Source organism: Sinorhizobium sp. P24N7 (assembly GCF_042436655.1).
Taxonomy (GTDB): domain Bacteria; phylum Pseudomonadota; class Alphaproteobacteria; order Rhizobiales; family Rhizobiaceae; genus Sinorhizobium; species Sinorhizobium meliloti_A.
In genome coordinates, this window is sequence record NZ_JBHMIW010000009.1 from 55,743 (window position 1) to 112,280 (window position 56,538).

The following is a 56,538-nucleotide window of genomic DNA, read 5'->3' on the forward strand; positions in this document are numbered from 1 at the left end:
CAACATTACGACGAAACTGATGATCTATGCGCCGCCGACTACACGGGCGAGGCGGGGAGGGACGCCGTTCCTCCGCAGCCTCATCACCTTCTCAGGCTGGGTTCCTCCGCCCACGATAGGCCGCAACAGTCAGCGCTATTGCCGAGACCAGGAAGTAGAAGGCGCCGAAAGCGGCATAAGGAGCGACGTCAAGAATGGTCGGCGGCATGGAACCGAGCGACTGCTTGATCATGAAGCCGCCTGCCAGCATTGACTGTGCGCCGCTGAGGATCATCGCCCACTGTGCTCCAACTGACCGCCAGCGCCGGATGCCGGTGTAAAGCTGAAGAAGTCCGGACAGGATCGCCCAGATGCCGAAGGCTGCCAGAACAGCGTACGTGTCTTTCATCACGGCAAAGAGAACGATGATCGCCATGACTGAACTGGCAAAGACGTTGAGCATCTGTGACCTGTTGGCGGCGAGGCCGCCGTGGGCTCTGGCGTCGACGAGGTTCGCGAGCGCATCCCATGCGGGGTAGATGACGAGAAGCAAGGAGGCGACAGGGGACAAGCTTGCTGCCGAAGTGGCCGCGATCACCCAGAAGATCGAGAAGCCAGCACGGGCATAGTAGTAGGAGCGCAGCCACGTCGACTGCGGTTTAGTTTGGTGATGCATTGGATGCTCCTTGAGATCGAACGATCTACCTACTACTTGGTAGGTCCGTGCACGGTCAATTCACGAAGTCGCGATGTATTTGACGATCATCCTATCAGAAGGTAGATACCGAACATGGAGCTCAGTACCTCGGAAAAAATCCTCGATGTCGCGCAGTCTCTTGTCGTCGTCGGAGGATACAACGGATTCAGCTATGCGGACATTTCCAACGCGATCGGGATTCGGAAGGCCAGCATCCACCACCATTTCCCAACCAAGGCGGCGCTCGTCGCCGACCTAGTCGAACGCTATGTAGGTCGTGCCAAAGACGCGCTGAACTCGCTTCGAAACAATGTCGCGGACCCCGCCAACCAACTCGAAGCCTATCTCGATTACTGGCAGAAGTGCGTCCTCGACGCCTCGCAGCCCTTCTGTGTCTGCGCAATGTTGGCGAGCGAGATGCAGATGCTCCCGGACGAGGTTGCCGGGCTGGTTCGGCGTCACTTTCAGAACCTGATGGAGTGGCTGGCATCGGTTCTAAGGGATGGGGAAAAGCAAGGCTCGTTTCGACTAGACGCTTCGCCGGAGCAGGAGGCCCAAATCATGATGGCCATTGTGCATGGAGCCCTGCTATCGGCCCGCGCCGCCGGGCAGCCTCGAATTTTCTCGTCAATCGTGGGTCCTCATGTGGCTCGCCTCCGCAGCTAGTCGTTCATGGCGAAGGGCGGTGTGCAGGATCGCGTTGTGATACCCGCTCGAGTCTTGGTAGAGCCGGCGCGGCGCGGCCTGTCGGTGGCCCTTATCGAAAGAGGATATGTCGGTTGCGAACAGTCCAGCCGGAACTGGGGCTGGTGCCGTCGGCAGAACCGCGAGGCAAGCCATTGTTTTCATCGCTTGAAAATAGAACATACAACTACAAATTGTAAAATCAGATAACGCATATTATGGAACCGGTTATGATTCCAATTATGATAATATTTCTGCAGATCTAAGACGGAGTCTTTTGAGTGTGCGCGCCGCTCCGATTCGTCTTACGGTAGAATATCTATCCCCCACGACAATGCCGTTAAAGAGGATCTCGCCGCTCGTTGGACGGGCAAGGCCGCCCATGATGCTCAGCGGCTTGGACTTCCCGCATCAGATGGAGCGGACAGTCCGCTTTTAGGTACCAAACTCCGCTCAACCGCGCGCAGTTCGGGTTGGGTCGGTTATCCCAGGTCCGACAGGAAGAATGCGATTAGGGCATTCGGCGACTTGAACCGGCCGCGCCTCAGTTCACGAGGATTAGCGCCTCGACCGCTTCCAGCTTTTCTGACGGGTCAATGCGAAGATTGACGTCGGCCGTGCGGATGTCGGCATGGGCCCGCTATTCATTACCTTACCGGCCCCGTTCGTTACGATCCCGAATTCCCTGAGCGGCCATCAGATCGCCTCTTGCCGTTTTTGCATCCTTGCAAGAGCTTCTGAAGCAACCGCGAACTGGTCAAGCCTACCTGCTCGATCGGCATTGCAATTCAAAGCATGCGGTCAATTCCCAGACTACTTCGTTTCGAACAGGCGGAGTTGCCTCGACAATCTTGGCCGCGAATCGACCCTGTCGATCGTCACACGACCGATATCAGACCGTGCAGGAACTTCTGAGTGACAACGCGAAGATGCTGAAAATGTGCAGGCAATTCGGATTTTCGATCTCTGCGCATCCGGGCGATGCGACCCTGAGGATCGCAACACTGGCACTACAGTCTCAGGCGGGCGTTTCTTGACCGGGATCAATGTGGCCGCCCCCATCTGGCGTAGAGTGGCTTCCTGAGTTCAACCTGCCTTGGGGAGATCGGAGCAATGACCTACAAGACAATTCTTCTGATAATCGGTGCCAACGATCAGGAGAAAGATTTGGCAGCGGCAGCGGACCTCAGCGCGACCGCGGGTGCGCACCTTTCGGTTCTTGTGGTCCAACTCGCCGCTCCACCAGCGGTCGGAGACTATGCGGCGTTGTCGGTCGCCTTGCTCGACGAACGCGCAGAGGAGATGAAGCAATTGGATGAGGCAGTGAAGAGAGCTCGAGCCACGTTGAAGGACCTCGGGATCTCGTTCGATGCAAACGGCATCTACTGCCAGACCGCTTGGGCCGACGACGATGTCGGCAGCCGCGCCCGCTATGCCGATGTTACATTGATTGGCGCGAGCTTGCAGACCGATCCGTCGTTGCGGAGCCGTGCCATCGACGGGGCTCTCTTCTATTCGGCGAGACCAGTTTTGCTCGCGACAAATCGCCAACCGGTCACCTTGCGTCCAAAAAAGATTCTTCTCGCATGGAACTCGACGATGGAATCCGCGAGAGCGGCGCGGGAAGCAATGGCGCTGATGGAGAGCGCCGAGGAGGTGAACGTCGTGCTCGTCGATCCGAGCGCGGCTCCGGCGAGAAACGGCGAAGAACCAGGTGCTGACATTGCCACCTACCTAGCTCGCCACATCGTCAACGTAACAGTCGATCGGCTGCCGAGTGCTGGACGTCGGGTGGAGGAGGTGCTCAACCAGCATGCAATTGATATCTCTGCCGACCTGATCGTCATGGGAGCGTACGGACACACACGTCTTCGCGAAAGAATATTTGGCGGCGTCACGAAGGCGATGATCGAGAGACCGATCGTGCCGGTGCTGATGGTGCATTGAACTATGCGCTGCCACCCGATAAAGGCGCCACATACTGCGGCGCCTTTGATATTTGCTCTCATTCGTGGAGAGCGCATTGACTAGGAGTTTAGATTTCCAGCATGTTCGGCAAGGGGGAGAGCTGGGCAAGCGCCTTCTCCTGGTTTTCATCGCGCTCGCCTTGCTCGTCGGCACAGTCACCTGGCTTGCGGGTCGGCCCGCCCTCAGCGTCTCTTTCTGGGCTGCAGGCACCGCGATAATCCTTGCGAGCCTCCTTACCGACATCGCGATCAGTCTCGGAAGGAAAGAATTCGGGCTGGATCTCATCGCGGCGCTTGCGATGGGGGGCGCTCTTCTTCTCGGCGAATACCTGACCGGCAGCATCGTCGCACTGATGTACACGGGTGGCGAGGCGCTCGAGGATTTCGCTCAAAGGCGCGCCCGCCGAGTACTGACAGCGCTACTCAACCGGGTACCGCGCACCGCCGTGCGTTACGCGGATGGGCAGTTGCAGGAGGTTTCCATTGAAGAACTTAATATTGGCGACCGAATCCTTGTACGCCGTGGCGAGGTGGTGCCCGTCGATGGAACCGTGATGAATGGCATCGCGGTCCTGGACGAGTCGGCCTTGACCGGCGAGGCAATGCCGGTCAGGCGCCGATCCGGCGAGCCAGTGACGAGCGGTACGACAAACGCCGGCGATGCTTTCGAAGTCCTCGCATCAAGCGCGGCGAGCGACAGCACCTATGCGTCAATCGTCAGATTAGTGGAGGCGGCGAAAGCCGTGAAGGCGCCGATCGTTCGGCTTGCCGACCGTTATGCGTTGGGGTTTCTTGCGGTCACGCTCCTCCTCGCGGGAGGCGCCTGGGCCATAAGTGGCGAGCCGGTTCGCGCGCTCGCCGTGCTGGTCATTGCAACGCCGTGCCCGCTCATTCTCGCGGTCCCGGTGGCGATCATCGCAGGAGTTTCCCGTTGCGCCGGCAAAGGAGTGCTCGTGAAAGGCGGAGGCGCGCTAGAGATGCTCGCGCGCATCAAGACGGTGATCCTCGACAAAACAGGGACGATTACAGACGGGCGGGCCCACCTTATCGAACTCAAGTCCCGCACCGATCTCGACCCTATGGAAGTGCTGCGTCTCGCGGCATCGCTGGATCAGGGTTCACATCATGTGATTGCCCGCGCCTTGGTAGCAGCCGCAAGAGAGCGGGGCCTGCAACTTGTTGCACCATCCGGAACTCGGGAATCGGCGGGTTCCGGCGTGAGCGGCAACATAGATGGCCACGAAATTGCAGTGGGCGGCTGGGATTTCATCAGCGAAAGGATCGATGAGACCGCCTTCTCGCGAGACATGCGGGCGTGGATCCGGAGGGATGGCGTCGTCTCGGTGCTCGCTGCGATAGACGGAGTTCTCGCGGGCGCGTTTCTCCTCGCCGACGAGGTCAGGCCAGAGGTCGGCAGCGTGCTGCGGCAATTGCGGGAGGCCGGCGTCGGACGGATCGTGCTTGCGACTGGCGATCGCACCGAGGTGGCGGAGAGCCTCCAGTCCTTTTTGAGACTGGACAAGGTTGCCGCCGAATTGAAGCCGGAAGACAAAACTCGAATTGTGGAAGCGGAAAGAGCCGCAGGACCGGTCATGATGGTGGGCGATGGCGTCAACGACGCACCGGCGCTCGCAGCCGCCGACGTCGGGGTAGCCATGGGCGCGCGCGGGGCTGCCGCCTCCTCCGAAGCGGCGGACGTAGTCATCCTGGTGGACCGGCTCGACCGCCTCGTCAGCGCCATCCGCATCGCGCACCGCTCACGCGGCATAGCCCTCCAGAGCGTCTATATGGGTATGGCCTTGTCCGCCGCTGGCATGATTGCGGCCGCCTTTGGGTACCTGACGCCGGTACAGGGCGCACTGCTGCAGGAAGCGATCGACATCGTAGCCATCTTGAATGCAATGCGCGCGCTAGGCGACCCGTTGCGCGGCTGGAGGAAAACAACACGTTTGGAGCACACGGAGCTCCTGAAGCTCGAAGCCGAGCATCGTGCCCTGATGGATGTCGTGGACGAGATACGTCATACAAGCGCGCGCATCCAGGAGCTCCCGGAAGGTGAGGTCCGTAATCAGCTTGCGCACTTGGATACTCTGCTGCGACGACGTCTTCTTCCGCACGAACGCCAAGATGACGAGGAGGTCTATCCCAGGCTGCGCAGGCAGGCAGGCGCGCCGAATGCTTTTGCCGGCATGAGCAGAACTCACATGGAGATCCAGCGTCAGGTCCACAGCCTCACTTCGCTTCGACAAGCCTTTGGCGAACATGCGTCGGGCCCAGCACAGCGTTACGAGATCCAGCGCCTGCTGCATGGTCTGGAAGCTATCATTCGCCTCCACTTCGCTCAGGAGCTGGAAATCTATCGATCGCTCGAGCGCGAGTAATCCAACGAACAGACGCATCGGCCTGATTGCCAAAGATCTCACCGATTCTTCTGAGGCAGATCAAAGTCCTCGCGGCTTCAATCCCACTACGATACCGGCAAATTGACACTCCTCCGGGATGGCGGCCATGGGTAGGATCGGATGGACATTATCAGCGGTCTTAATCGCTGCCGCGGTCGCAGGCGGGATGGTTTTCCTGTCCTACAGCAATGACATCGATCGGGCGCGCTCCGCAGTCGCCAATGGCGGGCGCATTGCCAATACTGCGGCCGGTCCCCTCGAATATGCCGAGAGAGGCGACGGCATTCTGCTCCTTTCCATCCACGGCGCAGGTGCGGATGGGATCAGGGCCTGACCAACGTTGCTGATCTGGTCGGAATCGGCTTTCGGGTGATCGCCCCGTCGCGCTTTGAATATCTCGGCACGCCGATTCCGGCCGATACCTCGCCTGCCGCCCAGGCCGACGCCCATGTGGCGCTGCTCTCCGTGCTTGAGATCGACAGGCCGTGGTCGTCGGTGTATCGGCTGCCGCGCGTTAGGCGATCGAACTGGCGCTTCCCCATCCGGACAGGGTGTCAGCTCTCATTCTGATCGTCCCTGGAGCTTACGCGCCAGCTTACGCGCCCGAGAGCCCAGTAGTGGTCGAGGGGTCTCGTGGCAGCGCGCTTGCCTTTTGGCTCGTCAACGCCGGCGCCGATTTCGCTTGGTGGGCGACCGAAGAGGTTGCTCCGTCGGTTCTCATCCGCTTCCTCGGCGTGCCGCCGGAATGGTTGAGGCGGCCCCGGCGCAGGACCGAAATCGGGTGATGGCCATAATCCGCAGCGTCGAACCGCTTCGCGGCGCTTTCCCGGCATTAACATCGACAGTGCGCCCGATCTCCACCGCCTGCTTCTTGAGAAGATCGCCGCTCCAACCCTGGTCGTGTCGGCCCAAGATGATCTGTATAACACGCTCCAGGCAGCCATATTCGCCGCCAGGAGCATTCCGGGCCCGAAGCTGGTCGTTTACGACACCAGCGAGCATTTGCTCGTTGGACAGGGGGAAGGTTAAGAAAGTCGTCAGCGATTTCCTTGCTCAGACAGGCACAAAACAGCCCTTTGGGTCCGGCGCCGGCACCTCTGTTCGGCCAAAGGCGCCCACAGCCGCAGTTTCGTTGACGCGGTCATGAGGGCTAACAGACATTCAATGGCATGCGTGGGGATTTTACGGAGCGCAGCAGATGACCAGGCACATTGCGATTGTCCAGGGCCATCCGGGCCCGGCCAGGCACCACCTCCTGCACGCCATGGCTGACGCTTACGCCGCCGGCAGCGGAACACGAGGTACGGCGGATAGAAGTGGCCAAGCTTGAGTTCCCGCTGCTGCGGACGCAGGGGGATTTCGAGACCGGGGCGTTGCCGCCGGGCCTGGAGCAGGCCCGGGAGGACATGCGCTGAACAGAGCACTGGGTCTTTCTGTTTCCTCTTTGGCATAGAACGATGCCCGCCCTGCTCAAGGGCTTTCTCGAGCACATCTTCAGGCCGGGCTTTGCGATGGGAATACAAGAAGCGGGGCTTTCCGAAGCGGCTGCTGGCCGGGCGCTCCGCCCGCATAATCGTCACCATGGGCATGCCGGTGCTTCCTTACCGGTGGTATTTCGGCGCGTATGGCGTTCGAGGTTTCGAGCGCAGCATGCTGGGCTTCGCCGGAATCAAGCCCATTCGCGAGAATTTCTACGGCCTCTGCTTTGCCGATGAGAAGAAGCGCTCTCGCTGGCTCGACGAGATGCGCGATTACGGCAGACGGGCACGGTGATTTTAACCTCCAACGGGTCGCGATTGGAGATCGACTTTGAGCTTGATCAAGGAGTTTCTGTTGGCGCGAAGCATAATGCTTGAGCGAACGCCGTTTTGATTGGCTCGACTCGCACTCGTGCCGGGAGGACGAAAATGCCCTTGAAGCTGATCAGTGGAATGATGAAGGCATCGGGAGACGAGGCGCTTCTGATCATGGAAAGAGACGTCGGAGGCGACGAAATCGTTCTTGTCACGAAGGAAGCCCTTCTCGATATCGCCGATCCGCCGCTCTGCAACGAGTGCCGGCTGCAGCAATACGTCACCGTCTTCAGCGACATCGCCTCCAAGAAATTCGATGGCAAGGAGCTCGCGCCCGACGGGCGCGTCGCAGTAACCGCGACTGATGTGTCTGTTTGGAAAGTTAATCACCCTGACGCGACTTGAGATCTATCGATCGCAACCAAGCTGGTACGAGTTGCTGGTCAACCATTAGGACACGGCTGCAATGAAGCGAATATCTGGTCTGCAATGTGCTGGCAGTGTTGCCCTCCTTCTGATTGTCACTGGCGAGAGCACCGCGGCCGATCAACTCCGCGGCCGCGCCATCGCACAACGCTGGTGCAGCGAGTGTCACGTCGTTACACCTGGACAGGTTCGCGGCTCCGACACTGTTCCGACATTCGCTGAGATTGGTGTATCCGAACGATTTGACGAGAGAAGCCTTTCGGCGTTCTTGGCTGCGCCGCACCACTCCCGCATGCCAAACCTATCCTTGACACGTACTGAGATTGCCGACCTCGTTGCGTACATAAGGGCGAAATAGACCTCGTCCATGGTCGCGGATCGACGCCCGGACCGATAACGCGGTGTGAGCGCAGCCACCGAAATCAGTTATCTATCATCACTAACCGGCTGCCTCACGATCGGCCTGCCGGTAGGCCTCTGCTGAACGGAAGGATAGCCGGGATTTTCGGTTTCGTGGCCGCCGCAGCCCACTTGGCTGATGGCGGCGAGCTACGGCGAAAGTTTCGGAACTGATTGATACGCCTTCAACTTCCAACGGAATCCGCAAGACGCTGCGGGAACAACAACCGAGAAAGCTGGCCGTCCTCGCAAGTCTGGAAGTGGGGCGAGCTCCAGCTTTCGCGGTTGCGGTTGAACTTGCCACAGTCATTCACGGTAATGGTCCAGACCGGAGATGTCAGCACTCCGGCCGGAAAGCATGCTCAGGCCGAACAAAATTGCTTAAGCGCCGCGGCGTCTCACGCGGCTCTAAGTTCCTTCCGGACGAGGAGGATCGTGGGGTCGTCGGGATCGGTCACGGTGGTGAACCCCATCTGCTGCTCGATTTCGATTGCCGCACGGTTCTCGCGCCGCTCGATCGACTCGAGCACCTTGACGCCCTTTGCCTCGGCGACCCGCGAGAGAAATCCGAGGAGCTCCCAGCCAACGCCCAGGTTCTTGTAATCCGAGCGAATGCTGATCGCCACCTCGCCTCGCTCGAATGCGGGATCACAGGCCAGCATGGCAGTGGCGATCAACGGATCGCCGCTCTCGCCGAAAGCCAGGTAATTCTCCGTCCGGACGTGATCGACATTGGTGAGGGCCGCGATCCGCTCCTTGCCGACCTCGTTCAGGCCAGCAAGATAACGAAAACTCAGGTCCTCTTTGGTGACATGGGTGAAGAATTCGGCAAGCATCGGCTCATCTTCGGCCCGAACGGGCCTGACGTGAATTTTAAGTCCTGTTCGGGTCATCAGATCTGCGGTCCCGTTTCCCATAGTGGTCTCCTTTGGCTGCGCCTTCTCCCTTCCGACAAATGCAAGCGGAAGATGATTGCTGAACATTTAGTCAAAGGAGAATGGAGCGCATTGTTCCGGATCAATCTCCAATTCACCGCAGGAAACCGATCAAAAAAGGCTCGGAGCGTCTGGGGAATGCCTCTCCGCTTCGCCGATGTACCAGCGGACGCCGAAATCAAAGCTAATCGTCTATGGTATAGTGGCTTTTAGCGCCGGAGTGGCCCAGGGCCTGTGACGGTGATGCCACCGGGCAGCAGCCTAAAGTTCCCGTGCTGCATAGAGGCAGCGGATGATGTCGCTGGCGAACGACTGCATCCGAGCTCTTGCCGACTCGGTGCCTTCGTGTTCCGCAAGGTCGAGATAGCAATCGAGCAGGAATTCGCAGAGCGGGACCAGCCGCCCGGTGACGTTCGCGGGAACGTGCTGCAAGAGAGGCGTTTCGCCAGGCGGCGTTGCTATTAGGGCGGTCGCGCGCTCCTGCGCCTCGTTCGCCAAGCCGCGCAACCGCTCCGCACTTTCTCCGGGTGCAGCCGCAGGGATGCGTATCAACAGTTCGGCGAGCCGCCCTTCGAGCGTCGGCAAGTCGTCCCCTATTGAGCCGCCTTCCGCGTGGCGCATTTCGTGAAAGGCGCGGCGGCGCTCGCGACGCAGTGTCGCCACATGGCCGAGTTCCTCCCTTGCCAGTCGCTCGGCGGCCTGCCTGATTGCCTCGGAAGGCGCATGCGCCGCCGCATAGGTCCAGAAGACGAAGGCCCGCTCCTCGTTGCGCACGGCCATGGAAAACGCGCGGTACGACGTGAGTAGCTCCGGAGCGACAACTCCCGCCCCCTCGTCGTCAAAGAACGGTTCTGGGAGGTTGACCGGTTGTGGCGCTCTCTCGCCTAGCCATTGGTCCACCTTTCCGAGATGCCCCTCTTCTTCCGCCACAAGGCCGTCGAAGACTGCGGCGAGGTCGGGGCGTTCTTCGGCGCGCATGCGCGCGGCCAAGGCGACATAGCCGTCGACAGCCTCCTGCTCCATTGCTCGGGCGAACGACAGCAACTCTGTCATCGACGCCATTACCCAGGGTTCGGTTCTCTTTTGCGGCATGTCCTGCTCTCCCGGTGGCACGCGCAAGTAGCGCAGCTTGAGCTCGGTCTTCTGGACCTTCGACACATTGGACCGAGTTGAAGTTAATCAAGTTGATCTGGCGCAAAGAAATACATTTCCGGCCGTGCGAAATGGCCGCGATGCAGTGGCTCCGTGGTCCCAGGAAATCCGATGTACCAAGCAGCGATACAAAAAAACCAAATCAAACGCCTTTTGCGCGGCCTCGTCGCCCTCTGCATCGCCATCTTGTTGGCCGGTCCAAGCATGGCCACGGGCCAACTTTCCACCTATCTTCAAAAAGTGCAGCCGCAGGAAATTTTTCCAGGTGCAACCCGCTTCGGCGAGGTCATCGGCGATCCGCCGATCGCACCCGTCTTCCGCGGCGACAGCCTGCTGGGTTACGCGTATCTCAATTCCGACGTCACAAGCTCCGTCGGCTATTCCGGCAAGCCCATCCATGTCGTAGTTGGAATCGATCCGAAAGGCGTCGTACGCGGGCTTAAGCTGGTCGACCATAAGGAACCCATCGTTCTAATAGGCATTCCGGAAGCGAAGGTCGTCGCCTCGGTCAATGCCCTCATCGGCAAGGACCTCGGGCGCGTCTCGGCAGGGGCCGATCGGCCCCCGCAAGTCGATATCGTCAGCGGTGCCACCGTAACCGTCCTCGTCATGGGCGACAGCATCGTCCGTTCCTCCGTCAAGCTGATCCGCAGCGGCAGGCTTGGTATGGATGCTGGCATGGCGGCCGGATCCAACACCGAGATTCGCAAGCTTGATCTTGACAAGACGGATACGAGCGACTGGCGGACCTTGATCGGCGACGGCTCCGTTCGAAGTCTACGGCTGACCGTCGGCGAGGTTTCCGAAGCGTTTCGGCAGGCCGGTCAGCTAGCCGCCGCAGGCCGGCCCGAGACCCACAACCCCGGCGACAGGTTCATAGATCTCTTCGTCGCGCCGGTGAGCGTGCCGGCAATCGGAAGGTCGCTGCTCGGAGATGCTCGTTACGAGCAGATGCGCCATAAGCTGAAACCCGGAGAGGAAGCGATAATCGTCGCGGGAGATGGCGCCTATTCGTTCAAGGGTTCGGGCTACGTTCGGGGCGGTATTTTTGACCGCATCGAACTGCTCCAGGAGGGCCAGGGGCTCCGGTTCCGCGACCGCTATCATACGAGGCTGCCGGCGCTCGCGGCGGTCGAGGCGCCGCGGCTGCGCGAAATCGCCCTATTTGTGATTCCGGCAGAGTTTGATTTTGATGTTACCGCCCCCTGGGAGCTCCAGTTGCTGGTGCAGCGAAGTGCCGGCGGGCGCGAAAAGGCCGTTCTGCCCTATAATTTGGGTTACACCCTCCCCGACGCGTATGTAAGCGTCGAGACAGCCACCGTACAGGCACCGCGGGTCAGCGCCGCCGAACAGGCCGCACCCGCTGACCCGATTGCGGAAGAGCAGCCCCTCTGGGTGAAAATGTGGGACATGAACCGGCTGTCGGTGGCGGTCACGGTAGCCGCCGTGCTCGTCCTAACGCTGATCTTCTTCTTCCAGGACTGGCTGGTGAAGCGGCCGGCGCTGTTTGCCTGGGTCAGACGCGGCTATCTGCTCTTCACGCTGGTGTGGCTCGGCTGGTACGCGAACGCCCAGCTCTCCGTTGTCAACGTCCTGACATTCTTTAACTCCCTGATGACGGGATTCCACTGGGAGTTCTTTCTCTCCGCACCTCTGGTCTTCCTTCTGTGGGGCAGCGTGGCCGCTGCTCTGCTGTTTTGGGGGCGCGGCCCCTTCTGCGGTTGGCTATGTCCGTTCGGCGCCCTGCAGGAACTGACCAATAATGTCGCGCGATTGCTGAAGGTGCCTCAGGTGAGAGTGCCCTGGGGCCTGCATGAGCGTCTCTGGCCGATCAAATACATCATCTTCCTCGGCCTGTTTGGACTGTCGCTCTACTCTCTCGCGCTTGCCGAGATGTTTTCTGAAGTGGAGCCGTTCAAGACGGCGATCATCCTGAAGTTCGCCCGCGAATGGCCCTTCGTCGTGTTTGCGCTCACCGTGCTCGCCGCCGGCCTTTTCATCGAACGGTTCTACTGCCGCTACCTTTGCCCGCTGGGCGCTGCACTCGCCATTCCTGGCCGGATCCGCATGTTCGAGTGGCTGAAACGGTGGCCGGAATGTGGTTCGCCCTGCCAGCGTTGCGCCAAGGAATGCCCGGTCCAGTCCATCCATCCGGAGGGTGCCATCAACGTCAACGAATGCATCTACTGCATGCATTGCCAGGAGCTTTACCACGACGATCAGCGCTGTCCGCACATGATCCAGGTGCGGCTGAAGCGCGAAAAATTCATGGCGCTTTCGACCCCGACTTCCCGGGGGGAAGTGCCGTCGAAGACCGTCGTGACACACAAGGGTGCCCCGATCAGAAAGACTGAAACGGCGCCGGAAAATCCCGTCTGAAGCCAACATCCAAGGAGAGGCACAATGTCAAATGAAGAAACCAAGATGCGTCTGAACAGACGACAGATCCTCGGCACCACGGCCTTCATGGCGGCAGCCGGCGCTATGAGCGCAGGCGGTGCGCTGACGCTTTCTGGCGGCACTGCGACCCCGGCCAAGGCGCAGGCGGCTTCCGACGGAAGCTACGAAGTAAAACCGGGCGAGCTCGACGAATACTATGTGTTCTTCTCATCCGGGCAGTCGGGCGAAATCCGTATTCTCGGCGCACCCTCGATGCGCGAGATGATGCGAATACCCGTCTTCAACCGGTGCAGTGCCACCGGTTGGGGCCAGACCAACGAAAGCCGCAAGATCATGACCGAGGGGCTGCTGCCGGAAACGGTCGAGTTCCTGAAGGATCAGGGGGGGCTTTACCTGAACGGCGACCTTCACCATCCGCATCCGTCGTTCACCGACGGCACTTATGACGGGCGCTACCTCTACGCCAACGACAAATCCAACTCCCGCGTCTGCCGCATTCGGCTCGACGTCATGAAGTGCGACAAGATCATCGAGCTTCCGAACCAGCACACTGTCCACGGGCTTCGGGTCCAGAAATATCCGAAGACCGGGTATGTCTTCTGCAATGGCGAGGACGCCGTGCCAGTCCCGAATGACGGCAAGACTATGGGCGACAAGAACTCCTACCAGGCGATATTCACCGCCGTGAACGGTGAGACGATGGAGGTCGCCTGGCAGGTGATGGTCGACGGCAACCTCGACAACGTCGACGCCGACTACCAGGGCAAGTACTGCTTTGCCACCTGCTACAACTCCGAAGAGGGCTTTACCCTGGCGGACATGATGGCGAGCGAGCAGGACTGGGTCGTCATCTTCAACCTGAAGCGGATTGAGGAGGCGGTCGCAAAGGGCGACTACAAGGAAATCGGCGGCGTACCGGTGCTGGACGGCCGCAAGGGTTCGCCCTACACGCGCTACGTGCCCGTGCCGAACAGTCCGCACGGCATCAACACGGCGCCCGACGGCATCCACGTCGTTGCGAACGGCAAGCTCTCGCCGACCGTGACCGTGTTCGACGTACGCAAGTTCGATGATCTCTTCGATGACAAGATCCAGCCCCGCGACACCGTTGTCGCCGAGCCGGAACTCGGTCTCGGTCCCTTGCATACCGCCTACGACGGCAAGGGCAACGCCTACACGACATTGTTCATCGACAGCCAAATTTGCAAATGGAACATCGAGGACGCCAAGCGGGCCTATGCGGGCGAGAAGGTCGATCCCATTCGCCACAAGCTCGATGTCCATTACCAGCCCGGCCACAACCACACCTCCATGGGGCAGACCAAGGAAGCGGACGGCAAATGGCTAATTTCGCTGAACAAGTTCTCCAAGGACCGTTACCTGAACGTCGGCCCGCTCAAGCCGGAAAACGACCAACTGATCGACATTTCGGGCGACGAGATGGTACTCGTGCACGACAACCCGACCTTTGCCGAACCCCATGACGCGACGATCGTCCATGCCTCCAAGATCAACCCCGTCCATGTCTGGAACAGGGCCGATCCTTTCTTCGCCGATGCGGTCGCCCAGGCTAAGGCCGACAACATCGACCTGATGGTCGATTCGGAAGTCATCCGAGACGGCAACAAGGTCCGCGTTTACATGACGTCCGCCGCCCCGGCCTTCGGGCTGGAAGATTTCACCGTCAAGCAGGGCGACGAGGTCACGGTCTATGTGACGAATATCGACGAAGTCGAGGACCTCACGCATGGATTCTGCATCGTCAACTACGGCATCAACATGGAGGTGGCACCGCAAGCGACCGCTTCCGTCACCTTCAAGGCGAGCAGGCCGGGGGTCTACTGGTACTACTGCACCTGGTTCTGCCATGCGATGCACATGGAGATGAAGGGCCGCATGCTCGTGGAGGCGCAGGGCGCCTGATGGTTCGGACGAACATATCGGCTTTCGGGATGGCGGCGCTTGCCGCCGTCATCCTCGCCTGTCCCGTCTCGGCCGCGACGATTCGGAAGGCTGCCGACGGGTTACCGCTCCAGCCTGTGCTCGACCGCGCCTCGCCCGGCGACGTCATCGTGCTGCAAGGCGAACATCAGGGACCGGTTACAATCGGCAAAACGCTGACGCTCGAAGGCGAACCCGGAGCCCTTATCATGGGCAACGGCAAAGGCAGCGTGATAACCGTGAAGGCGCCGCAGTCGATCGTCCGCGGCCTCGAAATCAGAGGCTCGGGCAAGGACCTTTCTGGAATGGACTCCGGCATCTTCGTGGCACAGACGGCGACCGGAGCGCGCGTGGAGAAGAACGCGATCATCGGCAATCTCGTCGGCATCTATCTTCACGGTGCACGAGACTCCTGGGCACTAGGCAATCGGATCATCGGCTTGCGCGAGGGCAGGATCAGCGAGGCGGGGGACGGCATATCGGTCTGGAATGCGCCGGGCGCGCGGGTCGTCGACAATGACGTCAGCTACGGGCGCGATGGTATTTTCAGCAAAACGAGCAAGCGGAATGTCTTCAGCGGCAATCGCTTTCGTCAACTGCGATTCGCAGTGCATTACATGTACACGAACGACAGCGAAATCAGCGACAACGTCTCGACGGGCAACGCTGTCGGCTATGCGATCATGTATTCCAGCCGCCTCAAGATAGAAGGCAATCGCTCGGACGGGGATCGCGACCACGGACTTCTGTTGAACTACGCGAATAACTCCCGGATCACCGGCAACATCGTCGTCGGCCGCCTTCAGCCGGCGGACCGCTGGCTGAAGGCGCGGTCCTCGGAACACGGCGTTCCGAAGGCCGAGGACGAGAACCAGACAGTAGATGAAGGCCGCCGGCTTGGGCCGGAAAAATGCGTCTTCATCTACAATGCTAACAAGAACCGGCTTCGGAACAACGTGTTCGAGGGCTGCGCGATCGGCATCCACTTCACCGCAGGCTCGGAGGGCAACCTGATCAGCGGCAACTCCTTCATCAGCAATCGAAATCAGGTCAAGTATGTTGGTACGCGCCACCTCGATTGGTCGTCTGAAGGACAGGGCAATTACTGGAGCGACAACCCCGCCTTCGACCTCAACGGCGACGGTGTTGGCGATAGCCCCTACAGACCGAATGATCTAATCGACAAGGTGTTATGGACTTCCCCGCAGGCAAAGCTGCTGACCACTAGCCCCGCCGTCCAGGTGATCCGCTGGGCGCAGGCGCAGTTTCCGGCGATCCTGCCCGGCGGCGTCGTCGACAGCCATCCGCTGATGATGCCGGCAGACAGGAAGGTCGCGCAATGACCGGGACAGTCGAGATAGTCAACGTCAGCAAGTGCTACGGAAACTCGACCGTAATGCGGGACATTTCTTTTGGATTGGGAGCAGCCGAAACCGTCGCGCTCGTCGGGCATAACGGCGCCGGCAAGACCACCCTCATCAAGCTGATGCTAGGCCTTATCCGGCCGACAAAAGGTCTGGTGCGTGTCCTCGGAGAGAACCCGGCGACGGGCGATTTCGCGGTACGTCAACGCCTCGGTTATCTCCCGGAGAGCGTCTCCTTTAACATGGCGCTGACAGGGCGGGAGACTCTGCGCTTCTACGCACGGCTGAAGCGGGTGGACTGTGCAGCCGCCAGCGATCTTTTCGAGCGCGTCGGGCTAGCCGAGGAAGCCGTCGACCGGCCCGTCCGGACCTATTCCAAGGGCATGCGACAACGTCTGGGCCTGGCGCAGGCCCTGCTCGGCACGCCACGGATCCTGCTGCTCGACGAACCCACTAGCGGACTCGACCCGGCCCTGCGGCGGAACTTCTACGAGCTGATCACCGAACTGCGGGCGAAGGGCACCACCGTGCTGCTCTCGTCGCACGCCCTTACCGAACTCGAGGGCCCGGCCGATCGCGTGATCATCGTCAACAAAGGCGTGAAGATCGCAGACGGGACACTTGAGGAGCTTCGTGGCATCGCCCGGCTGCCGACGCGAATCAGCCTGACGCTCTCCCAGGCCGACGCCACGCCTGCCTGGCTGAACGGCGGCATGAGATGGTGCCGCAGCCCGCACGGCGTCCTCGACGCGGAAGTTTCCTCGGACCGCAAGATCTCGCTGCTGCATGAGATCACCGCAGATGCTGCGCTGCTCTCCGGCTTGACGATCACTGAACCGACGCTTGATGACCTTTACGCGCATTTTCTCAAGGGCGGGGTAACGAAATGAGCAATATCTTCACCCTCGCCGGGAAAGAGATCCAGGAAGGCATGCGGAACCGGTGGGTACTGGCAACCACCTTGCTACTGACCGCACTTGCCCTGACGCTGTCCTTCCTTGGCAGCGTGCCGACCGGTAGCGTGGGCGTCGACAAGCTTGATGTCGTCATCGTCAGCCTCTCGAGCCTCACCATCTTCCTCGTGCCGTTGATCGCCCTCCTGCTATCGCATGACGCGATCGTCGGCGAGATGGAGCGAGGAACGATGCTGCTTCTCCTCAGCTATCCTATCGGACGCCGCGAGGTCGTCTTCGGGAAGTTCCTCGGTCATCTGGCGATACTCGCCTTCGCAACGCTCTTCGGCTACGGCGCGGCTGCTGCGGCGCTGGTCGCGACGGGAAGCGCTGTCGGACAGGATAGCTGGCGGGCCTTCGGGTCGATGATCGCGTCCTCGATCCTCCTTGGGGCCGTGTTTGCGTCGATCGGCTATCTTATAAGCTCGATGACCAGGGAGCGCGCGACGGCCGGGGGCATCGCCATTGGTATCTGGCTGTTCTTCGTGTTGATCTACGACATGGCGCTGCTCGGCGGCCTCGTTGCCGCGCAGGGGCTGGCCATTCCGACCGGGCTGCTCAACCTGCTCCTGCTCGCTAACCCGACCGACGTCTACCGCTTGCTCAACCTCGGTTCCGGTGGGGCACGCGCTCTTTCGGCCCTGGGAGGCGTCGCCGACCACACCGGCCTTTCCGCGCCCGTCCTACTTGCAGCGTTCGGGTTCTGGACGCTCGCACCGCTCGGCTTCGCCACGTTGATCTTCTCAAGGAGGGAGCTATGAGGTTCACGGTCGCCACTGCCATCCTCGCCGCAACGCTTGTCCTTGCCGGCTGCCAGAAGGAGGAGAATGCGACGATGCCCTCCCCCTATGCGCTCACGGCCGACGCGATGGGACGCTACTGCGGCATGAACGTCCTCGAGCATTCCGGGCCGAAGGGCCAGATCATCCTGCAGGACATCCCCGAACCCATCTGGTTTTCTTCGGCGCGGGACACCGTCGCCTTTACGATGCTGCCGGAGGAACCCAAGGATGTCGCCGCGATCTATGTATCGGACATGGGCGCAGCGCCGAGCTGGGAGGAGCCGGGAGCTCAGAACTGGATCGACGCGACAAAGGCGTTCTACGTCATCGGCAGCAAGATAAGGGGCGGAATGGGAGCCGAGGAGGCGGTGCCGTTTTCGAGCGAACGCGCTGCACGGGATTTCGCTGAAAGGAATGGCGGCCGGGTGACCGGATTCGAGCAAATTCCCAAGGACTATGTACTGGGGACCGGGGCCTCCGAGCAAGGCGCGGGAATCGAAACCGAGAGCCATGGGGAGGCTCAAACTCATGGTTAGTCCGATTACGCGCCGCCGGGCGATCTGCATCATGGCCGCTGCCGCCGGACTCCCGCTGCTGGATCGTGGCGGACGTGCCGAAGCCGCGGTGGCCGCGTTGACGTGGACAGGCCGCGCCCTGGGCGCGCCCGCGACACTGATCCTGAACTTAGAGAGCCAGGCAGCCGCGGCGCGGCTCATAGACCGTGTCGTTGCCGAGGTGTCGCGCCTCGAGAGGGTGTTCAGTCTTTACCAGAGCGATTCCGTTCTCTCCGAACTGAACCGAACCGGAGCGATCGCCGCTCCGCCGTCGGATCTGGTGAACCTGCTCGAGGCGAGCCATGACTTCTGGGTGGCGACTGGTGGTGCCTTCGACCCCACCGTTCAGCCTCTGTGGACGCTCTATGCAGAGCACTTTTCCGCCAGCGACGCTGATCCTGCGGGACCGCCGGAGGCCGCGAAGAGGCGCGCATTGTCGCGCGTCGGCATGGACAAGCTCAAGTTCAACCGCGATCGCGTCGTATTCTCCCAACCGGGAATGGGGCTGACCCTCAACGGCATAGCGCAGGGCTACATCACCGACCGGATCGTCGGCCTGCTCAAGGATGCGGGTATGGCAAACAGTCTCGTCAGCATGGGCGAAACACGCGCCATCGGGGCGCAGCACGACGGCCGGCCGTGGCGGGTCGGACTTGCGACGCGAGAAGATGCCGGCACGCCGGACAGCGTACTGAACCTCGTCAACAGGGCCGTCGCGACCTCGAGCCCGGACGGCTTCCAGTTCGGCGGCTCCGGCCGGTTCGGCCACATTCTCGACCCGCTGAGCGGGGCAACGCCAAGACTCTATCGACGGGTCAGCGTCGTAGCCCCGACTGCGACGGCTGCCGACGCCTTCTCAACCGCCTTCACCCTCATGGGCAGTTCGGCGGTCAGAATGGCGTGCGAGCACCATCCGGAACTTACCGTCGACATGACTTCCACTTCGGGTGCGCATGAGCGGATCGGCCGTGCGTGACGCCGGTGGTCCAAAGCTCCGGCGGTTCAAAAAACGACAAGACCTGAAGCTCAATCCGCGCAATTCCGTCAGAGCGCCCTGGTTTGAAGGACCGCTCAATGGCCAAAGGAGAACCTCACATGCTGACCCAGAAGACCAAAGACATCGTCAAAGCGACCGCCCCAGTCCTTGCTCAGCACGGTTACGCGATCATCCAGCATTTCTATAAGCGGATGTTTCAGGCGCATCCTGAGCTCAAGAACATCTTCAACATGGCGCATCAGGAAAGGGGCGAGCAACAGCAAGCACTCGCGCGCGCCGTCTACGCCTATGCGGCCAACATCGAAAATCCGGAGAGTCTTTCGGCCGTGCTGAAGGATATCGCCCATAAGCATGCCAGCCTTGGCGTCAAACCGGAACAATATCCAATCGTCGGAGAACATCTGCTTGCGTCTATCAAGGAGGTGCTGGGAGATGCCGCGACAGATGAAATCATCTCAGCCTGGGCACAGGCCTATGGCAATCTGGCGGACATTCTGGCTGGCATGGAGAGTGAGCTCTATGAGCGCTCGGACGAACGCTCCGGTGGTTGGACCGGCTGGCGTCGCTTTATCGTGCGTGAGAAGAACCCGGAGAGCGATGTCATCACCTCGTTCGTGCTGGAGCCTGCGGACGGTGGACCGGTCGCGGATTTCGAACCCGGACAATACACGAGTGTCGCCGTGCAAGTACCTAAGCTCGGGTACCAGCAGATACGCCAGTACAGCCTTTCCGATTCTCCGAACGGACGCAGCTATCGGATTTCCGTGAAGCGAGAAGATGGCGGCTTGGGGACGCCCGGCTACGTCTCGTCCTTGCTGCACGACGAGATCAATGTCGGCAATGAACTCAAGCTCGCCGCTCCCTACGGGACTTTCTACATCGACGTCACCGCGACGACGCCGATCGTTCTGATAAGCGGCGGAGTCGGTCTGACGCCGATGGTCAGCATGCTGAAGAAGGCGCTCCAGACACCGCCGCGGAAGGTCGTGTTCGTGCATGGCGCACGAAACAGCGCAGTGCATGCGATGCGTGACCGTCTGAAGGCAGCCTCGCGTACCTACCTGGACTTCAAGCTGTTCATCTTCTACAACGAGCCCCTGCCGACGGATATCGAAGGGCATGACTACGATTTCCCCGGATTGGTCGACGTCGAGAAGATCAGGGACAGCATTCTCCTCGAGGAGGCCGACTATTACATCTGCGGACCGGTTCCGTTCATGCGGATGCAGCACGACAAGCTGCTCAGTCTTGGCATTTCCGAAGCGCATATTCACTACGAAGTATTCGGTCCCAATTTATTCGCCGAGTGAGGGCAGCACCGGACGAAGCGGTTTCTCCCAAGGGCCGAGGGGCCGGCCTTCGGACTGGCTGCGGCTGGGCTTGCGCTGCGAAGGGTCTGGGTCAAGATGCGTCTGAGGCCTGTGTGATCTCAGTTCGCGAGCTCGCGCGATAAAAGGTCACTTCTTCGCTGATCACGCGATCCTCGCTGTTCAGGATTGCGGTCCATACCCGGTTACCGATTTTGACGCGCAAGCGGCACGTGCCAGCGTCTTCACCCTCGCCGCGCTCGACCGTGCTGGTGACGAGTCCCCTACGGATGTTCCGGCGCAAGTCGTCGCTTGAGAGCTGGAAACGATCCGCGAGCGCAGCGGGGTCGAATGTGAAATCTCCATTTTGATCTCGTTGGACCTGCATGACTCTCTCCCGCAAGATACATCTAATCGGAAAGGCATTCTCAAGCACCGACACCTTGGTGCTCTGCGGACCTAGAAACCCCTTCCACGGCCGTGATGCCTTTGCCACGCTCGACCTTATTGCCGAGTGCGGCGCTGAACGCGGGTCTAGGAACAGGGCCGCTCATGGCCGGAAAATATGCGACCAGGAAGAGCGTCCATCCCGCCATCCAGCAGATTGCGGCAACAGCGACGGGATCGAAATAGTCTTTACTCAGCCAGCCGCCGGAAATCCGCAACAGCGCCGAGAGTGACACGAGCAAGAAGGCGCCGGCCATGGTCCGGCCGAGGATCAGTGACTCGCCGTCGCGGACCATGGCTGGCCGCATCATGAAGGCGGCGATCATTGTACCCATCGCGCCCATTGTTAGCGCGTGCAGGGCGTCATCTGCTGGAAGCTGGCCGGGCAGAATAGCTGAAAGACCACCCAGAATGAGCGCCGTCGGCGTCCAGGCGAAGGCGACATGCAGGATGAACAAGGACGGATAGTGGCGGGTCCCCAGGATCTGCCATTCGGTCATCTGCCACAGCAGCAGAGCACCCGAAAGCAACAGCATGAGACCTGGCAGCACAGGCGGCCAAGCGCCATGAAGACAGGTCGCGACGAGAATGCCCGCAGCCGCCAGGTGCGAAAGCTCCCGCCGGTTGCGGAGGGACCTCCCTCCCCCTGCCCGGTCCAGCCAGGAGCGGGTGAAGGCGGGGACGGCGCGCCCGCCTATAAAAACGATCAGCGCGGCATAAAGCAGCGGCATGGGACTCGGGCCATCGCCGATGCTAGCCAAGGCATTTATGCCAAGCGCGCCTGTTCCAAGCGGCGCCCAGCACCGATCCCACGCCCCCGAGACCACGACGCCACAGATCAGCATCGACGTCAGGAACGCGAAATAGGCAGATACCCCGATCGCAGCAGCGATTAGGGGTAGATGCTCCGAGAGCGCGCCGGTCAGGCGGGCGGCGCACCATAGGCCGGTAGCGATCATAGTGGCGGCCGGCGGTACGGGTCCCCTCTTCGTCCAGGCCGGCAGGGCCGTCAGCAGATAGCCCCCTGCCGCAGCTCCCCCCATGCCGAACACAAGTTCGCGGCTGTGCCACTCGACCCTGTCCGGTGCGAGTTGTTGTGGGAGGAGCCAAACCATCGGCACGACAAGCGCCCATAGTCCCGCGAGAAAAAACAGGGGTCGGTATGGCGCCCGCCAGATGGAATCCCAATCGGTCGACTCGTAAGTCAAACGGCCGCCTGGGACTGTTCTTCGAAGCGCGGAAACAGCACGGCGTTCTCGAGATGCATGTGCGCGATCAAGTCGTCGGTGAACTTGCGCAGTCCCGTATAAAGCGCGGTCCACGAGCCGCAGGCGCCTGGAGGCAGCGAAAGCCCATGGGTCACATGTTCGATCGTCCGGAGATGCTCCGCCTCCTCCTCGTGCTCGTCTCGCATCCGCATGATCGGATGGGCGATCGCCGCACTGCCGCCGCGTTGCATCATCGGGAAGAGGACCTGCTCTTCTTTCATCATGTGGCTCTCAAGGTCGTCCCGCAGGCGCTCAAGAACCCGGGAGAGCCCGATCGGTGCCGAGGGGCGGTCTCCGTGCACCCGCTCCACCTTCTGGGCGAGCGGGATGAGCCAGGCGAGCTCCGCACGGTGCGTCTGGTGATATCTGTCCAGGATGTGTCCGATGAGGTCCGATGTCTGCTCGGGTGCATCTCGTCTTGCGGCCACTACGAGGGATTGCAACTCTGCAAGCAGCGCCGACGGTGCGAGACCCGCCTTAACGGCGGCTTCCGAGAGTCGGACGTCGCCGCCGCAACAGAAGCTGATGTCATGTCCCCGGAATAGTTCCGCGGCTCCGGGCAGCTCTGCTGCGATTGCTGACACAGTGTTGTCGAGGCTTATTTCCGTCATGAGCTTTTTCTTTGCCGTGTTTCTTCCCAGGTGTGTGCTTGGATTCCGCTGGCCGAAGCCGGTATCGCGCCGAATTCGCGTCCCTGAATTCGACATTCCTTGTGCAGAATTTTGGTCCGCACGTCTTTGCGCCTGCGCAAACAGTGCTTTTCAACGTCGCGCTTCAGAATTGTGCTTTCGCAGAGAGAGCACGCGCGCCTTTGTGCCTGCAGGAAAGTGGCTTGCCGAATGTCTTGTCGAACGGGGCGTCCTGTGGCCGCTCGAGACTTCGCCCCCAGTGGATGTTAATCTAAGCAAGGGGCATCTTCAGGGTCGGATTCCAACCTTGCCCTCGAGCTTCACCAGCTCGAAATCGGAGACCAGGAGATCAAGCCGCACATGCCAGATGCCGGGCAAGGGCACTACGAGACCATCGACGCGCCAGTTTCTCTCCCCGGTGGGCTGCGCGGGCCGCCGGATCGCTTCTATGCCAGACGCCGGATTGGAAAGGACGAGCGTCACCTCCCTTGGCGCGAGGACCTGCCCGGCCTTGCCGAACACCTCGATGAATGCTGCGACCTGACCGACACGGCCTGGTGAGAGCCGCACATTCGCCATGGCTCGCGCTGCATGGAGATGAACGGCTGCAGGGCGGGAAGCGGCAATTTCCAAAGCGCGCGGCGGGGGCGTGAACCGCCATACTGCGGCTACGCCGAAGATCAAGACGGCGACGACGGTTTCGAAGGCGATCGACCGAGCGAGGCGCCCTGCAGCCGGTGCGTCCCGTCGCTCTGCCGGCTCCGTCAACCGCAGGCGATTAAACACGGCAAGAGCAAGAAGCAGAACAAACAAAGCCAATTTGGCGAGGAGGACCAGCCCGTAGGCGGTCTCAACCAATGCTGCCGGTTTGCGAACCTGGATCACGGCCAACCCCATGCCAGCGACGATCAGCAAGGCGAGAACGACCGGGATCGTGGTGGAGAACCGGCGCAGCATGCCCGCAGACTCTGGTGTGCGACGTGCCAGCGCTAGTCCCAGCGGTGTAAGCACTCCTGTCCAGAACGCAATCCCGACGCCGTGAAGGAAGACCATCGGGCGCGTAACCCATTGCGGTTCCGCGGCGCTGGCATGGCCGCTCAGCGCAAGTGCCAGACCGGTCCCGCTGAGCGCAACCAGAGAAAGAAGGCGCCCCCGGCCGCCCTTCGCGACCAGCGCAAAGGTTGCCATCACAGAAGCAAGAACGGCGACGACGGAGGTCCGGCCGAAGCTAGTGCTCATTCCAGCTTGCCAGGTCGCCAAATGCACGAGGCGCCGAAGAGGAACGGCGAGCGCGTCGAGACCCTGGAAGCCGACAGACAGCAGCGCTCCGACGAGTCCGACGACGAGAATGATGTGAATGGCCACGGTTCCGGAGCGCTCGCCCTTTCCAAGCCACGACAGCGCGAACGACCCGCCAATTCCTAGAAAGAGGCCGAGATAGAGGGCGAGCTTTGCCATCCATATTGCCGTGCCAACCTCCCAGTCTATGCCCACTGCGGCTGCGGGAGGCGTTGCGCTCGGCGCCCCAATCGTGAAGATTATCGAACCACCGATCGGATGTCCGTCTTCGGAGACCACACGCCAGGCAAGCACATGCGTGCCCTGGATGAGTCTCGATGGTGGATCGATTTTCAGTGTTCGATCGCGTAGCTCGTAGTGTTCGAGGCTAACGCTCGAGCCGTGCGGCCCGACCAGTCTGAGGGAGAGCGGCGAGATCGCCTCGCTGAAGGTCATCAAAAACGCCGCAGGCGCCTCGGCGAGCACGGCGTTGTCTGCCGGGTTGGTCTCGACCAGCGATGCATGCGCGAAGGCCGTTGCGGCGAGCCAGAGCCATGCGGAACAGGCCAGCACCGAAAGCGCCAGCATGCGAGCCGGGGCGTGGCATCGGCGTCCCTCCAAGCGCGGGTTGATCATGCCAATCTCCGTCAGCCATATAGGGAAGCGCGGCTCGAGTGCACGCTTCCCTCCGCCTCTCATTGTTTTTAGTGGCTGCCCGCCTTTTCGAGGAGCTTTACACCGGGAGCCGGAAACTCGAGATCGCCGCCGCTCTGGCCTTCTGCCGGGATCTCGATCCACCGTTCAGTCGCGCCGTCGGGGCACTCCTGCACGGTCGGGAAATAGAGCACCTTGCCCGCCGGCAGGTCCGACGTCAGATAAACGCGCACTACGAACTCATCGTACTCGTCGTCTCCCAGATGGCCACCCTTCCACAGCACCTCCTTCACGCCCTCCTTCGTCGGGGTGCCGTGGTTGTCGTAGGACTTCTCGTAGGCGCCGCTTACCTTCTCCAGGGTCCAGCCGGGCTTGGGCATCGGCTTAACGGCAATAACGCCCTCCGGAATCTGGACGCGCACCGCGTTGGTCGGCTTCCCGTCGCAGCCGTGCGGCACGCGGAAGACGGCCTTATAGCTCGCGCCTACCGGAGCTTCCTTCGTTTCGAGCGAGGTGTGAGCGATCGCCGCTCCCGCACCAACGGCAATCAGGGCGGCGGTCAGCACCGGTTTCTTTAGCATTGGACTTTTCTCCTTATCGAATGCCGGCTCGCGTCGGCGGGGTTCGCGAGGACCAGCGTCGCCGGTCCGCTTCACAGCTGAAGGGGTTGAGTTGGGGACTGGACAGCAGCCCGCAGTTCACGAAGTTCGGATAGCCTGCACCTCGACTAACGTTGGTCCGGGCGGCAGGAAGTTTCCGGCGTGGGAAAACACGCTCGACGCGATCTAGGCAGTCGGTGGGGCTCGGGGACAGCCGGGATCATGGTCGCTTCTGCGAACCAACAGCTCGCAGGATGGGGGCAGGACAGCGCTTGAAGACCGCGGCGTTACAGGAACCGACGCGATACCGGCAGGTGCGGCAGGCAAAGCCGAGGACAGGCCGCATCCGAGGATACAGCACTCGGCCAGCCTGTCGTGATCGCCGCCGCCAGGGTCAGTGTCGGAGTGGCTTGCCCCCGTAATGCAGAGGGGATCGCCGAAGGGATCGAATTGTCGGACAACCGGTCCTTGGCCGGCAAAAGCGTGGACAACGGACTGCAGGACGAGCATGCAGGCGGCGACCAGCGCCAGCCCTCGGCTCAATCCCGTTCGTCGTCTCGCCATCGTCCATTCTCCATACGGGCGCAGCACTCGATGCAGCAAATAGACGAGCCTGTTGGAACAATCCTTGTTCCAGATCAACAAACGCGGGGTCGGAGAGATAAGCGCAGTTGTTCGCGGATCAGCTGGCCGCATTCACCCCAACGATTGCCGTTTACCATCGGCGCTTTGGCAACAGCGATAAAACCAGCGTCGCAATAGGCCCGGCTTCAAGCGACGCGATAGCCGTGGTGATCAAGGCCCGACTTGTCTAGGCACCCGGATGCCGCGCGTGATGCCGATCGCCGCTCCCAGCGTCCCCCCGGCGACGATCCCCGCAGACCCACCAGCAAGGACTGCAATTAGACAATTGAGGACAGCGGCCCCGGGCCCGGAATTCGACAGGAGAGTGATCCCGGCGACGAGGCCGACTAGACCGCCGATCGCGCCAAGGGCAATTGCAAACAAGGTCACGGACTCCGAAGGATCAATCTGGCGGTCCGGCATGTCGTTCTGTTTCGAACTTGACCTCTCCACAGCTTGCTCCGGGGAATCGTTGACCATGTGTTCATCCGTGCTTGGCATTGGATCCTCCGGGGTGCAGCGTCGCTTCATCGTCTTCTTTCGGTCCAGAACGCTGGCCTGTGCTGGCGGTTCCGTCCGTGGCCGGATCCGCCGGCGGCCCTTCGTCTTCCTCATCGTCCAACAGGACTCTTTCAGCCGCCCCGTCCAGGTCCTCATATTGACCCGCACGCAACGACCAGAGAAATGCCAGCAGTCCGACAGCGCCCATCGCCAATGCCACCGGTATAAGAACGGCAAGATAGTTCATGGCTTTGCCGTGGCTGGTTTGGTCGCCCGGACAAAGCGCGGGCCTATTCTAACCTTTGCACGGAGGCGCAGCGCGTTTCCAACGACGACGATCGAGGACAAGGACATGGCCAGCGCCGCAGCGAGTGGCGTGACCAGTCCTGCGATTGCGAAGGGCACGCTGACGATATTGTAGGCGACTGCCAATCCGAAGTTCTGTCGGATCAGCACATCGGCCCTGGACGCGGTCTGGATGACTTCTCGGACAGCCAGCAGGCTGTGACCAACGAAGACGAAGTCGGACGCGCTTCGCCCGATGTCCGTCGCCGACGACGGGGCGATCGACACGTGTGCGGCGGAAAGGGCCGGCGCGTCGTTGAGGCCGTCGCCGATCATCAGCACCTTGCTGCCCGCCTCGGCCAATGACCGGATGGACTTCACCTTTTCACCCGGAAGTAGCTCGGCCGAGAACTTCTCGATGCCCAACTGCTTGGCGACGGACGAAACCGCGGGATGGGCATCTCCTGAAACTATCGCTAGTGAATAGCCGGCGGAGCGGAGTGTCTGTACAAGCTCTCGAGCGCCAGGACGGATGGAGTCCTCAAATGCGAAAACCGCTATCGTTTCGCAGTCCTTCGACAGCACGGCTACCGACGCCGCTCCCAGGTCGAGCTGCCTTGCATTCGACGCCCACGAGGGGCGTCCGAGCCGGTAAACCGCATTCCCTGCCCGCCCCTCGATTCCGCAGCCATGAACCTCCTCCAGACTTTCGAACTCCAGAGGGGACCCGTGCCGCCCTGCGGCCGCCAAGGCAATCGCGGCGGAGGCGGGATGCCGCGAGACCCTAGCCATCGCCGCGGCCAGAGACAAGAGCCGGGGCTGAATGTCGTCCGCATTGACCAGACGCATCTCGCCGAAGGTCAACGTCCCGGTCTTGTCGAAGAGTACGGTGTCGATTTCGTTCAGTCTCTCGAATGCGGACCCGTCGCGCGCCATGATGCCGCGTTCGAAGAGGCGCCGTGCCGCCACCACCTGTACCATCGGCACGGCAAGTCCAAGGGCGCATGGGCAAGTAATGATCAGCACGGCGATGGCAATGCTGACTGACTTGTGGAGATCTCCGGTTCCGTAAAGCCATGCGAACATGGAAAGGAGGGCGACACCGTGCACGACGGGCGAATACAGGCTTGCGGCGCGATCAGCGACTCGGCGGTAATTGGAGCGCCCGCTCTCGGCAGCCTCCATCATGCGGGTCATCTCGGCCAGGAAAGAACCGTCGGCGGATACGGTCGCCACCAGTGTCAGCGGATTGGCGAGGTTCATCACGCCCGCCTGCAATGCGCTTCCCGGCGCCGCACGCTTCCACTCGCTTTCCCCTGAAACGAGCGAACAATCAAGCTCCGAGGCGCCTTTGACAACAACGCCGTCGACCGGCACGCGCTCGCCGGCGGCGACCAGCAGATGCATGCCAGGCTTGATCTCGGAAAGCGGGACGTAATCAATCGCGCCTTCCGCCCGGATCAGATTGGCGCCCCGCGGCGCGAGCCTCGCAAGCGCTCCGACGGCGGAACGCGCCCTGCCCCGCATCTGGTGGTCCAGTGTTCGCCCTGCCAGCAGAACGAACAACAAGGACGTGCTTGCGTCGAAATAGGCATACGCCGCGTTGTGAAGGGTGTCGTAGACGCTGAGGGCGAAGGCGAGGAGAACGCCGACGCTGATCGGAACGTCCATGTTGGTGCGACCGTACCGCAGCGCCGCCCAGGCCGAGCGATAGAAGATCCTGCCGGAATAGACGATCGCCGGCAGAGCGAGCACCGCCGACAACAGATGGAAGGCATGGCGCGTCGCGGGATCAGCCCCGGACCAGACCGATACCGAGAGAATCATAATGTTCATGGCCGAGAAACCGGCGACCGCGAGCGCCTTCAAAAGGGAGGAAAGCACCGGATCCTGGCTGTCCTCCTCTATGCAAGCCAGATGTGAGGCATAGCCGATTTTCGCAAGCGCGGCGGCGAAATCCGAGCTCTCTTCGTCATGGCCGCGCCAGTTGATGGTGACGCGCCGGGTGGACAGGTTCACTCGGGCGAGTTCCACGCCTGGAATTTTCCTCAGCGCGCCTTCGACGGCAGCGATGCAGGTGGCGCAATGCACGTCGGGCAGCGTCAATATGGTCTGGCGAAGGCCGTCGCCGAGGTCGCGGCTCGCCAGCCGGATCTCCTCAGCGCTCGACCGAGGAGCGGCCTCAGCGCTTTGAACGGCGATGCCCGAGCAGCAGGACATGACTAGTGCACCGCTTTGTACGCATGCCAGGTTGCATGCCCGAGCAAGGGGAAGATCACGACCAGACCGACCAGAGCCGTGGCAACGCTGGCCAGGAACAGCCCGAGCACGATAGCGCCCCAGACGAGCATCGGACGGAGGTTGTTCCAGACCAGCACCACGCTGACACCCATTGCCGTAAACGCGTCGATGCGCTGGTCGAGCAACATTGGGATGGAGAACACGCTTATGGCGAAGGAAAATCCAGCAAAAAGGGCGCCGATGAAAATCCCGACGGCAAGCATGGCCCAGCCGGTCGGCGTCGTCAGCAGCAGTTGCGTGACATGCCCGAGGCCGGGAAACGACCGAACCCCGAAAAACAAGGCATAGATGAGCACGGCCGCACGCATCCAGAGCAGCATGAGCATGCAGAGCAGAAGCCCCGTGAAGAACACCTGGGCGCCGGCCACCGGTCTGACGCGGAGCATGCTCCCGAGAGTGACCGGCTCGGAGCGCTCAAGGCGCGAGCTCTTCAGGTAAAGGCCCGTCGCGAGGAGCGGCGCGATGATCATGAAGCCTGCAATGGCGGGGAACAAGAAATAGTCGCGTCCGGTCGCGAAGAGGAGCCAGATGATCAGGAAGGAAACGACGAAGACGGCTATCCCGTAGCTCAGGCTGAGCATCGGGAAAGTGATCAGGTCACGCCAACCTTTCGCCAACCACTCGAAGGGCGCCTGGGCCGGTAAATGGCGCTGCCATTTCGGGTTCCAGGTCTCCTCTATTCCTGAGACCTCGCCTACCCAACGCTGTAACTTTCGAGTTCCAGACATATGTCTCTCCACGGGTACACCATGCCGTCAGCAGGATGATTTTGCGGCCCTGTACTGTCCCGGTGTCGGCCCCGTCTCCTTGAGGTGGGCGACGCATCCGGGATCGCTATCGATCGCGACGTAAAGCATGTGGGCGTTAGCGCCGAAGAAGATCGCCGCAGCAACGAGGCCCCACCAGGCCAGCACCGATCTGCTTCGTCTGCCAACAACCTTCGTCATCACGGCTTCTCCACGCCCAGCGCGTTGACATAGAGGGCCAGAATCTTGATCTCCGCCGGTGTCAGCCGCTCGTCCCATGTCGGCATGTGGCCCTGGCGTCCGCCATGGACCGACTCGATGATGGTTTGCATCGAGCCGCCGTAGATCCAATAGGCATCGGTCAGGTTCGGAGCGCCGACCTCCCGACTGCCTCTCGCGTCTTCGCCGTGGCAGGCGGCGCAAGTGGTGAGGAACACTTCTCTGCCCGTCTCGATCCGGCCGATGTTCTCCGGCGTGGAGTATTGAGGATTGGTGAGCGAATAGACGTAGGCGGCGACATCACGGACCTGATTGCGTTCGAGCATCTGGTCGCGACCGAACGAGGGCATCTGCCCGACGCGGCTCTCAGGGTGCCTGGTGTTGATGCCAACCCTCAGGGTCTGCTCAATATCCTCCGGTCCGCCGCCCCAAAGCCAGTCGTCATCGGTCAAATCCGGATAGTTGCTGCGACCCTTTCCGTCGACGCCGTGGCAGACGGCGCAGTTGTCGCCGAAGAGTTGATGGCCGGTTGAGCGCACCGTCGCCATAAGGCGTTCGTCCGCCCTTATCTCGTCGTAGGAGAGCGTGTCGATTTGGTTCTCCCAGCTCGCTCTGGCGGCAGCCGCGGCGGTTAGTTTTTCCTCGACAACGTCGCGTTCGTCGATCCCAAGCAGGCCCTTGGTGTAGGTGGTGCCCAGCGGCCATGTGGGCAGCAGAACCCACCAGATGAGCGCGAAGACATGAGTGATGACGAGAAAAAGCAGCACTCCGCGCGGAACCGGGGTGTCGAGCTCCTTGATGCCGTTCCACTCATGCCCGGTGGTCTTCCGGCCGCTGATTGGATCGACTTCTTCTACGTCCATGGCTGATCATCCTTGTCGAGAATGGCTTTCTTGGCGCGATCGAAACGGTCGCGGTTAGTGGGCCAGAACGTGTAGACGATGACGCAGATCGAGAATCCGATGAGATAAAAGAGCCCCCAGCTTTTGGCCGCCTCCACCAGTGTCTCGTGCGTCACGTCCATGACGAATTGTCCCTTTCTCATTCAATCGGCTGGATCGGGTACCTGTTCCGGCGCTGCCGTGTTCTGGTACGCCGCCTTTGTCAGCCTTCCGAGGACCTGCAGATAGGCGACGAGCGCATCCATTTCTGTGACCCGTGTTGCCACCCCGTCGAAGGCGCTGACCTGGGTCTCCTCGCCATATCGTTCGGTGACGCCCGACGCCTGTTCGCTATCGGGCATGGCCTGACCGAAGGCGTCCAGCGCGGCGTTCTCGATCATTTCGTCGGTATAGGGCACTCCGACGCTTCGCTGCGCCTCCAGGTGAAGGCCGAGGTCATCCAGGCGCAACGGTGTCCGCGCCAGCCAGGCATAGGCCGGCATGTTCGACTCCGGCACGACGTCGCGCGGGTTGGTGAGATGGGCTACATGCCAGAAATCGGAATATTTGCCTCCTACCCTGGCGAGATCCGGTCCGGTTCGCTTCGACCCCCACAACATCGGGTGATCATATTTGGATTCGACCGCCAGCGAATACGGGCCGTAGCGCTCGACCTCGTCGCGCAACGTGCGGATCATCTGGCTGTGGCAGGCATAGCAGCCCTCGCGGATATAGATGTTGCGGCCGGCGAGCTCCAGCGGCGTGTAGAGCCGCATGTCCTCGACGTCCTCGACGGTCTCGTCAATTGTGAACAGCGGAGCGATCTCCACGATGCCGCCGACACTGGCCGCCAGGATGATCGCCAGCACGAAGCCGATCGCCGTCCGCTCGAGCTTTCGATGGATAAGTTCGCGCATGATCCTACTCCGCCGGCCCCGTTGCCGCGCCTTTCGGCAATGGCGCGGCGACCGGAACGTCGTCGTGCCGTTCAGCCAGGACAGGGACGCCGCGAACGGTCATCCAGATGTTGTAGGTGGCGACGACGGCTCCGATCAGGAACAGCAGGCCGCCGAAGGCGCGTGCAATGTAGTAGGGGTACATCGCCACCAGGGAATCCACGAAGGAATAGGCGAGCGTCCCCTCCCCGGTATAGGTCCGCCACATCAGGCCCTGAATGATGCCCGAGTTCCACATTGCGAAGACGTATATCACGGTGCCGGCGAAGGCGAGCCAGAAATGGACCTCAACGAGGGCTGCCGAATACATCCTCTCGCGCTTCCAGATCGCCGGCACGAGCGTGTAGAGCGAACCGTAGGTGATTAACGCCACCCAACCCAGGGCGCCTGCGTGGACATGGCCGACTGTCCAGTCGGTGTAGTGCGAAAGCGAATTGACGGGACGGACCGCGAGGAAAGATCCCTCGAAGGTCGACAGGCCGTAAAAGAAGGCGGCCATCATGATGAAGCGCAGCGTCGCGTCGTCGCGAACCTTGTGCCAGGCGCCGTTCAGGGTCAGCAGCGCGTTGCCGGCCGATGCCCATGAGGGAACAAGCAGCATCACAGAGAATGTCATGCCGAGGTTCTGCACCCAATGCGGCAGGGCCGTATAATGAAGGTGGTGCGAGCCGGCCCACATGTAGAAAAAGGTTATGCCCCAAAAGCTGAGGATAGACAGCCGATAGGAAAAGATGGGCCGCTCGGCACGCTTCGGCAGGTAGTAATAGAGCATCGCCAGGAAGCCTGCCGTAAGGAAGAAAGCGACCGCATTGTGCCCGTACCACCACTGCACCATCGAGTCCTGCACGCCCGCCCAGATCGTGTAGCTCTTGGCATGCCCCAGGGAGACTGGAACTGTCAGGTTGTTGATGATGTGCAGGATCGCCACGACCACGATGAAGGCCATGTAGTACCAGTTGGCGACGTAGATGTGAGGCTCCCTGCGCCGCGCCAGCGTCCGGATGTAGAGGATGAAATAGGTGACCCAGACGATGACGAGCCAGAGGTCGGCATACCATTCTGCCTCGGCATATTCCTTCGACTGCGTGACGCCCATGAAATAGCCGGTCACGGCCAGAATGCAGAAGAGATTGTAGCCGAACAGCACGAACCATGGGCTGAGTTGGTCCGCCAGCCGGGCGCGCGAGGTCCTTTGAACCACGTGGAACGAGGTTGCGATCAGGGCGTTGCCGCCGAACCCGAAAATCACCCCGGTCGTGTGGGCCGGCCTAATCCGCCCGAAGCTCGCCCAGGCGGTATCGAAATTGAGGCTAGGCCAGGCGAGCTGCGCGGCGGCCCAGACTCCGACGAACATGCCGAAGATCGCCCAGAACAACGTGAACCAGACTCCGACCTTGATGGGATCGTCGTAGTAGCGGGAGATCCGCGACGGATCCGGCGGAGGTCCGAACGAGCTCGACATTATAACATACAGCAGGCCGAGGCTGTATAAGAGGACAATCGCGCCATGTACTCCGAGCGGGTCGAACCGGCCGGCCGCCGCCATGGCAATGCCCACAATAGCCAGGACGAGCAATATTGCCGCGGCTCGATCCCGTTCTCGCGTCGTCAACTGTCCCATGAAGTTGCTCCCTCGTCATGAACAGCCCCTAGCAACGAGCATCTATCCCCCAAGGGGGACAAATCAAGGCTTCTGTCGATCTTTGCCGATCGCATCCAGGGCTTGAAGTCGATGCTTGACGGCACAGCACATGGTTCCCGATCCTAACGCGACGCGGACAGCGAAACCAAGCATCCGCAGTCTTCTGGAACCGGACCATGTCTTACCGGGAGATGTATTGTGTCACTCCTCAATTATTAGTAAACTAAACGTTGTGCGTGTATTTTCGGATCGGTCGTGCTGCTGCTCCGGCTTAGATCCGCTCCAGCTCGTGCCGGTCGTGAATCTCGATCATCCGACCCTTTACGGTGACCCCGGACTGGCGCAGCGTCGAAAAGGCGCGTGACAGGGCTTCCGGGGCCAGGCCAAGCTTCCCCGCAAGCACGTACTTCTGGAACGGCAAGCGGAACGAGAAGCTTGTGGTGGTGCCGTTCGGACAATGGCTAAGGATGTAGCTGGCGACGCGCTGCGTAGCGGTGAGCAGGCGATCTTGTGCGAGCAGGTCTTCCGTTATATTGCCTCGATGGCAGAGATGCTCGATGAAAGCCTGCGCCACATCGGGGTCTGCGGCGGCGAATTGGCGAAGCTTGGCGCTGTCAATACGCGCAATGTTGGATGCTTCGGCAGCCTCCGCGCTGGCGGTGGCACGCCCCAGGTACATGACGTTCTCGGCAAACATTTCGCCTTTGGAGAACACCGCCACATCGGCCTCGCGCCCATCTTTTCCAACACGGTAGAGGCGGACCAGACCTGAAAGTACAAAGAACACGTCGTCGATGCTGTCGCCCTTGTGGAAGAGGATATCGTGCTCCTTGTAGTTCGATAGCCTCGTGTCCTCGATAATGGCGTCGACGGTGGAGCACGGCAGCCGTCCGAAGAAGCGCGACCTCAGGAAGGTCGTCCTATCGCTCGAAGTCAATTGCAGCGTCTTCATTGCGAATGTCCCAATAAGCATGCCATCAATCTAGCGCTATGCCGGTTTCGGTAAGTTGATCTTAGTCAAATAGCTGGAAAGGCCGGCTCGATTCACCCTTGCCATCTCCGTCGTCGAGTATGCGCCAGGAGGCTCCGTCGAGGTCCTCGTACTGTCCGCTCTTGAGCGCCCACAGAAATGCGACCAGCCCCAGACCACCGAGACTGAGTGCGATTGGAATGAGATAGATGAGGGTGTTCATGAGGTCACCGCGTCTGAATGCATCAATGTGGATGGCGTCGCGGCCTTACCGGCGGCAAGGCTGCGCTTCAGTCTCAGAGCATTGAAGACCACCACGAGCGACGAGGTGGACATAGCGACAGCGGCAACAAGCGGAGTTGCGTACCCAAGAATGGCGATCGGCACGGCGATGACGTTGTAGCCAATCGCCAGCACGAAGTTCTGCCTGATAAGTCGCCCGGCGTGCCGCGAAGTCTCGATGGCGAAGGGAACGGCCGAAAGGGCCTCATGCATAAAGACGAAGTCGGCAGCCTGGCGCCCTACATCGGCGGCAGTCGCCGGAGCCATGGAAACGTGTGCCGCACGCAGAACCGGCGCGTCGTTTATGCCGTCCCCCACTACCAGGGCCTTGTGACCTGCCTCGGCGGCAGCGGCGCATGCCTCGACTTTTTCGCGTGGCGAGAGTTCGGAATGCCAGTTCGAAATCCCCAAACTCCTGGCGAGGGCCGCGACCACAGACTCCCGGTCGCCGGATAGGATTCCCGTCGCAATGTCCAGGCGGCCAAGGGCTTCGATCGATTCGCGCGACGCGGGGCGCGGCCGATCCTCGAACCGGAAGCAGGCAAGCTCACGAAAATCCAACGACAGGATTGCCTCCGATTGCCCGCCATCGGAGCCCGGATCGCCGACCGCGAAGCCGCGGCTCCCCAGCCGATAGATGCCGTCCGTGGTCTTCACTTCGATGCCGGCGCCGGGAATTTCCCGGATGTCGCCGGCAAGCGCAGGGATCGCCCCTGCCGAATTCTGAATCGCTATTGCGATCGGATGGCGCGAATGCACCGCGATAGCCGCCGCAATGGCGAGCCGACCCCCTACGATCTCGTGCGCATTCACGAGCCGTGGTCTGCCGATGGTCAGCGTGCCGGTCTTATCCAGGAGCACTGTGTCGATCTCAGCGAGACGCTCCATCGCTGTGCCATCCTTGACCATGACACCGCCTTGGAATAGCCGCCCGGCCGCAACGACCTGGACAACGGGAACCGCGAGTCCAAGAGCGCAGGGGCAGGTGATGATGAGCACGGCCACTGCGATCAGCATGGCATGGTGGATATCTCCCTCCACTAGCATCCAGCCGACAAAGGTCAGGAGCGCCAGCAGATGGACGGCCGGCGAGTAATAGCGGGCGGCGCGGTCGGCTATGCGTCGGTAGCGCGCCCTGCCCCCTTCGGCAGCCTCCATCAATCCGATGATTTCGGCGATAAACGAGTCGCGCGACGCGGCGGTCGCTTCCAGCGTGAGCGGACCGGTGAGGTTGAGCGTGCCGGCCTGAACCGTGTCCCCTGTGGCGACAACGGTCGGCGAGCTCTCGCCGTTAACTACGGAGCGATCGAGGTCGCTTGTCCCGGACAGCACCCGTCCATCGACGGGGATACGCTCGCCAGCCGCGACAATCAGGCGTTCGCCTGGCTTGATCTCGTCGACGGCGCGGTATTCGCGCGAGCCATCCGGATGGACAACCGTGGCCCCGCGCGGCGACAGGCGTGCGAGACCGCTGATCGCCGTTCGTGCACGGCCCCGCATCATGTGATCGAGCGTACGGCCGATCAGCAGGAAGAACAGCAAGGTCACGGATGCATCGAACCAGGCATGTTCGCCATGACCAATCGTCTCGTAGAGAGACATGCCATAGGAAAGGCTGACGGCGAGCGCGATCGGCACATCCATGTTGGTTCGGCCGTGGCGAATGGCGTTCCATGCCGACTTGTAGAAAAAGCGGCCAGCATAGATCAGCGCTGGTCCGGCGATCAGCGCCGAGATCCAGTGGAAGAGATCGCGGGTGGCCGCATCCGCCCCGGACCAGACTGAGACGGAGAGCAGCATGATATTGGTTGCGGCGAAGCCGGAAACGGCAACCGCGAGGATCAACTGCTTCAGCAGGTCGTCGCCCTCTTCCCCGCCGGGCGAAAAGAGGTGTGTCTGATAACCACGCTCAGCGATGGCATGCAAGAAGTCACAGGGATCGGTGCGCCGGCCGCCGACCTCCTCCTTCCAGACGATTGAAACCCGACGGGAGGAGAGATTGACGCGGGCGCGTTCGACTTCGGGCTTGGCGCGCAGCGCTCCTTCGATCGTGGCGATGCAGGTACCGCAATAGGCGTCGGGGACGCTCAGCTCCGACTGGCGCAACCCGCCTCCGAGGTTCCGGCTCGCAAGCCAAAGTTCCTCGGAGGCGGGCGACGCCTGCCCTCCTTCGCCAAGCATGGTTGCCGCACCAACGGCGCAGCAGCTCATTTGTCACCTCCCCCTGCGAAGAAGCGGATAGTCTGACGGTGAACTACCGCACCCCCCGCCATGGCCGTCATGGCGGCTATCCATTGACCGGGCTTCAGCTCTTCGGCCAATATGAAAGCGCCCTCGCCCCGCGGATGGAGCTCGACGCGAAGGTCCTCATGCTCCTCAACCGGTCGTTTAAGAACGGCGATTACCTTGTCGATTTGTCGGTCCGGTTCGCCGTTGCGGGTAAGGACATAGCGGATTGCTCCGGGTCCGGCCATTAGTCGTCCCTTGATGCCGCTGGCCTGAAAGGCGCGGCCCTCAGCCACCTTGCCGTTGAATTGCTGGCTGGCGACGTAGGTGTTTTCGACGACAAGGCCGCTCCAGCTTCGGCTGGCGTTCCAAGCCATGACGAGGTTGACGGAGATGATGGTGCCGAAGAAGAGGCCCATGACCACCACCATGTGCCAACCGGTGAATCCGCGCTCCGGGTCGCGCTGTTTCGTTGTCGTGCTCATCGTCTTGCTGCTCCCGGCAGGTTGAAATTGGCCTGATACACATCGCGTTCGTGGCTGGACGGATCCTCCGCAATAAGGGAGAAGCCCCCTTCCGCTTCGGCGAGTCTATCCTTCGGCAACGTGACGAAGACCTTGAGTGGGGTGACCTTGTCCGGCTCGACGCCGATGGTGATGTTGCGCCCGTCGCCGGTCGCCTGGCCGGCCACGCGCATCGTGGCGGCGGGCATACCCTCGATCTTCAGGCCGATGGTACGCTGTTCGGGGATCATGTTGAGCAGCTTCACCGTATAGCCGTTGCGCACCGAACCGTCGGATTCCACGACGAACTGGGGGTTTCGGTCGTGCAGGACGTTCAGTTCCAGCCGGTCGCGCGCCAGCAGGCCGAAAAGAAGACCGAGTCCGACAATCGCCCAGACGCCGAAATAGACGAGAACGCGGGGTCGGAAAACGATGCGCCAGTTGAGATGCCGCACCTTATCGCGGAAGGCGCCATTGGCGTCGCGCACGCGGGTCGGGTCGATCTCCGCAGTCCCGCCACTGGTCGCAAGGGCCATATTGGCGGCATAGTCGCTGAGCGTCGCGTACGAGATCAGCCCGCGCTCGCGGCCGAGCTTGTCCATCACGCCGTCGCAGGCATCGATACAGAGCGCGCAGGTGATGCATTCGAGCTGCTGGCCGTCGCGAATGTCGATGCCCATGGGACAGACGGCCACGCAAGCGTTGCAGTCGACGCAATCCCCGACGACTTCGCCGGCAGCCGCCGCCTTCTTCGCATGCCGCGAGCGCGGCTCCCCCCGCCAGTCATTGTAAGTAACGACGAGCGAGTTCTCGTCCAGCATGGCCGCCTGGATGCGCGGCCATGGGCACATGTAGGTGCAGACCTGCTCGCGCATCAGCCCCCCGAAGACATAGGTCGTCGCGGTCAGAATGCCGATCGTGGTATAGGCGACCGGCGCGGCATCAAGCGCGACCAGGCTCGCCAAAAGCGAGGGCGCATCGGCGAAATAGAATATCCACGCACCGCCGGTCGCAACCCCGATCGCCAGCCAAACGGCATGCTTGGCGACGCGCTTGCGGATCTTGTCCAAGCTCCAGGCTCCAGCGTCGAGGCGCATGCGCGCGTTGCGGTCGCCCTCGATGAAGCGCTCGACGACGAGAAAGAGATCGACCCAAACGGTCTGCGGACAGGCATAGCCGCACCAGGCCCGCCCGACCGCCGAAGTCACCAGGAAGAGACCGAAGCCCGCCATGACGAGGAGCCCCGCCACGAAGAAAAACTCCTGCGGCCAAATCTCTATGAAGAAGAAATAGAAACGCCGAGAAGCGAGGTCGATGAGGACTGCCTGATCCGGTGCATGGGCCCCGCGGTCCCAACGGATCCACGGCGTCAGATAGTAGATGCCGAGCGTCACCAGCATCACCAGCCACTTGAACCGGCGGAAACGACCCTCGGCCCGCTTCGGGAAGATCTTCCGACGCTTCTCGTAGAGCGGCCCTCGCACGCGCGCGGCATTGACCGCTTCGGCATCGAGCCGCTCGACTGAAGCTTTGGTTATCGGCTGGTGGAGCATGCAGGCAGGTCCCGGCGATGTTTTCGCTTGTGAGGCGACCTTTGCCGATGTGCACTCCGGTCACCTTGATCTGCGTCAAGTCCGCGCCCCGATGCCGAACGTTGCGGTGGGCACCCCACGGGCTTTGAACGGACCGGTCTCCCCTGCTCGTAGACGAACGAAAGCTGGCCACCCACCCGTGACCAGGAAAATCGGCCGCACGCGTGCACGGCCAATCGGTCGTGGACCTCTACTCGCCGCCGCCCAGCGAGTGGACGAACACCGCTAGCTGCTTGACGGCGTCGTCGCCGAGGCGTGGCAGCCATGCGGGCATCACGCCATGCTTCGGCGTCTTCATCTGCGCGATGACCGCCTGCTCGCCCTCGCCCTTAAGCCAGATCGCATCGGCGAGATTGGGTGCTCCCATCTCACGGTTTCCTTTCGCGTCTGCGCCATGGCAGGAAGCGCAATTGTCGGCGAAGACCTGCTTGCCCTGGTCGACGAGGTTGGGTTGCGACGGTGCTTGGGTAAGGCTCACGACGTAGGCGGCCGTCTGCTGCATCTGCTCTGGCGTCAGCAGGTCGCCGAAGGGCGGCATCTCCGAAACCCGTGTCTCCCCGTCGGGGGCGTGGCGAACCCCATGAGCTATGGTCTGATAAATTTCTTCCGGCTTGCCGCCCCAGAGCCAGTCGTCGTCATTGAGATTCGGGAAGCCCTGCCCGCCCGCAGCCCCCGAGCCGTGGCACTGGGCGCAGTTCACCTTGAAGACGGAAGCCCCGGCTGAAACGGCGAATTTCTGCAGTTGCGGATTTGCGATGATCTCCTCGACCGAGCTCGATGCGATCTGCTCCAGGTTGCCGGCCTGTGCAGCCCTGGCAGCGTTCAGTTCGACGCTGACTTCGGCGCGACTCGAATAGCCGAGCACGCCCTTGGTCGCCTCCGTCAGCATAGGCCACGAGGGATAGGCGATCGCATAGCCGATCGCCCAGATGACCGTGGCATAGAAGCTGTAGACCCACCAGCGCGGCATCGGATTATTGAGTTCGCGGATGCCGTCCCACTCATGCCCGGTGGTTTCTACGCCGCTGACCTCGTCGACGTGCTTGTGCTTGTCGGCCATAGATCAGTCCTCCTTCAGCGGGATGACAGACGCCTGAGCGGCAGACTTCTTGGCGCCGGGGCGGAAGATGAAAAAAACGACACCGAGGAAGAACAACGTCATCGCGAGCAATCCCCAGCTATCAGCAAAATGGCGCATGGCCGTGTACGTTTCCATGTTGCCTCCTTCTCAGCGATAGCCGGCGGCGTCGTCGTAGGTGGAGAAGTCGACGAGCGTGCCCAGCATCTGGAGATAGGCGACGAGCGCATCCATCTCCGTAAGCCTTTGCGGATCACCGTCGAAGTCGCCGAGCTTGGCCTTGGGATAGCGTGCCTCCACGCCCGAACCGTCGGCATTCGGATCGGCCTGCGCCTTAAGGTCCGCAGCCGCGTTTCCGATCATCTCGTCGGTGTAGGGGACCCCGACAGCTCTGTTCGCCTTAAGGCTCATGGCAATATTCGTCACCTCGAGCGGTGTCTCCTTCAGGAACGCATAGCTCGGCATTACAGATTCCGGTACGACTGAGCGGGGCTCGATCATGTGCTGGACATGCCATTCATTGGAATAGCGGTCGCCGACGCGGGCGAGATCCGGTCCGGTTCGCTTGGAACCCCATTGAAAGGGATGGTCGTACATCGACTCCGCCGCCAACGAGTAATGGCCGTACCGCTCCACCTCATCACGGAAAGGACGGATCATCTGGCTGTGACAGACGTAGCATCCCTCGCGGATGTAGATGTCTCTGCCGGCAAGCTCAAGCGGGGAGTATGGTCGCATGCCTTCGACTTTCTCGATGGTGTTTTCGAGATAAAAGAGCGGCGCGATTTCGACGATTCCGCCGATGGAAACGACCAGGAGTGAGCCTATCAGCAGCAGCGTGGCATTGCGCTCGAGTATCGCGTGTTTGTCGAGAATGGACATAGTCTTTGCTCTCCTATTCTGCAGGCGCCGGCAGCGGTACAGCACCAAAGATCGGTTCCTCATCGCGGACGCGCCCGAGGATCGTCATGGTTACGTTGAAGGCCATGAGGAGCGCGCCGGCGAGAAACAGGGCGCCGCCGCCGGCGCGCATGACATAGTAGGGGAACATGGCCGCGACCGTTTCCGCGAAGGAGTACACGAGGAAGCCTTGGTCGTCGTATTCGCGCCACATCAAACCTTGCTGGATACCGGCGACCCACATAACAGCGGCGTAAACGACGATGCCGAGGGTGGCGAGCCAGAAGTGCCAGTTGACCATGCGCACGCTGTAGAGCCGTTCGCGGTTCCACAGCTTCGGCACGAGATAGTAGATCGCGCCGAAAGTGATCAGTCCGTTCCACCCGAGCGCGCCGGAATGGACGTGGCCGATGGTCCAGTCAGTGTAGTGGCTGAGCGAGTTGACTGTCTTAATCGACATCATCGGGCCTTCGAAGGTCGCCATGCCGTAGAAGGCGACGGCCATCACCATCATGCGGACCACCGGATCGGTGCGGATTTTGTCCCAGGCGCCAGACAGCGTCATCAGGCCGTTGATCATGCCGCCCCACGAGGGCATCCAGAGCATGATGGAGAAGACCATGCCGAGCGTTTGCGCCCAGTCGGGCAGCGCCGTGTAGTGCAGGTGGTGAGGACCGGCCCAGATGTACATGAAGATGATCGCCCAGAAGTGGATGATCGACAGACGGTAGGAATAGACAGGGCGGTTCACCTGTTTCGGGATGAAGTAGTACATCATCGCCAGGAAGCCCGCCGTGAGAAAGAAGCCCACCGCGTTGTGTCCGTACCACCACTGCGTCAGCGCGTCTTGCACGCCGGAAAATGCGGAGTAGCTCTTCGAACCAAGGAAGGAGACGGGCACCGCCAGATTGTTGACGACGTGCAGCATCGCGATGGTGACGATGAAGGCGAGATAGAACCAGTTCGCCACATAGATGTGCGGTTCGTTGCGCTTCAGGACCGTGCCGAGGAAGGCGACGAGGTAGGCGATCCACACGATGGTGAGCCAGAGGTCGACGTACCATTCCGGCTCCGCATACTCGCGACTCTGGGTAATTCCGAGCAGGTAGCCGGTGGCCGCGAGGACGATAAAGAGCTGGTACCCCCAGAAGACGAACCAACCGAGGTCCCCTCCGAAGAGCCGTGCGCGGCTGGTACGCTGCACGACATAGAACGAAGTTGCGATAAGCGCGTTACCCCCGAAGGCGAAAATGACGGCGGACGTGTGAAGCGGCCGTACCCGGCCGAAGTTGAACCAAGGCTCCACGTTGAGGTCGGGAAAGGCGAGCTGAAGGGCAACGACCACACCGACGAGAAAGCCGACCACGCCCCAGAATACCGTCGCGATTACGCCGTACTTCACGACCTCGTCGAAGTATTCGTTTCGACGGCCAGGATGACCCGCGACAGCCGGGCGGAAGTCAACGCGGCGCATGAGCACCAGGGTGCCGGCGAGCAGCACGAAGAACAGCACCCACATGTGCGCGCCAAACAGGCGGTCTTGCGCAAGGCCGGCTCCGACCAGCGCCAGGAAGGCGCCCACGGCAAGCACGACCATCTCGACTGTGTGTTTCATGGTTAGGCCCCAACTCTCTCCAATCGTTGACTGGCGCACGCCTGCGCGCGACCCGCCGAATTACTGCGAGAATTGTCAGAGCCCGGCCCTGGGCACCTTGATCCAGATCAAGCTGCATGGGAGCTCGCGACGCATGCTGGCAGGTCGACCAAAACAGCCGGACGGCGAGCGGAAAAGACATTGGTCTACAACGACGCGACCCCTCCGCTCACACAGCGGCGCGGACCACGATGGCACGAAGGCGCGGGAAGTTTGCCGGCTTGGGCTGAAGGATGGGCCGGCGAACGGAGCTGCAGCAGGAAGGTAAAGCGGCGGAAGTGTGGGGTGGTGGAGAACCGTCGGAGGGGATCGCCTCCGCGTGCAGGAGCCTATGGCTCACCCTCGCAGGCTGCCCGGCCCGTCATCTCTTCCATCTCGACGCAGAAGAAGATATGCGCAGACCCCCCAGAGATCTCTTGCGGCACAGGTTTGAAGCCCCCTGGTTCCCACCAGTTCGGTTTCTTTTCAAGCAGGGACCAGGCGTGAATGCGCTCGTCTTGGCGACCTTGCGCCGCCGGTAATTCTCGGTAGCGACCCGTCACGACCACGCACTTCCACCGGCGCTTGCTGGCAAACTGGTCGATCTGGAGCGACACCTTCGGGTTGCTGCGCATCCAATCGATCTTCTGGCCGGGCATGGAAAAACAGTAGAGCCTGTTGCTCGAGTGCGCGTAGGTGATCGGCACGATGTAGGGCTGGCCGTCCCTGCAGCATGCCAGCCGCGCGAGATCTCCCGCGGTCACCACGCCTTGGCATTCCTCACGAGACATTTCCCTCACGAACATGGTTCCCTCCGTTTCCGGAGCGACGGGAGCCCGCCAGGAAGCCGAAGAGGGGGCCCCTTCGCGGGCCCTCGGACAGCCTCAATTGCAGAGCGAGCGGAGCGCGTCCGGCTTCATGATGTCGATCGTCCTTGCGTCCCTGAGCGCGATGACGCTGCGCGCCTTCAGTTTTGTCACCACGCGCGACACCGTTTCGATTGTCAGGCCGAGATAGTCCGCGATATCCTGTCGCGACATGGGCAAGCGTAGCTGCCTGCCTCCTCCCTGACGTTCGCAAAGATCAACGAGGAATGCGGCGATCCGTTCCACGGCACATTGCCTGCCGATCACCAGAAGGTGCTGCTGAGCCCGCGCCATGCCGGTCAAGGCGAGCGCGAGAAGCTCCCGCGAACGCTCCTGCATATGCCGGCGCCCGAAAACGGCCAATGTTGTTTCCGTGATGGCTTCGGCAAAGAAAGAATGGTTGGATCCCGCTTCGAAACCGAACATTTCGCCTGGGAGATGAAAGGACACGACTTGTCGGCGTCCATCTGAAAGGAGACGGTAGACACGCACGGCTCCGATCGAAACCTGATAGCACTTGTCGTTGAGATCGCCTTGGGCATAGATCTCGCGACCCGGCTTGTAGGTGGCGACAAGATGGGGCCCAGCAATTGGGGCCGGTCCAAGGTGTTCGGCCTCGATGGACTGTGGTTTGGCTTGTGCAGCGGCGTACATGGTTATCCCCCGTTCGATGTGGGGACAGATTGCCAATTCGCGTGACTTGGAGAAATTCGGTTAGATCACTAAGGGAGACTACTTAGCCGCCTCGATCAGGCTGTTGATCACGCCGAGCAGGTCGGCACCGGTGAACGGCTTCGTCAATGTCGTATTGTCAACACGTTGCTGAAGGGCCGACAGGCCATCAACTAGCAATATGGCCCGGCGGCCCCTATTGCTAAGGAATTGCACCGCGGCCTGAGGCTCGGATCTCAGTACGTCATCGTCGAGAATGGTGCAGAGCGCTTCCCGGCAAGAGGCTTCAGCCTTCTGCACAGTGTCGTAGGATTCGGTGGAATATCCTTCGACCTCCAGGGCGAATGCCACGGACCGCCGGATGCCCTGGTCCGCTGCAATGACGATAATGGTTTTCGCATCCAACAATTTAAGTCCCGCGCAATCTGCTCTGCAACTGCCTGCAATGAGCCGCCATTAAGCCGTTTGCGGCAACGCACCGCATTGCGCGAGATCAACTCGGCGGATCAGGAAGGGCCGAAACCTGCGGCCAGAGCCATTCGCACAAGATGGGGAAGGCTCTTCGCCTTCATCTTGGCCATCACGTTGGCGCGGTGCACCTCGACGGTACGAGGACTGATGTCCAGGTCATAAGCGATCGACTTGTTGGGAAGGCCCGCGACGACTGCCGAGAGCACCTGGCGTTCTCTCTCGCTCAGCGTCTGGAGCCTTGCTCGGATATCGTTGGCTTCATCCGCATCGGCTTCCGAAGCGACCAGATGTTCAGATGCCCTCTCGATTGCCTCGATGATCACGGTATCTTCGAAAGGCTTTTCGATGAAATCCACGGCCCCCGCCTTCATAGCCTCCACCGCCATGGGTACGTCACCGTGCCCCGTAATTACGATCGAGGGTATATTGATCTTGCGATCGCCGAGATTGCGCAGAAGCTCTACGCCGGACATGTCCGGCATTCTCAGGTCGGTGACGAGAACCCCTTTTCTGACGTCCGGCGCGAAGGCAAGGAAGGCCTCGGCGGATTGATGCATTTTCACGGCGAATCCGTTCATTGTCAGCATGAAGGCCAGCGACTTCCTGACCGGTTCTTCGTCATCAACAATGTGCACGGTATAATCAGTCATTTGCAACGATCCGTTCATCTACATAGGCGGGAAGCGTAAACCGGAAGGTGGCTCCGCCGGCCGCATTTTTCGAGACTGTCATTTCACCGCCGTGCGCCTCGACAATCCGCTTCGAAATAGACAACCCGATGCCCATACCGCTAGCCTTGGTCGTGACGAACGGCTTGAAGAGCTGGCCGGAGATTTCCTCCGGAATACCTCCACCGGTGTCTTCGACAAGGACGGCAACCTCCTCCCCACCGGCCGGCATGGTGCGGATCGTCAGCTCTCGGCGGTCGACGAGGCGCATTGACTCGATCGCGTTGCGCATCAGATTGATGAGGACCTGCTGGACTTGGATACGGTCCACCATTGCCATTTCGGCACCGGGCAGATATTCGAACACGGTTCTGACGCCCTGCTCGCGGGAGCCGACCAGAGCCAGCGCGGCGGCCTCCTCCACCAGTTTGCGGATGTCTTCCGGCGCCTTCTCCGTCTCCCCCTTTGTGACGAACTCCCTGAGATGTTTGATGATCTGGCCGGCCCGCAGCGACTGGCTCGCCACCTCTTCGAGCGCCTCGCGCATTCGTGTAGCTATGGCGTCGTCCATGTCACGCAACAGCCTCGTACAGCCATGCGCATAGTTGGCGATCGCCGAAAGCGGCTGGTTCAATTCGTGGGCGAGCGTCGAGGCCATCTCGCCCATCTCATTGAGGCGGGCAAGGCGCGCCAGTTCAGCTTGTATCTGCTCGAGCCTTGCGGCAGACTCCTCCCGCTCCGTTAGGTCTCTGATAAAGCCCGTGAAGAACCTCTCGCCGCCGGACCGCATCTCTCCCACGGCGAGCTTCATCGGAAACGTCGATCCATCCTTCCGCTGCCCGGAGACAACGCGATCGATACCGATGATGCGCTTTTCCCCCGTTCTCATGTAGCGCTGCATATATCCGTCGTGTTCGTGGCGGTAGGGTTCCGGCATCAATATGCGCAGGTTCTGGCCGATAACCTCCTCCTCCGTGTATCCGAACTGCCGCACGGCCGCGGCGTTGAAGGACACGATTGTGCCATCGGTAGCGCTGACCACTGTGGCGTCGGGAACAGTATCCAAGATCGATCTCAGATGAGCGTCGCGGGCCTTTATGACGTTCTCGGTCCGGTCGATGGCGCGTTTTGCCGCCTCAAGCACTTCTCCCAGGGCCACGATCAGAAGCACTGCCGACCCGAAGACCACCAGTTCCACGAGACTCGGACCGTCGGCACTCGTGATCTGCTGATGAAGAACCGCTGCAAAAAGCGACAGCCCGGCCGCAAAGAGGATCGCATTCCGGCCGCCGACCAGCGCCACGACGAGCATGGCAGGGATAAGCGAGAAGAGAAGAAGGCCTTCGCCGATTGGTTCGCCTAGTGTCACTCTGAGGGCAAGAACGCTCGAAGTGACTATCGCGGCGACAACATACGCTGCGACGCCGTGGCCTCTCCACCTGAAGAGCAACCTTCCCAACCGAGTCCTCTCAAATAGGCTCTCTGAATGCATCCCATCATCCATCAAAGGACTATTTACCGCTGCAGTGTCTAGCGTCTTCGCTGTATTTGCACCATGCAGACTCTTCCATAGACCATGCTGGAGTAAACAGCCAACCCGCCGCTTGCTGCGGATCGCTTCAGGAGGGGAGTCCGTCGCGACGCTCTTGACCGTGATCAATGTAGGCGCCGAGACGCAGAGTAGGATCGCTCTACATTTAAATTGGGTTCGGGAGACCAGATCAATGACGTACAAGACGATCCTCCTCGTAGTTGGTGTCAGCCCTTTCAAAGATGACCTGAGAGCAGCGGCAGATCTTTGTGCATCGGAGGGTGCGCACCTCTCGGTTCTCGCTAGCAAGATCGCCACTCTCCCTCCGATGGGAGACCTTTCAGCGATTTCTGACGCCTGGATTGACAGCCGTGACAGTGACATGGAGCAACTGCGCCAAGCGGTCAGAGAAGCTAAGGAGATTCTCGGAAATACCGGGATTTCATTCGATGTGGCTGGGCGATACTCAGAGACGACGCGGCTCGGGCAAGACGTCGGAGAGCGTGCCCGATATGCGGATGTCACCTTGATCGGCACAAGTCTAAGGGTGGATGACCTCCTCCGGCGGGGAGTCATAGAAGGTGCTCTCTTCTTTTCGGCACGGCCGGTCCTGCTCGCCGCGAATCTCCGATCGGCCACCTTGCAACCGAAGAACGTCCTTCTTGCCTGGAACTCGACCATCGAGTCCACAAGGGCCGCCCGCGAAGCGCTGGACATGATGAGAAATGCCGAGGGGGTGAACCTGGTGCTCGTCGATCCAAAGATCAAGAACGGCAAAGAACCCGGCGCCGATATCGCCACCTATCTTGCACGCCATGGGGTCAAAGTCACAGTCGCCCGGCTTCCGAGTGCCGGCCGCCCGGTCGAAGAGGTACTCGTCCAGTACGCACGCGACACTTCGGCCGACCTGATCGTGATCGGCGCCTACGGGCACTCGCGCATTCGCGAGAGGATATTCGGCGGCGTAACCAAGACGATGATTGACACACCGATCCTGCCAGTCTTGATGGTTCGATAATCCTTTGTTCTCCCCGCGCCGGGGGCTTCAGAAGCGCCGCCGAATGCGTCGGAGCCGGCGGTCTCAATTTGCGAGCGCGGCGCTGTGAGCCTCGTCCATGACTCTCTTTAGCTCGTCAATCGCCGAAGCCGAGGGCAGCGTCTCTCCCTCGAGTTCGGGCGGCAGCTTCCATCCGGGCTCAACGCCCTGCATGTTGGGCAGTTCGTGAGCGATGCCCTTATGGCAGTCGATGCAGGTCGCCCTGCCCGGCAGCAGGTAACGCGTATGGATTTCCGCGGCACGCTGGGTCTGCTTGGAAAGGTCCATCGCTGCCGACGAGTGACAGTTCCGGCACTCGAGGCTGTCGTTGGCCTTGAGCCGCGCCCATTCGTGCTTCGCGAGTTCCAGGCGGTGGTCGAGGAACTTCTCGCGCGTGTTGATGGTCCCGAAGATCTTTCCCCACACTTCCTTGGAGGCCTGCATCTTGCGGGCGATCTTGTCCGTCCATTCATGCGGCACGTGGCAGTCGGGACAGGACGCCCGCACGCCCGAGCGGTTGGAGAAATGAACCGTGCGCGTAAGCTCCTCATATACGTTGGCCCGCATCTCGTGACAGGAGACGCAAAACTCCTCCGTGTTGGTAAGCTCCAAGGCGGTGTTGAAGGCGCCCCAGAAGATCACACCGCCGACGAAGCCGCCGAGTGTCAAAAAGGCGAGACTGAGCGTTGCGGCCGGCGTGGTCAGAATCTTCCACACCCAGAGCAGGAGGCGCTTGATGCGAGCCATGGCCTACTCGCTCCCCGCCTGTTTAACGCCCATCTCGCTCATGTCCCGGAAGGTGTTGCCGACGAGCGGTCGCACGTCGGCCTGCGGCACATGACAGGCTGTGCAGAAATAGCGCCGCGGCGAAACGTCCGCGAGCATCTGCCCCTCCCGCGTCATGTAATGGGTGACGCTGATCATCGGCGCGCCTGATTCCTGCGTGAGTTCGCGCTTGTGGCAGGAAAGGCATCGGTTGGTGTTGACCGAAAGCTGGTAGCCCTCGATTGAATGCGGGATGACCGGCGGCTGGTCGGGATAGGCGCGCTCCTTGCGGGCGTCGTCAACGACCCATTTGGGGATCTGGTGCGCCTCCACCTCGCCCATTTCCTGCGGCGGGCCGGAAAGCTCCGGCACCCGTTTGTCGGCCATTTGCGCGATTGCTCCCGTTGCGACGAACAGGATTGCCAACAGCGCCGCCAGCATCGGTCCAGGGGTTCTCATCATGCGACAGAGACGATTTTGACCGCGCATTTTTTGAAATCCGTCTGTTTGGAGATGGGATCGGTTGCGTCGAGCGTCACCTTGTTGATCAGCCTACTGGCGTCGAACCAGGGTACGAAGATGACGCCTGGCGGCATGCGGTTGCGGCCGCGCGTCTCGACACGCGCGCGAATCTCCCCGCGGCGGGAAACGATCCTGACCTCGGCGCCCTGGTTGATGCCGCGATCGCGGGCGTCACCGGCATTCATGAAGCAGACGGCACCGGGGAACGCCTTGTAGAGTTCCGGCACCCGCATCGTCATCGAGCCGGAGTGCCAGTGCTCGAGGACGCGGCCTGTCACCAGCCAGACATTGTATTCGTCGTCGGGAGATTCCGCCGGCGGCTCGTAGGGAACCGCGAGGATCACCGCCTTGCCGTCCGGGCGACCATAGAACTTCACGCCCTCCCCCGGCTTCACGTAGGGATCGTACCCTTCCCGGTAGCGCCAGAGCGTCTCCTTGCCGTCGACGACCGGCCAGCGCAGGCCCCGTTCCTCATGGTAGCGGTCATAGGGCGCCAGGTCATGGCCGTGTCCGCGCCCGAAGGAGGCATATTCCTCGAAAAGGCCTTTCTGGATGTAGAAGCCGAAGGCCTCCGCTTCCCGGTTGGCATATTCATTGTTGATTTCGCTTGCGGGGAAACGGTCGACATTGCCGTTCTTGAAGAGCACATCGTAGAGGGTCTTGCCCCGATAGCCCGGATTGGCGTCGAGGGTCTCGGCCGGCCACACTTCGTCGGTGGTAAAGCGCTTGGAGAACTCCACCATTTGCCAGAGATCGGAGCGTGCTTCGCCGGGGGCATTCACCAGTTGGTGCCAGACATGGGTTCGGCGCTCCGCATTGCCGTAGGCGCCTTCCTTCTCCACCCACATGGCGGCCGGCAGGATGAGGTCGGCGCTCATTGCAGTGATGGTCGGATAGACATCGGAAACGACGATGAAGTTCTCCGGGTTGCGATACCCCTGATAGGTCTCGTTCTGCGTATTGGGAGCCGCCTGGACGTTGTTGTTGACCTGCACCCAGTAGAAATTGAGCTTTCCGTCCTTCAGCATCCGGTCCTGCTCGACTGCGTGGTAGCCCGGTTTCTCGGGAATGATGCCGTGAGGCACGCGCCAGATCTCCTCGGCATGCTTGCGGTGCTCCGGGTTTGCAACGGTCATGTCGGCCGGCAGCCGATGGGCAAATGTGCCGACCTCGCGCGCCGTCCCGCAGGCCGAGGGCTGGCCAGTGAGCGAGAACGGGCTGTTGCCGGGTTCGGAGATCTTCCCGGTCAACAGATGGAGGTTGTAGACCATGTGGTTAACCCAGACGCCGCGCACATGCTGGTTGAAGCCCATGGTCCAGAGCGACATCACCTTGCGTTTGGGATCGGCGTAGAGATCTGCCAATTGCTCGAGGAACCCGGCCTCAACCCCCGTGAGTTCGACTACCTTGTCGAGCGTGTACTCCGAGACGAAGGATTTGAAACTCTCGAAGTCGCTCGGCGTCATTTTCGCCGCATCCTTGGCGTTCACGGCTTTGACCTCGAGCGGATTATCAGGCCTCAGGCCATAGCCAATGTCGGTCGCGCCGACCATGAAGGTCGTGTGCTTGCTGACGAAATCCTCGTTCACACGGCCGGTCTGAATGATGTGATTGGCGATGTAGTTGAGGATCGCCAGATCGGTCCCAGGTTTGAAGACGATCGGAATATCCGCAAGATCCATGCTGCGATGGGTGAAGGTCGAGAGCACCGCGACTTTGACATGCTCGTGCCCGAGCCTTCGATCGGCGAGGCGCGTCCACAGGATCGGGTGCATCTCGGCCATGTTCGAACCCCAGAGCACGAATGCGTCCGCGTGCTCGAAGTCGTCATAACAGCCCATCGGCTCGTCCATGCCGAAGGTCCGCATGAAGGCGTAGGCCGCCGAGGCCATGCAGTGGCGGGCATTCGGATCGAGATTGTTGGAGCGGAAACCGGCGCGCATCAGCTTGGTCGCGGCATAACCCTCGAAGATCGTCCACTGCCCGGAACCGAACATGCCGACGGCGGTCGGCCCCTTCTCCTTCAGCACCCGCTTCGCCTTCTCGGCCATGACGTCGAAGGCCTCGTCCCAGCTCACCGGCTCGAACTCGCCGTCCTTGGCAAAGGCGCCGTTGCGCTTGCGCAGAAGCGGCGTCTTCAGACGGTCGGCGCCGTACATAATTTTGGACAGGAAGTAGCCCTTGATGCAGTTGAGGCCGCGGTTCACCTCGGCCTGCATGTCGCCATGTGTGGCGACGACCTGTCCCTCCTTGACGCCGACCATGACGCCGCAGCCGGTACCGCAGAAACGGCAGGGCGCCTTCGACCACTTTATCTGAAGGGCTTCGACACCGCCCGGCACGGGCTGCGCCGCCGCCGGAAGCGCGATCCCCGCCGTAGCTGCGGCGATGCCGGCCGCATGCGCCTTCAACATTTCACGCCGCGTCAGTTCGCCGGTCATGGCCGACCTCTCCTTGAGTTTCGACATGCTCAAACACCATGTTGGCTGCCACCACGCCCTCGAGCAGAGAGATGCGCGACAGGATTTCGCCGAGCGTCCCCGTGCTCGTTCCCTCGATCACGACGACCACCTTTCCCCCTTCGTGCGCGTAAACCTCGACGTTCGGCATCTCGGCCAGCCGAGCGACGACACGCTCCCGCATATGCGGCATTGTCGCGATGACCGCGCTGGAGATGTGATAGGTCGCGCTTGGATCAGACATGCGCGTCCTCCCTTGCGACCTCGCGAATGCCTATCGCCGCCACCGGACAGACGGAAAGACAGGCGCCGCAGCCGGTGCAGGCCTCTTCGCTAAGCTCAGGTGAGAAGGGTCCGCCGGCACGCGGACGGAAGCGGATCGCCGCTGTCGGACAGGCGTCGCGACAGGCCTGGCAATCGGTGCGGTTCTTCGCAAGACAGCTCTCGCCGATCATTGCGACGTGGGGAAAGTGACTTGGCCGGCCGATGAAGACCGGCTCCGGACAGAGTTCCGCGCACTGGCCGCAGAAGGTACACTCGGCGACGGAGAAATCGAGCGCAGGGCGCTCCGCGATCATCCGGATGATGCGCGTCGGACAGGCGTCGACGCATCGTCCGCAGCCGGTGCAGGCCTCAAGGCCGGCCGGGGTTGCTCCTGGCGGAGAGACACGCCCGCTCCCCCGCTTGCGGGAACCGCGGAGAAAATCCCGCCGTGATATCTCGACGCGCTCGCCCACGCCGCCCTCAATGCGCTGGCGGGCCGGGGGGCCCGAAAATGATCTGGAACATCCAGACGAGAAAGCCATAGGCACCGACGACGCCCACCGCGACGATCGGCCAGATGCCGAACGCCAGCACGAGAAACGTAACGATTTCGTTTCGCCGCCGCGAGGGTGGAAGGCTCGCCGCTGACTGGTCGGTATCGGGCATTCAAGCGTCTCCTCGCTAAACGGATAGGCTTAACGAAAGTCTAGTGCCTCGATCAAAAAAATAAAGGGAGATCCGCGATAATTCTTAAGGTCGAACTCCGAACACTGCGACAAATTGATCTCTGTCAATTACTGACCGAGATGATGAGGATGTGTATATATTCAATATCGCTAAAACCAACAATGGCAGCACTAAACAGACCCGACGCAGACGGGCTTGTACTGCGCCGGGTTATTAGTTGGCGTGCTGCCGATACTATTGGAGAGCAACGGCGAGCGCCGCGTCGAGGCGCTCCCGCGCCTTCTTGGGCAGCTTCACTGCCTTTACCTTTTCGACATTGGCGGGCGCGTCACCGACGACGATTGCCGCGACCATGCCCATGCCGACGTGCGGCGTGCACTTCACGCCGTAGACACCTGGCACGTCGAAAGTCACCTTGTAGGTCTCGTTCATCTTGCTCTTGAATGCCGAAGCCCCCTCGGGAATCATGTCCTTGATCGTCTCGACATTATGTCCCTTGTCGGTCGGAACAAACGTGACGCTGTCGCCCGGATTGACCTTGACGAATGCCGGCTCGAAGACCATTGCTCCCTCGGAGCCCTTGTTAAGCATGTGGACCTCGAAATCGGCCGCGAATGCTGTGCCGGTGAAGGCGGCAAGAACTGCGGCGACTGCCATGCCCTTTGCGATTATGCGCACTTGAAATTCTCCTTGGTTTCAGAACCCTGTTCGGTTCTTGCGACAAGGAGATAGAACAGATAGAGCACCTGCTCTTTGATGCTTGTCAAATACCCATCGGAAATCCGTCTAGTCGCGCCCGCCTTCTGCGAGGGCCGCCAAGCCCGGCAGGTCGCAGACGATGAGCTTCTGACGACCGCCCTCGACCAGTCCCTTCTGCTCCCAGGCGCTGAGAATGCGCGACACCGTATGCAGCGTGGTTCCGGTCATTTCAGCTATGTCCTGGCGGGAGATCGGAAAGTCTATGCGGACACCGCCTTTTTCCTGCTTGCCCGCCTGCCGCGAAAGGCGCAGCACCGCATGGGCGACGCGCCTCTCCACCTCCTGGGTCGACATCTCGCGAATCCGCGTGTGTGCCTCTTCGAGGCGCTGGCCGATCGTCTGCATGGTGCTGACGGCTAGATGCGGATTCTGCTCGACGAATTGCGGCCAGAGATCCGTAGGCCAGGAAAGAGCAAGACTTTCCGTAACGGCCGTCGCAGTACCGGGATAATCCGAACGCTGCAGCGCCTTTGCAAATCCGAAGAGGTCACCCGGATGGACGACGCGCACTATGATCTGCTGACCGTCCTCGGTGACCTGGGTCACCTTCAGCCGCCCGTGCAGGAGCAGGAAAAAGCTTGTGGCTCTCTGACCTTGCTCGAAAACAGCGTCACCTTGGGGCACGCGCCTTGCCGTCGCATGGGCGAGCATCCTGTCCAGATCCGCGTCGCTCATCCTGTCGAACAGGGCAAGCGACCGTACGACACTCCGGTCGATCTTCATTCGATTTTCCTACTGCAGGATTCCTTGGATCGGAACCAACGCGACCACGATCTCACTATCATGGCGGAAGGAGGGAACAAAGCAGAGTATCCGCGGCGCGACGGAACGCGGTTGTCGTGAGTGCTTGAGAAGCACCCTTCAATGCGATGCACCTCAGACGTCGAGGCCCTTCTCGCGAAGCGCCAGCAGCAGGCGTGCATACCAACGGGTATTCTTCACTAGACGGAAGCCGACGTTGTCCGGGGGCGCGCCGACGGCGCAGCCGCCCCCCTTGGGCTTGCGGATAAAGGAACTGAGCGCGGCGCGATGCTTGCCCGTGGCTATGTAGATGCCGCAGGATGAGGTGTCGCTGGTAATGCTTCCTGTGCGGTCGAGCGTGACACGCCTAACGCAGGTCGTCGTCCATTCCCAGACATTGCCGCCAAAGTCGGTGAGGCCCGTCTCGCTTTCGCCGAAATGTCCGAGTCGCTGCGGCTCCGGCTCGCGGGAGGCCTTGCGCGCGGTCTCGCGGTAGTAGTCGGCAAGCCACCGCAAGGCTGGATTGGAGCCGTCGTCCTCGACGTCGAGCGCGTCGTCGGGAAAACGGCTGCCGGCCGCAAAGGCGAGCTGCTCGTCAGTCGGCAGCATCCAGATCGTGCCGGTTCGCCGGCTGAGCCAGGCGGCATAAGCTTGCGCGTCGTCGAAGCTGACCCCCGTGGCCGGCGTGCTTCCAGGATCTGCGGGTACGTGCTCGGGTTCGGCGGGCGGGCACGCCTGTTCCGCGACGCAGCGCGCGTAGTCTGCGGCGGTTACTTGATATTTCATGATGATGAGCGGCGCGCTCATGCGCACAGTCTCCACCGGCCCGTCGACGGCATAGCCGTTCTTGAAGAACTCCCCGGCTGCACGATACCGGAAATCCCTCGGAGCTACGGTTACGACGGGCGGTTCATCAAGGGCGCTGCCCGACGGAGCGCTGCCCAGCAGCCCTGTCTCAATTGCGAGGATTCCGGCGAGTATCAGAAAGAGCGCGGAGGGTATTGCAAGCGAGATGGGAGCGACTTCTGTGCCTTTTGGAAGTGCGTCCATGGCGGCCTCCTTTCGACTGTCGTTCCTTGCCGGTCTCACCGAGAGATCTGGCGGCGAGGGTGCCGGTCGCTCCGATGCGGGCCATCGGAGCGACCGGCTTCAGTCAGGTACCCGATGGAGCAAGGAGCGAGGTCATTAGGTCGTCGTTCCAATCGCCGGTGACGGCGAAATGAGCGGCAGCGCCGAGCTCGAACGCCTCGATTAGGTTGTGGTTGACGTAGGCATAGATTCCGGGCTGCTCGAAGGTGTAGAAGGCAGCGCCCGCCGTGCCGCCGGGTATGAACCAGGTCTCCTGATCGACCTCGGGAGGATTGCGGAACTTGCCGGTCGCCCAGACATAGTCGCCATGGCCGCCGATCAGGTGCGGGCGCGTGTCGCGGTTCGCCTGCGAATGGACGATCAAGACTTTCTCGCCGACGGCGGCCTTGAGCGCGTTGTCGCCGGTGAGCGCCCCGACCGCGCCGTTGAAGACAATGTGGGACGGGGTAAGCGTGCGCATCACTTCGAGCGTATCGGCATAGGCGTCCCCGACGCTTTCATACTTCTTGAACTTGCCGCTTGCGTCGCGCGGCACGTAGAAGTCCTGCTCACCGACATAGTAGACCTTGTCATAGGTAAGCGGCTTGCCGTTGCCGTCGGTTAGTCCTTCGCGCGGCAGCACCATGATCGCACCGTTCATCCCCGAAGTGACGTGCCACGGAACCATGCCGGGAGGTGCACAATGGTAGACGAAGACGCCCGCCTTGGTCGCCTTGAAGCGCAGCACCGTGGTCTCGCCCGGATTGACGACCGTCAGTGCGCCGCCCCCCAGCGCGCCGGTTGCCGAATGGAAGTCGATATTGTGCTGCAGCGTGTTCGTGTCCGCGTTGATGAGCGTCAGCTCGACATAGTCGTCCTGGTGCACGACCATCAGCGGACCGGGAACCGAACCGTTGAAGGTCATGGCATGGAGCTCCGTACCCTGCTCGTCGATGACGATCTTCTTTTCCTCTATCGTCAGCGTGAACTCGACGACCTTCGGGCCGCCTTCGGCCTTTTGCGTATGGGCGTGGACAAAGGGCGGTTTGACGAGATCTACCTTGACGCGCGGCAGCGACGCGA

54 protein-coding genes and 2 pseudogenes (1 of these 56 cut by a window edge) are annotated in these 56,538 nt (G+C 61.3%); 15 read left to right on the top strand and 41 right to left on the bottom strand.

Annotated elements, in window-relative coordinates; all coding sequences use genetic code 11:
• Nucleotides 1–91 precede the first annotated feature (91 nt).
• Complete coding sequence (locus tag ACFHWW_RS17095; protein WP_324765344.1) at nt 92–655, bottom strand: DUF308 domain-containing protein; 564 nt, start codon at nt 653–655, stop codon at nt 92–94.
• Between the two features lie 114 nt (nt 656–769).
• Between ACFHWW_RS17095 and ACFHWW_RS17100 the strand changes: the two genes are divergently transcribed.
• The 6 genes and pseudogenes from ACFHWW_RS17100 (at nt 770) to ACFHWW_RS17125 (ending at nt 7,927) form a co-directional block, all read left to right on the top strand.
• On the top strand, nt 770–1,342 hold the full coding sequence (locus ACFHWW_RS17100; protein WP_379939462.1) for a TetR/AcrR family transcriptional regulator: 573 nt from the start codon (nt 770–772) through the stop codon (nt 1,340–1,342).
• 1,131 nt (nt 1,343–2,473) lie between these two features.
• Nucleotides 2,474–3,307 (top strand): universal stress protein, encoded by an 834-nt coding sequence (locus ACFHWW_RS17105; protein WP_379939465.1) that lies wholly within the window; start codon nt 2,474–2,476, stop codon nt 3,305–3,307.
• A 76-nt stretch (nt 3,308–3,383) separates the two neighbouring features.
• A complete protein-coding gene (locus tag ACFHWW_RS17110; protein ID WP_379939467.1) occupies nt 3,384–5,708 on the top strand; it encodes a heavy metal translocating P-type ATPase in 2,325 nt (774 codons plus the stop codon).
• A 118-nt stretch (nt 5,709–5,826) separates the two neighbouring features.
• Nucleotides 5,827–6,876: pseudogene (locus ACFHWW_RS17115) on the top strand (alpha/beta fold hydrolase).
• Between the two features lie 51 nt (nt 6,877–6,927).
• Nucleotides 6,928–7,502, top strand: a pseudogene (locus tag ACFHWW_RS17120) (NAD(P)H-dependent oxidoreductase).
• Between the two features lie 134 nt (nt 7,503–7,636).
• Nucleotides 7,637–7,927, top strand: a complete 291-nt coding sequence (locus tag ACFHWW_RS17125) for a hypothetical protein (protein WP_379939470.1) — start codon at nt 7,637–7,639, stop codon at nt 7,925–7,927.
• 818 nt (nt 7,928–8,745) lie between these two features.
• Here ACFHWW_RS17125 and ACFHWW_RS17130 read toward each other — a convergent pair.
• Nucleotides 8,746–9,264: a GNAT family N-acetyltransferase gene (locus tag ACFHWW_RS17130; RefSeq protein ID WP_127712341.1), complete on the bottom strand. Its 519-nt coding sequence runs from the start codon at nt 9,262–9,264 to the stop codon at nt 8,746–8,748.
• 279 nt (nt 9,265–9,543) lie between these two features.
• Complete coding sequence (locus tag ACFHWW_RS17135) at nt 9,544–10,374, bottom strand: ferritin family protein (protein ID WP_324765293.1); 831 nt, start codon at nt 10,372–10,374, stop codon at nt 9,544–9,546.
• A 171-nt stretch (nt 10,375–10,545) separates the two neighbouring features.
• Here ACFHWW_RS17135 and ACFHWW_RS17140 point away from each other — a divergent pair, with 171 nt between their 5' ends.
• From ACFHWW_RS17140 to hmpA, 8 genes are all read left to right on the top strand, one after another.
• Complete coding sequence (locus tag ACFHWW_RS17140; protein ID WP_379939472.1) at nt 10,546–12,813, top strand: 4Fe-4S binding protein; 2,268 nt, start codon at nt 10,546–10,548, stop codon at nt 12,811–12,813.
• A 24-nt stretch (nt 12,814–12,837) separates the two neighbouring features.
• The gene (gene nosZ, locus ACFHWW_RS17145) at nt 12,838–14,757 is read left to right on the top strand and encodes a TAT-dependent nitrous-oxide reductase (RefSeq protein WP_379939474.1); all 1,920 of its coding nucleotides are present in this window, start codon (nt 12,838–12,840) and stop codon (nt 14,755–14,757) included.
• Nucleotides 14,757–16,118 carry a nitrous oxide reductase family maturation protein NosD gene (locus ACFHWW_RS17150; protein WP_379939476.1) on the top strand — a complete coding sequence of 454 codons (1,362 nt, stop codon included), beginning with the start codon at nt 14,757–14,759 and terminating at the stop codon, nt 16,116–16,118. The genes nosZ and ACFHWW_RS17150 overlap by 1 nt, the downstream gene beginning before the upstream one ends.
• Nucleotides 16,115–17,029 carry an ABC transporter ATP-binding protein gene (locus ACFHWW_RS17155; protein ID WP_379939478.1) on the top strand — a complete coding sequence of 305 codons (915 nt, stop codon included), beginning with the start codon at nt 16,115–16,117 and terminating at the stop codon, nt 17,027–17,029. Before ACFHWW_RS17150 ends, ACFHWW_RS17155 begins: the two co-directional genes overlap by 4 nt.
• Nucleotides 17,026–17,853, top strand: coding sequence for an ABC transporter permease (locus ACFHWW_RS17160; protein WP_379939481.1), 828 nt, complete (start codon nt 17,026–17,028; stop codon nt 17,851–17,853). Before ACFHWW_RS17155 ends, ACFHWW_RS17160 begins: the two co-directional genes overlap by 4 nt.
• Entirely contained in the window at nt 17,850–18,410 is a 561-nt protein-coding gene (locus ACFHWW_RS17165) for a nitrous oxide reductase accessory protein NosL (protein ID WP_379939483.1), read from the top strand. Before ACFHWW_RS17160 ends, ACFHWW_RS17165 begins: the two co-directional genes overlap by 4 nt.
• Complete coding sequence (locus ACFHWW_RS17170) at nt 18,403–19,404, top strand: FAD:protein FMN transferase (RefSeq protein ID WP_379939485.1); 1,002 nt, start codon at nt 18,403–18,405, stop codon at nt 19,402–19,404. Before ACFHWW_RS17165 ends, ACFHWW_RS17170 begins: the two co-directional genes overlap by 8 nt.
• A gap of 119 nt (nt 19,405–19,523) precedes the next feature.
• A complete protein-coding gene (gene hmpA, locus ACFHWW_RS17175) occupies nt 19,524–20,735 on the top strand; it encodes an NO-inducible flavohemoprotein (protein WP_379939488.1) in 1,212 nt (403 codons plus the stop codon).
• Between the two features lie 91 nt (nt 20,736–20,826).
• On the opposite strand, the gene ACFHWW_RS17180 is transcribed toward hmpA, so the two are convergent.
• The 28 genes from ACFHWW_RS17180 to fixL all read right to left on the bottom strand — a co-directional run bounded on the left by ACFHWW_RS17180 (nt 20,827) and on the right by fixL (nt 47,115).
• Nucleotides 20,827–21,120, bottom strand: a complete 294-nt coding sequence (locus ACFHWW_RS17180; protein ID WP_379939490.1) for a DUF6522 family protein — start codon at nt 21,118–21,120, stop codon at nt 20,827–20,829.
• Between the two features lie 40 nt (nt 21,121–21,160).
• A complete protein-coding gene (locus ACFHWW_RS17185) occupies nt 21,161–22,387 on the bottom strand; it encodes an NnrS family protein (RefSeq protein ID WP_379939492.1) in 1,227 nt (408 codons plus the stop codon).
• Complete coding sequence (gene ric / locus ACFHWW_RS17190; protein ID WP_379939494.1) at nt 22,384–23,058, bottom strand: iron-sulfur cluster repair di-iron protein; 675 nt, start codon at nt 23,056–23,058, stop codon at nt 22,384–22,386. Before ric ends, ACFHWW_RS17185 begins: the two co-directional genes overlap by 4 nt.
• Before the next feature lie 306 nt (nt 23,059–23,364).
• Nucleotides 23,365–24,990, bottom strand: coding sequence for a copper resistance CopC/CopD family protein (locus tag ACFHWW_RS17195; protein ID WP_379939496.1), 1,626 nt, complete (start codon nt 24,988–24,990; stop codon nt 23,365–23,367).
• 68 nt (nt 24,991–25,058) lie between these two features.
• The gene (locus ACFHWW_RS17200; RefSeq protein WP_379939498.1) at nt 25,059–25,589 is read right to left on the bottom strand and encodes a YcnI family protein; all 531 of its coding nucleotides are present in this window, start codon (nt 25,587–25,589) and stop codon (nt 25,059–25,061) included.
• 813 nt (nt 25,590–26,402) lie between these two features.
• On the bottom strand, nt 26,403–26,732 hold the full coding sequence (locus ACFHWW_RS17205; protein WP_379939500.1) for a hypothetical protein: 330 nt from the start codon (nt 26,730–26,732) through the stop codon (nt 26,403–26,405).
• Entirely contained in the window at nt 26,716–26,979 is a 264-nt protein-coding gene (gene ccoS / locus ACFHWW_RS17210) for a cbb3-type cytochrome oxidase assembly protein CcoS (protein ID WP_379939502.1), read from the bottom strand. Before ccoS (ACFHWW_RS17210) ends, ACFHWW_RS17205 begins: the two co-directional genes overlap by 17 nt.
• Nucleotides 26,976–29,237 carry a cation-translocating P-type ATPase gene (locus ACFHWW_RS17215; RefSeq protein ID WP_379939504.1) on the bottom strand — a complete coding sequence of 754 codons (2,262 nt, stop codon included), beginning with the start codon at nt 29,235–29,237 and terminating at the stop codon, nt 26,976–26,978. The genes ccoS (ACFHWW_RS17210) and ACFHWW_RS17215 overlap by 4 nt, the downstream gene beginning before the upstream one ends.
• A gap of 2 nt (nt 29,238–29,239) precedes the next feature.
• Entirely contained in the window at nt 29,240–30,046 is an 807-nt protein-coding gene (locus tag ACFHWW_RS17220) for a DUF2189 domain-containing protein (RefSeq protein ID WP_379939506.1), read from the bottom strand.
• 27 nt (nt 30,047–30,073) lie between these two features.
• Nucleotides 30,074–30,265 carry a hypothetical protein gene (locus tag ACFHWW_RS17225; RefSeq protein WP_379939508.1) on the bottom strand — a complete coding sequence of 64 codons (192 nt, stop codon included), beginning with the start codon at nt 30,263–30,265 and terminating at the stop codon, nt 30,074–30,076.
• Nucleotides 30,265–31,146 carry a cytochrome-c oxidase, cbb3-type subunit III gene (gene ccoP / locus ACFHWW_RS17230; RefSeq protein WP_379939510.1) on the bottom strand — a complete coding sequence of 294 codons (882 nt, stop codon included), beginning with the start codon at nt 31,144–31,146 and terminating at the stop codon, nt 30,265–30,267. Before ccoP (ACFHWW_RS17230) ends, ACFHWW_RS17225 begins: the two co-directional genes overlap by 1 nt.
• Entirely contained in the window at nt 31,137–31,307 is a 171-nt protein-coding gene (locus ACFHWW_RS17235; protein WP_127712353.1) for a cbb3-type cytochrome c oxidase subunit 3, read from the bottom strand. The genes ccoP (ACFHWW_RS17230) and ACFHWW_RS17235 overlap by 10 nt, the downstream gene beginning before the upstream one ends.
• A gap of 21 nt (nt 31,308–31,328) precedes the next feature.
• On the bottom strand, nt 31,329–32,081 hold the full coding sequence (gene ccoO, locus ACFHWW_RS17240) for a cytochrome-c oxidase, cbb3-type subunit II (protein ID WP_379939512.1): 753 nt from the start codon (nt 32,079–32,081) through the stop codon (nt 31,329–31,331).
• A 4-nt stretch (nt 32,082–32,085) separates the two neighbouring features.
• Nucleotides 32,086–33,741 (bottom strand): cytochrome-c oxidase, cbb3-type subunit I, encoded by a 1,656-nt coding sequence (gene ccoN / locus ACFHWW_RS17245; RefSeq protein ID WP_127712321.1) that lies wholly within the window; start codon nt 33,739–33,741, stop codon nt 32,086–32,088.
• Between the two features lie 292 nt (nt 33,742–34,033).
• Nucleotides 34,034–34,714, bottom strand: coding sequence for a Crp/Fnr family transcriptional regulator (locus ACFHWW_RS17250; protein ID WP_379939514.1), 681 nt, complete (start codon nt 34,712–34,714; stop codon nt 34,034–34,036).
• A 61-nt stretch (nt 34,715–34,775) separates the two neighbouring features.
• Nucleotides 34,776–34,955 carry a cbb3-type cytochrome oxidase assembly protein CcoS gene (ccoS, locus tag ACFHWW_RS17255; protein ID WP_379939516.1) on the bottom strand — a complete coding sequence of 60 codons (180 nt, stop codon included), beginning with the start codon at nt 34,953–34,955 and terminating at the stop codon, nt 34,776–34,778.
• A complete protein-coding gene (locus ACFHWW_RS17260) occupies nt 34,952–37,225 on the bottom strand; it encodes a cation-translocating P-type ATPase (RefSeq protein ID WP_379939518.1) in 2,274 nt (757 codons plus the stop codon). The genes ccoS (ACFHWW_RS17255) and ACFHWW_RS17260 overlap by 4 nt, the downstream gene beginning before the upstream one ends.
• Nucleotides 37,222–37,725 (bottom strand): FixH family protein, encoded by a 504-nt coding sequence (locus ACFHWW_RS17265; RefSeq protein ID WP_379939520.1) that lies wholly within the window; start codon nt 37,723–37,725, stop codon nt 37,222–37,224. Before ACFHWW_RS17265 ends, ACFHWW_RS17260 begins: the two co-directional genes overlap by 4 nt.
• On the bottom strand, nt 37,722–39,296 hold the full coding sequence (ccoG, locus tag ACFHWW_RS17270) for a cytochrome c oxidase accessory protein CcoG (protein ID WP_379939522.1): 1,575 nt from the start codon (nt 39,294–39,296) through the stop codon (nt 37,722–37,724). Before ccoG ends, ACFHWW_RS17265 begins: the two co-directional genes overlap by 4 nt.
• 229 nt (nt 39,297–39,525) lie before the next feature.
• Nucleotides 39,526–40,395, bottom strand: a complete 870-nt coding sequence (ccoP, locus tag ACFHWW_RS17275) for a cytochrome-c oxidase, cbb3-type subunit III (RefSeq protein ID WP_379939524.1) — start codon at nt 40,393–40,395, stop codon at nt 39,526–39,528.
• Between the two features lie 3 nt (nt 40,396–40,398).
• Complete coding sequence (locus ACFHWW_RS17280; RefSeq protein WP_379939526.1) at nt 40,399–40,551, bottom strand: cbb3-type cytochrome c oxidase subunit 3; 153 nt, start codon at nt 40,549–40,551, stop codon at nt 40,399–40,401.
• Nucleotides 40,552–40,563: 12 nt separating this feature from the next.
• On the bottom strand, nt 40,564–41,295 hold the full coding sequence (gene ccoO / locus ACFHWW_RS17285) for a cytochrome-c oxidase, cbb3-type subunit II (protein WP_127712314.1): 732 nt from the start codon (nt 41,293–41,295) through the stop codon (nt 40,564–40,566).
• Between the two features lie 13 nt (nt 41,296–41,308).
• Nucleotides 41,309–42,928, bottom strand: coding sequence for a cytochrome-c oxidase, cbb3-type subunit I (gene ccoN, locus ACFHWW_RS17290; protein ID WP_379939528.1), 1,620 nt, complete (start codon nt 42,926–42,928; stop codon nt 41,309–41,311).
• A 368-nt stretch (nt 42,929–43,296) separates the two neighbouring features.
• Nucleotides 43,297–43,752 (bottom strand): pyridoxamine 5'-phosphate oxidase family protein, encoded by a 456-nt coding sequence (locus tag ACFHWW_RS17295; protein ID WP_379939530.1) that lies wholly within the window; start codon nt 43,750–43,752, stop codon nt 43,297–43,299.
• A 78-nt stretch (nt 43,753–43,830) separates the two neighbouring features.
• A complete protein-coding gene (locus ACFHWW_RS17300; RefSeq protein WP_379939532.1) occupies nt 43,831–44,466 on the bottom strand; it encodes a helix-turn-helix domain-containing protein in 636 nt (211 codons plus the stop codon).
• A gap of 78 nt (nt 44,467–44,544) precedes the next feature.
• Nucleotides 44,545–44,889, bottom strand: a complete 345-nt coding sequence (locus ACFHWW_RS17305; protein ID WP_379939534.1) for a transcriptional regulator — start codon at nt 44,887–44,889, stop codon at nt 44,545–44,547.
• A 101-nt stretch (nt 44,890–44,990) separates the two neighbouring features.
• A complete protein-coding gene (fixJ, locus tag ACFHWW_RS17310) occupies nt 44,991–45,605 on the bottom strand; it encodes a response regulator FixJ (RefSeq protein ID WP_379939536.1) in 615 nt (204 codons plus the stop codon).
• Nucleotides 45,598–47,115 (bottom strand): oxygen sensor histidine kinase FixL, encoded by a 1,518-nt coding sequence (fixL, locus tag ACFHWW_RS17315; protein WP_379939839.1) that lies wholly within the window; start codon nt 47,113–47,115, stop codon nt 45,598–45,600. Before fixL ends, fixJ begins: the two co-directional genes overlap by 8 nt.
• Nucleotides 47,116–47,347: 232 nt before the next feature.
• Here fixL and ACFHWW_RS17320 point away from each other — a divergent pair, with 232 nt between their 5' ends.
• Nucleotides 47,348–48,172 (top strand): universal stress protein, encoded by an 825-nt coding sequence (locus ACFHWW_RS17320; RefSeq protein ID WP_379939841.1) that lies wholly within the window; start codon nt 47,348–47,350, stop codon nt 48,170–48,172.
• A 63-nt stretch (nt 48,173–48,235) separates the two neighbouring features.
• Here ACFHWW_RS17320 and ACFHWW_RS17325 read toward each other — a convergent pair whose 3' ends face one another.
• The 10 genes from ACFHWW_RS17325 to nirK form a co-directional block, all read right to left on the bottom strand.
• A complete protein-coding gene (locus tag ACFHWW_RS17325) occupies nt 48,236–48,937 on the bottom strand; it encodes a cytochrome c3 family protein (RefSeq protein ID WP_013845446.1) in 702 nt (233 codons plus the stop codon).
• A gap of 3 nt (nt 48,938–48,940) precedes the next feature.
• Entirely contained in the window at nt 48,941–49,396 is a 456-nt protein-coding gene (locus tag ACFHWW_RS17330; protein ID WP_379939843.1) for a nitrate reductase cytochrome c-type subunit, read from the bottom strand.
• Nucleotides 49,397–49,413: 17 nt separating this feature from the next.
• Nucleotides 49,414–51,918 carry a periplasmic nitrate reductase subunit alpha gene (gene napA, locus ACFHWW_RS17335; protein WP_379939539.1) on the bottom strand — a complete coding sequence of 835 codons (2,505 nt, stop codon included), beginning with the start codon at nt 51,916–51,918 and terminating at the stop codon, nt 49,414–49,416.
• Nucleotides 51,893–52,180, bottom strand: coding sequence for a chaperone NapD (locus tag ACFHWW_RS17340; protein WP_379939541.1), 288 nt, complete (start codon nt 52,178–52,180; stop codon nt 51,893–51,895). Before ACFHWW_RS17340 ends, napA begins: the two co-directional genes overlap by 26 nt.
• Entirely contained in the window at nt 52,173–52,673 is a 501-nt protein-coding gene (locus tag ACFHWW_RS17345) for a ferredoxin-type protein NapF (protein ID WP_379939543.1), read from the bottom strand. The genes ACFHWW_RS17340 and ACFHWW_RS17345 overlap by 8 nt, the downstream gene beginning before the upstream one ends.
• Nucleotides 52,674–52,680: 7 nt before the next feature.
• Nucleotides 52,681–52,866 (bottom strand): periplasmic nitrate reductase, NapE protein, encoded by a 186-nt coding sequence (napE, locus tag ACFHWW_RS17350; RefSeq protein WP_029962483.1) that lies wholly within the window; start codon nt 52,864–52,866, stop codon nt 52,681–52,683.
• 255 nt (nt 52,867–53,121) lie between these two features.
• Nucleotides 53,122–53,565, bottom strand: coding sequence for a pseudoazurin (locus tag ACFHWW_RS17355; protein ID WP_379939545.1), 444 nt, complete (start codon nt 53,563–53,565; stop codon nt 53,122–53,124).
• Between the two features lie 108 nt (nt 53,566–53,673).
• Nucleotides 53,674–54,369, bottom strand: a complete 696-nt coding sequence (locus ACFHWW_RS17360; RefSeq protein WP_102763126.1) for a Crp/Fnr family transcriptional regulator — start codon at nt 54,367–54,369, stop codon at nt 53,674–53,676.
• Between the two features lie 153 nt (nt 54,370–54,522).
• Nucleotides 54,523–55,437 (bottom strand): SUMF1/EgtB/PvdO family nonheme iron enzyme, encoded by a 915-nt coding sequence (locus ACFHWW_RS17365; RefSeq protein WP_379939548.1) that lies wholly within the window; start codon nt 55,435–55,437, stop codon nt 54,523–54,525.
• A gap of 103 nt (nt 55,438–55,540) precedes the next feature.
• Nucleotides 55,541–56,538: the 3' portion of a copper-containing nitrite reductase gene (nirK, locus tag ACFHWW_RS17370; protein WP_379939550.1), read on the bottom strand. 133 nt of this gene lie beyond the right edge of the window; the window shows 998 of its 1,131 coding nt (coding positions 134–1,131); its start codon lies off the right edge, out of view — the gene reads right to left on this strand; its stop codon occupies nt 55,541–55,543.

Bases quoted from the DNA above. Each gene is read 5' to 3' on its own strand.
- ACFHWW_RS17130 (WP_127712341.1), bottom strand. From the start codon at position 9,264: ATGGGAAACGGGACCGCAGATCTGATGACCCGAACAGGACTTAAAATT.
- ACFHWW_RS17150 (WP_379939476.1), top strand. From the start codon at position 14,757: ATGGTTCGGACGAACATATCGGCTTTCGGGATGGCGGCGCTTGCCGCC.
- ACFHWW_RS17300 (WP_379939532.1), bottom strand. From the start codon at position 44,466: ATGTACGCCGCTGCACAAGCCAAACCACAGTCCATCGAGGCCGAACAC.
- ACFHWW_RS17135 (WP_324765293.1), bottom strand. From the start codon at position 10,374: ATGCCGCAAAAGAGAACCGAACCCTGGGTAATGGCGTCGATGACAGAG.
- ccoG (WP_379939522.1), bottom strand. From the start codon at position 39,296: ATGCTCCACCAGCCGATAACCAAAGCTTCAGTCGAGCGGCTCGATGCC.
- ccoN (WP_127712321.1), bottom strand. From the start codon at position 33,741: ATGGGACAGTTGACGACGCGAGAACGGGATCGAGCCGCGGCAATATTG.
- ccoP (WP_379939524.1), bottom strand. From the start codon at position 40,395: ATGGCCGACAAGCACAAGCACGTCGACGAGGTCAGCGGCGTAGAAACC.
- fixJ (WP_379939536.1), bottom strand. From the start codon at position 45,605: ATGACTGATTATACCGTGCACATTGTTGATGACGAAGAACCGGTCAGG.
- ACFHWW_RS17295 (WP_379939530.1), bottom strand. From the start codon at position 43,752: ATGTTCGTGAGGGAAATGTCTCGTGAGGAATGCCAAGGCGTGGTGACC.
- fixL (WP_379939839.1), bottom strand. From the start codon at position 47,115: ATGCATTCAGAGAGCCTATTTGAGAGGACTCGGTTGGGAAGGTTGCTC.
- ccoN (WP_379939528.1), bottom strand. From the start codon at position 42,928: ATGAAACACACAGTCGAGATGGTCGTGCTTGCCGTGGGCGCCTTCCTG.
- nosZ (WP_379939474.1), top strand. From the start codon at position 12,838: ATGTCAAATGAAGAAACCAAGATGCGTCTGAACAGACGACAGATCCTC.
- ACFHWW_RS17195 (WP_379939496.1), bottom strand. From the start codon at position 24,990: ATGATCAACCCGCGCTTGGAGGGACGCCGATGCCACGCCCCGGCTCGC.
- ACFHWW_RS17105 (WP_379939465.1), top strand. From the start codon at position 2,474: ATGACCTACAAGACAATTCTTCTGATAATCGGTGCCAACGATCAGGAG.
- ACFHWW_RS17265 (WP_379939520.1), bottom strand. From the start codon at position 37,725: ATGAGCACGACAACGAAACAGCGCGACCCGGAGCGCGGATTCACCGGT.
- ccoO (WP_127712314.1), bottom strand. From the start codon at position 41,295: ATGTCCATTCTCGACAAACACGCGATACTCGAGCGCAATGCCACGCTG.
- ACFHWW_RS17200 (WP_379939498.1), bottom strand. From the start codon at position 25,589: ATGCTAAAGAAACCGGTGCTGACCGCCGCCCTGATTGCCGTTGGTGCG.
- ccoP (WP_379939510.1), bottom strand. From the start codon at position 31,146: ATGGACGTAGAAGAAGTCGATCCAATCAGCGGCCGGAAGACCACCGGG.
- ACFHWW_RS17170 (WP_379939485.1), top strand. From the start codon at position 18,403: ATGGTTAGTCCGATTACGCGCCGCCGGGCGATCTGCATCATGGCCGCT.
- ACFHWW_RS17250 (WP_379939514.1), bottom strand. From the start codon at position 34,714: ATGAAGACGCTGCAATTGACTTCGAGCGATAGGACGACCTTCCTGAGG.
- ACFHWW_RS17325 (WP_013845446.1), bottom strand. From the start codon at position 48,937: ATGGCTCGCATCAAGCGCCTCCTGCTCTGGGTGTGGAAGATTCTGACC.
- ACFHWW_RS17225 (WP_379939508.1), bottom strand. From the start codon at position 30,265: ATGACGAAGGTTGTTGGCAGACGAAGCAGATCGGTGCTGGCCTGGTGG.
- ACFHWW_RS17360 (WP_102763126.1), bottom strand. From the start codon at position 54,369: ATGAAGATCGACCGGAGTGTCGTACGGTCGCTTGCCCTGTTCGACAGG.
- ric (WP_379939494.1), bottom strand. From the start codon at position 23,058: ATGACGGAAATAAGCCTCGACAACACTGTGTCAGCAATCGCAGCAGAG.
- ACFHWW_RS17235 (WP_127712353.1), bottom strand. From the start codon at position 31,307: ATGGACGTGACGCACGAGACACTGGTGGAGGCGGCCAAAAGCTGGGGG.
- ccoS (WP_379939516.1), bottom strand. From the start codon at position 34,955: ATGAACACCCTCATCTATCTCATTCCAATCGCACTCAGTCTCGGTGGT.
- ACFHWW_RS17330 (WP_379939843.1), bottom strand. From the start codon at position 49,396: ATGCTGGCGGCGCTGTTGGCAATCCTGTTCGTCGCAACGGGAGCAATC.
- ACFHWW_RS17095 (WP_324765344.1), bottom strand. From the start codon at position 655: ATGCATCACCAAACTAAACCGCAGTCGACGTGGCTGCGCTCCTACTAC.
- ACFHWW_RS17280 (WP_379939526.1), bottom strand. From the start codon at position 40,551: ATGGAAACGTACACGGCCATGCGCCATTTTGCTGATAGCTGGGGATTG.
- ACFHWW_RS17140 (WP_379939472.1), top strand. From the start codon at position 10,546: ATGTACCAAGCAGCGATACAAAAAAACCAAATCAAACGCCTTTTGCGC.
- ACFHWW_RS17165 (WP_379939483.1), top strand. From the start codon at position 17,850: ATGAGGTTCACGGTCGCCACTGCCATCCTCGCCGCAACGCTTGTCCTT.
- ACFHWW_RS17220 (WP_379939506.1), bottom strand. From the start codon at position 30,046: ATGTCTGGAACTCGAAAGTTACAGCGTTGGGTAGGCGAGGTCTCAGGA.
- napA (WP_379939539.1), bottom strand. From the start codon at position 51,918: ATGACCGGCGAACTGACGCGGCGTGAAATGTTGAAGGCGCATGCGGCC.
- ACFHWW_RS17340 (WP_379939541.1), bottom strand. From the start codon at position 52,180: ATGTCTGATCCAAGCGCGACCTATCACATCTCCAGCGCGGTCATCGCG.
- ACFHWW_RS17155 (WP_379939478.1), top strand. From the start codon at position 16,115: ATGACCGGGACAGTCGAGATAGTCAACGTCAGCAAGTGCTACGGAAAC.
- ACFHWW_RS17180 (WP_379939490.1), bottom strand. From the start codon at position 21,120: ATGCAGGTCCAACGAGATCAAAATGGAGATTTCACATTCGACCCCGCT.
- ccoO (WP_379939512.1), bottom strand. From the start codon at position 32,081: ATGCGCGAACTTATCCATCGAAAGCTCGAGCGGACGGCGATCGGCTTC.
- ACFHWW_RS17205 (WP_379939500.1), bottom strand. From the start codon at position 26,732: ATGCCAAGCACGGATGAACACATGGTCAACGATTCCCCGGAGCAAGCT.
- ACFHWW_RS17100 (WP_379939462.1), top strand. From the start codon at position 770: ATGGAGCTCAGTACCTCGGAAAAAATCCTCGATGTCGCGCAGTCTCTT.
- hmpA (WP_379939488.1), top strand. From the start codon at position 19,524: ATGCTGACCCAGAAGACCAAAGACATCGTCAAAGCGACCGCCCCAGTC.
- napE (WP_029962483.1), bottom strand. From the start codon at position 52,866: ATGCCCGATACCGACCAGTCAGCGGCGAGCCTTCCACCCTCGCGGCGG.
- ACFHWW_RS17365 (WP_379939548.1), bottom strand. From the start codon at position 55,437: ATGGACGCACTTCCAAAAGGCACAGAAGTCGCTCCCATCTCGCTTGCA.
- ACFHWW_RS17215 (WP_379939504.1), bottom strand. From the start codon at position 29,237: ATGTCCTGCTGCTCGGGCATCGCCGTTCAAAGCGCTGAGGCCGCTCCT.
- ACFHWW_RS17320 (WP_379939841.1), top strand. From the start codon at position 47,348: ATGACGTACAAGACGATCCTCCTCGTAGTTGGTGTCAGCCCTTTCAAA.
- ACFHWW_RS17125 (WP_379939470.1), top strand. From the start codon at position 7,637: ATGCCCTTGAAGCTGATCAGTGGAATGATGAAGGCATCGGGAGACGAG.
- ACFHWW_RS17260 (WP_379939518.1), bottom strand. From the start codon at position 37,225: ATGAGCTGCTGCGCCGTTGGTGCGGCAACCATGCTTGGCGAAGGAGGG.
- ccoS (WP_379939502.1), bottom strand. From the start codon at position 26,979: ATGAACTATCTTGCCGTTCTTATACCGGTGGCATTGGCGATGGGCGCT.
- ACFHWW_RS17160 (WP_379939481.1), top strand. From the start codon at position 17,026: ATGAGCAATATCTTCACCCTCGCCGGGAAAGAGATCCAGGAAGGCATG.